The organism is Streptomyces sp. NRRL F-5755, from assembly GCF_001279365.1.
GTDB classification, from domain to species: Bacteria; Actinomycetota; Actinomycetes; order Streptomycetales; family Streptomycetaceae; genus Streptomyces; species Streptomyces rimosus.
On sequence record NZ_LGCW01000195.1, the window covers coordinates 1 to 56445 of the forward strand.

Below are 56445 nucleotides of genomic sequence, written 5' to 3' on the forward strand. Positions count from 1 at the left end.
TGCGGTCAAGAGGGTGTCCAACTGGGTCGTCACAACCCCGATGCTGGACACCCTCCCCGCGTCTGCGAACCCCGCATTCGGAACTACTCGTCTAGGCCGCCGCCGTCGTCTCCGCCTGTGCCCCACGCGCCTCGCGCATCCGCACCGCGTGCTCGTTGGTCCGCGCGTCATAGGCCAGCAGCTTCGGCAGCGCCGCGGCCAGCGCCACCACCCCGGCCACGCACAGCACGCCGCCCGCCCACACCGAGGTCCGTACCGACGTGACGGCCGCCATGCCGCCCGAGCGGACCTGGCCCAGCTGCGGCCCGACCGAGTACGACAGCAGCTCGATGCCCGCCAGCCGGCCGCGCAGCTCGTCGGGGATGGTCTGGTTCCACATGGCCGACCGGAAGATCCCGCTGACCATGTCGCAGGCCCCGGCCACGGCCAGGCTCAGCAGCACCAGCCAGACGTCGGACGCCCAGCCCGCGGCGGTCATGGCCAGCCCCCAGGCCGCCGCCGCGTACAGCACCGCCCGCCCGTGCCGGTGCACCCGTGAGGTCCAGCCGCTGGTCAGGCTGACCACACAGGACCCGGCGGGCAGCGCCGCGTACATCAGCCCCAGAGCCCATGGCGCTCCCAGGTCGTCCGCCAGGAACGGGAAGATCGCCATCGGGAAGGCGAAGAGCATCGCGGTCAGATCGACGGCATACGTACCGAGCAGTTCCTTGCGGCTCCAGGCGTAGCACGCGCCCTCCCAGATACCGCGCAGCGACGGCTTCTCGGCGTCGTGCGAAGGGGGTGAGGCCGCCAGGCCGGCCGCGAGGGCGGCGGATATCGCGAACGTGACGGTGTCGATCGCGTACGCCCAGCGCAGCCCCGCGTACGCGATCAGCACACCGGCCAGGGCGGGCCCGGCGATGGCGCCGATCTGCCAGCGCAGGGCGTTCAGCGCGGACGCCGCGGGCAGCTGGTCGTGCGGGACGATACGCGGCACGATCGCGTCGACGGCCGGACGCTGGAGCCCGGTCAGCGCGCTGGACGCGGCCACGATCACGTACAGCGGCCAGATCAGCGGGTGTGGCAGCAGGCTGTTGAGCAGCAGCAACACCGACAACAGGCCGAGGGCCACCTCGGTCCACAGGATCAGCTTGCGGCGGTCCATGGCGTCCGCGAGCGCACCGCCGTACAGACCGAAGACGATCAGCGGCACGATCTCCACCGCGCCCACCGCGCCGACCGCGAGCGTCGAGCCGGTCAGCTCCTTGAGCTGGAACGGCACCGCGACCAGCGTCAGCCACGACCCGAACACGGTCACCGCGCCCGCGCACCACATCCGGCGGAAGTCGGCGGACGAGCGCCAGGGCGCCAGGTCGGGGAGCAGGGCGGTGGCGCGGCGGCGTCGTGGGGGATGGTCTGCTTCGGTCATAACGCACCATCGTGCGATGGGGGCGGGGGAGGGGCAACGGAATTTCGGGTGGGTGCGGCCGGGCATCCGGCAGGCGTCGTCCGCACGTCATCCGGGCGTCGTCCGGGCGTCTTTCAGGTGCCGTTTGCGCCCCGGTGAAGCGGTCGGGTGGACGGCCGCGCCAGACGTGTGCCGTGCCTTGACGGTCAGTTGGGGGCTCCCTATGGTCACGCTGACAGAGGACGTCCTACGTCCGGCCGTTGGGGAGGACCCATGGCGCACGAGACTTCCCTTCCGTTCCGCGCCGGTTCCGAGGGCTACGCGAGCTTCCGCATCCCGGCCGTGGTGATCACCCGCCCCGCGACCGCCGAAGGCACCGGCAGCACGGCCCCCGAAGGCGCCGCCTCCGGCACGCTGCTCGCCTTCGCCGAGGGCCGGGTGCACAGCTCCGCCGACCACGGCGACATCGACCTCGTGCTCAAACGCTCCGCCGACGGCGGCCGCACCTGGGGCCCGCTCCAGGTCGTCGCCCGCAACGGCACCGGCACGGCGGGCAACCCGGCCCCGCTGGTGCTGGCCGGCGGCCGGATCGTCCTCCTTCACGTACGCAACGCCGCCACCGCCACCGAGGACCGCATCCGCCGCGGCCTGGTGTCCGCCGCCGACGGGCGGCGCGTATGGGTGCAGCACAGCGACGACGACGGCGCCACGTGGAGCGCGGCGCGCGAGATCACGGCGCAGGTCAAGCGCTCCAACTGGCGCTGGTACGCCACCACCCCCGGCCACGCCCTGCAACTCCGCAACGGCCCGCACGCCGGCCGCCTCGTCGTCCCCGCCAACCACTCCACCGCCCCCACCTACACCGGCGACGACGGCACCGAGGGCCGCTACAACGGCGGCCACGTCCTGCTCAGCGACGACGAAGGCGAGAGCTGGCGCATCGGCTACACCGACAGCAAGCCCAACAACTACATCAACGCCAACGAGACCACCGCCGCGGAACTCCCGGACGGCTCCCTCTACTTCAACACCCGCAACGACTCCCCGGCCCCCGGCAACCGCGCCGACGCCCACTCCGCGCCCGAGTCGGGCGGCGAGCAGCTGATCAAGCCCTTCCGTCCGCAGGCCGGGCTGACCGGGCCCGTCGTCGAGGGCAGCGTGCTGCACCTGGGCGCGCCCGACGTGCTGCTCTTCTCCGGCCCCGCCGACCCGGCCGACCGCGCGCTGATGACCGTACGGGCGAGCCGGGACCGCGGCCTGACCTGGCACGTGGCACACACCGTCGACGGGCTCCCGGCCGCCTACTCCGACCTCGTACGGATCGACGGCGCGACCGTCGGACTGCTCTACGAGACCGGCGACTTCAGCGCCTATTCGACGATCACCTTCCGCCGCATCCCCGTGGAGGAGCTGGTATGAGCACCGGTACGTACGACGACGGCCGGGACCGTGACCGGGGCCGCCCGGCGCCCGGGCTCCGCCGCCGGGCCCTGCTCGGCGGGGCCGCCGCGGCCGCCGCCGGGTTCACGCTGGCGGGCTGCGGCGACGGCGACGGGGACGGCGGCGCGGCGCCGAAGGAACGCGAGAAGGGCCAGAAGATCCAGTTGTCCTTCTGGTCGTGGGTGCCGGGCATCGACAAACCGGTGGACCTGTGGAACCGCGAACACCCGGACGTGCAGGTCGAGGTGGAGAAGGTGTCCGCCGTCGACGGCCGCCAGTACGCCAAGATGCACGCCGCCGTCAAAGCCGGGAACCCGCCGGACCTCGCCCAGATCGAGTTCCCCGTGATCCCCAGCTTCCTGCTCGACAACGCCCTCTTCGACCTGTCGGCCCTCGGCGCCGCCCGCTACAAGGACCGGTTCGTGGGCTGGCAGTGGCAGCAGTCGGTGTTCGGCCGGGGCGTGTACGCCGTTCCGCAGGCGTCCGGCCCGATGGGCTTCTTCGTGCGCCAGGACCTGTTCGACAAGTGGAGCCTCCAGATCCCGCAGACCTGGGACGAGTACGAGGAGGCCGCCAAGGCCGTCCGGCAGCAGGGCGCCTGGATCGAGACGTTCGCACCCACGAACGGCAACCGCTTCGCCGGACTGTCCTGGCAGGCGGGCGCCAAATGGTACGCCGCCGAGGGCGACACCTGGACCGTGCACATCGACGACGAGCCCACCCGCAAGGTCGCCGACTACTGGGAGTCGCTGGTCCGCCGCAAGCTGGTCAAGACCATCCCGGACCGGCAGAACGCCTGGTACAAGGACATCCAGACGGGTGCCATCCCGGCTTGGATCGGCGCCAGCTGGGGCGACGCGCTGCTGGCGGGCAACGCGCCCGGCACCAAGGGGAAGTGGCGTGTCGCGCCGCTGCCCCAGTGGCAGAAGGGCGCCAACGTGCACGCCAACTGGGGCGGCTCCACCACGGCCGTCTTCGCGAAAGCGGCCTACCCCAAGGACGCGCTGGCCTTCGCCCTCTGGCTCAACTCCGACCCCCAGTCCATCGCCCTGCTGATAGAGGGCGGTTACGGCTTCCCGAGCGCGAAGAAGGGCTACGCCACCAGCGACCTCGACGTGTACCGCGACTTCTTCGGCGGCCAGGCGTACAGCAAGGTCTTCGCGGACGCGGGCGCGCACGTCGACACCAGCTGGCAGTGGGGTCCCGGCGTGGACACCCTGTACCAGCGGCTCGGCGACGCCTTCACGGAGGCGCTGGACGACGGCGGCTCGTTCCGGTCGGTACTGCGGACCGTGCAGGCGCAGACCGTCTCCGACCTGCGGGGCAAGGGCCTGAAGGTGGAGAGCGGCGGGTGAGGGGAGCGAACCGGACACGTACCAGGGCCGCCCGTCCGGCCCGCCCCGCACGGCACACCCGCCGCCCCCGCCTCACCCGTACCGAAGCCCGCAACGCCCGCGCCGCCGCCGGCTTCGTCCTGCCCTTCCTGGCCCTCTTCCTCCTCTGCTTCATCGCCCCGATCGTCTACGCCGTCCACCAGAGCCTGCACCGCACCGAGCGCACCGGCCCGCTCGGCCTCGGCGGCCAGGAGCGCGAGGTCTTCGCGGGCTTCGCGAACTACGCGCACGCGCTCGCCGACGACCGCTTCCTGACCGGATTCGGCCGGGTGCTGCTGTTCGGTGCTGTCCAGATACCGCTGATGATCGCCCTGGCGACCGTACTCGCCCTCCTCCTGGAGAGCGCGAGCGCGCGCGGCGTCACGTTCTTCCGCAGCGCGTTCTTCCTGCCGTACGGCGTCCCCGGCGTCATCGCCTCCATCCTGTGGGGCTTCCTGTACGTACCGGGCATCAGCCCGCTCGTGGAGATTGCCGGATCGCTCGGCGTGCACGTCGACTTCCTCGCCCGAGACACCGTCCTGTGGTCCATCGCCAACATCGTCCTGTGGCAGTTCACCGGCTACAACATGCTCGTACTGATCTCCCAGCTCAAGGCCGTACCGGACGAGCTGTACGAGGCGGCGCGCATCGACGGCGCGAACGCCTGGCACATCGCCCGGCACATCAAGATCCCGCTGATCCGGCCCGCGCTCGTGCTGACCACCGTCTTCAGCATCATCGGCACCCTCCAGCTGTTCGCCGAGCCGATGGTGCTGCGGCCCCTCGCCGCCACCATCGACTCCGGCTTCACCCCCAACCTGCACGCGTACAGCGAGGCGTTCGTGAGCAACAACCAGCACGTGGCGGCGGCCGAGGCGGTACTGCTGGCGCTGGTCGCCTGCGTGCTGTCATTCGGGTTCCTGCGGCTGGTGGGGCAGCGGGACGAGGGGAGCGGCCGATGACCCGTAGCACCGTCCACGAGGCCCCCGTACCCGTACGGGCTCCCCGGGCCGCCCCCCACCCATCCGGCACGGCCGCCCGTCCACCCCTCCGCTACCGCATCATCACCGCCACCCTCCTCACCCTCGCCGCGATCTACTTCCTGACCCCCGTCTACTGGCTGATCGTCTCCGCCACCAAGAACAGCGCCGACCTCTTCGGCACCTTCGGCTTCTGGTTCGCCCACCCGCGCCCTCTGGAATACCTCCGCGACGTCCTCACCTACGACCACGGCGTCTACGTCCGCTGGTTCGCGAATTCCCTGCTGTACGCGGGTGTGGGCGCGCTCGCCGCCACCCTGCTCTCCGCCGCGGCCGGGTACGGCCTCGCCAAATTCCCCTTCCCCGGCCGCGGGGCCGTCTTCAACCTCGTCCTGGCCGGCGTCCTCATCCCCGGCACCGCCCTCGCCCTGCCCCTGTACTTCCTCTTCAGCTCCGCGGGCCTGGCCAACACGTACGGGGCGGTGCTCCTCCCCAGCGTCGTGAGCCCCTTCGGCGTCTACCTCTGCCGGATCTACGCGGCCGCCGCCGTACCCGACTCGCTCCTGGAGGCGGCCCGCATCGACGGCGCGGGCGAGGCCCGGATCTTCGCCGGGCTGGGCCTACGCCTCATGACCCCGGCCCTGGTCACCGTCTTCCTCTTCCAGTTCGTCCACATCTGGAACAACTATTTCCTGCCGCTGGTCATGCTCTCCGACTCCGACCTCTATCCGATCCAGCTCGGTCTGACCTCCTGGACCGGGTACGCGGACCGGCAGCCGGAGCTGTACCAGTACACGGTGGGCGGCGCGTTCCTGTCCGTACTGCCGCTGATGGTGCTGATGACGGTCCTCCAGCGGTACTGGCGTACGGGGCTCACGGAGGGCAGCGTGAAGGCGTGACAGTATCGCTGTCATGACTACTTCCGACGATGCGCGGACCGGCGACGACGCGCAGCCCGTTAATGTCGCGACCGAGGCCAAGAAGGCGCTCAAGAAGGACCCCTGGGACCTCCCCGACGTCTCCGGCCTCGTCGTCGGCGTCCTCGGCGGCACCGGCGACCAGGGCCGCGGTCTGGCGTACCGGCTCGCCCGCGCCGGCCAGAAGGTGATCATCGGCTCCCGCGCGGCGGAGCGGGCGCAGGCCGCCGCCGACGAGCTGGGCCACGGCGTCGAGGGCGCGGACAACGCGGAGTGTGCGCGGCGCAGCGACGTGGTGATCGTCGCCGTACCGTGGGACGGCCACGCCAAGACCCTCCAGGCCCTCCGCGAGGAACTCGCGGGCAAGCTCGTCATCGACTGCGTCAACCCGCTCGGCTTCGACAAGAAGGGCGCCTACGCGCTCAAGCCGGAGGAAGGCAGCGCCGCCGAACAGGCCGCGTCCCTGCTCCCCGACTCCCGTGTCACCGCCGCCTTCCACCACCTCTCCGCGGTCCTCCTCCAGAACCCGGAGGTCGAGGAGATCGACACCGACGTGATGGTCCTCGGCGAGTCCCGCGCCGACACCGACCGGGTCCAGGCCCTGGCCGCCCGCATCCCCGGCATGCGCGGCATCTACGCGGGCCGCCTGCGCAACGCGCACCAGGTGGAATCCCTGGTGGCCAACCTGATCTCCACCAACCGGCGCTACAAAGCGCATGCGGGCCTGCGCATCACGGACGTATAGTCCGCAGACCCCTCCTCGCTCACACGAAAAGGAATGGTGACGCCATGCAGTGGTTGCCCTAGCCGCCCGCCCGGAAGGTCCGGGAGCCCGGGCGGCGGGTTCCGGAAGGAACGCGATGTCCCGCACGGACAAAACGAAACCACTGTGGGTACGCCACGCGGAGCACAGCCCCCGGCCGGTCCACGACCACCGCTACGGCCCCTGCGACCTCCCGCCCCACCCGACGCGGGAGGCCGCCGCCACCCGCTGCCGCTGGGAGCACCCCGGCGCGCTCCTGTTCGGCCACACCTGCTGCGCCGGCTGCCAGCGGCGCGGCTGCACGAAGGAGTGGCAGGGGTACGTACGCTCCGGCAACCGCAGGACGCGCCATATGGCCCGGCGTGAGGCGCGGCGCTACGTCATGGGCGAGCGGGTCGACTGACCCACGGGCCCCTCTGGGGGCGGCCCGAAGCCGCCCCCTCCGGGCCCGACCGGCCCCCGGCCCCCGGCCGCCCGGGGCCCTCGCCCCCCGCCCCACGGCCATGGTGGACACTGGAAGAAAACGCCACACCCCACCCACAGGAGCCGACCCCATGCCCCGCCTCGCCGTCTTCGCCCTCGTCGTCTGCGCCCTCGCCGTCGCCGCGGCCGTCGTCTCGTTCGCCCAGGGCAGCTGGCTCGGCATCGTGTGGATCTTGATGGCGGGGATCAGCAGCAACATGGCGTGGTTCTATGTGCGGAAGGCGAAGATGGAGCGCCAGGGGGAGGAGGGGGCGGCGGCCCCGGCTGCCGGCGCGCACTGAGCCGCGGACATTTCGCCCGGGGGGGGGCTGTGTGACGGAGGCCGTCGCGTGCTCGTCAGAGTGCGAACGGATCGGCGCGCACGGCGTCATCGAGATGCTTGAGGGCGTCACGGAGCCCGGGAGGAGTCCCGGACGCGGTGAGTCCGTTTCGTACGGCTTCGTCCAGTAGCCGCCGGGTGCGTACGGACGCGGTTTCGCCGACGGTGGGCATTATCGAGGCCACCAGCTCCTCGGCGTCCCGCCAGGCGTGAAGGCGCAGCAGGCAGTCCAGGAGCCGGGCCGCAGCCATGCCCCGATGTCCGACGGCGGGACCGCCCCGCTGCTCCGCGGAGCGCTGGAGGAAGGGCACGGCCCCCGCAGGGTCGCCCGCGGTCTGGATGGCCTGCCCATGGTGCCCGTCGATCTCGTTCGCCATGATCCACCACGACCACGCCGGATCCTGGAGCTCGCCATCGCACTCCAGCAGCGACCGTGCCCTGTCGAATGAGCGACCGGCCTCGGCGAGGGCACCGCAGCCCGCGAGTCCTTTCGCCTCCCGCACGCGGAAGATCGCCTCGACCCGGGGCGACAGACGGTCCTGCTCGATGACCGCACGCGCCACGGCCAGCTCCTCGCGGTAGCGGCCGAGCCAGCCGGAATGCATCGCGATGTTCTGCAGAATGAGCAACTCCATCGACCGGTCGCCGGACAGCTTCGCCAGCAACAGCGCCTCCTGATTGAAGCGCCGCGCGGCGTCGTGCTGCTCGGCATCGAAGAGCACCCAGCCGGCGACCTCGGCCAGCTCACTCGCCGCCGACCTGATGTCCCGCTCGTACGCGCTGTCGTAGTCGCCGTCACCCAACCGCTTGTGCACGCTTTTGAAGGTGCGTGCCGCCACTTCGGCGATGGGCATTCCCGTCAACTCGTTGTCCAGGAAGATCAGCCGCTGGGACGCCTCCCGGATCGCCTGCGCGTACTCGGCCCCGCGCGTTTCGTTCAGACGCAGCAGCGGCACGCGCTCGTGCACATCCTCGCGCAGCCGCTCCACCGATACGTCCAAGGCCGCGGCGATGAAGGGCAGCCACTCCCTGGGGACCCGCTTCCCCAGCTCCCACCTGCTGACTTCTTTCCGCGTCACGGGATCGCCGCAGACACCGGCGGCCTTGCAGACCTCACGTGCCAACCACGCCTGGGATTTCTCGCCCCGGAGGTGACGGATGCGAGCCCCGATGTTTTCCGGCATGACTCCATACTGGCCGACACGGGGCCGACAAGGGGCCGACATGGGGCGGCTGTTGTGCGTGGCGCTTCAGCGACAGGGTTGCCTCATGAACCAACACCGAGGAACCCTCGATCCCCCCGTCCACCTGCCGGACCCGTTCGCCGGAGACATCAACCCCGTTCCGAGGGACGGCTGCGCTCGTTGCGCGGCGGAGGCCGCGCGGCGGGAGGCGGCGCGGGACGCGGGGCATCTCTTTGTGGCTGTGGAAGCGAGCAATGAGATTCGTCGGCATCCGCGTCACCAGGTTGTTCAGGGGGACGTTGGCGGTGCGGGAATGGGGCACGGTCCGGTGCGGCGCAGGCGAGGGGAGAACGTCGTGGCTTGGTGGTTGATGGAGAGCGGGAATCCGCAGGACGACAGCGACAGCGGCAACAAGCACGGGGGTGGCGGCTCGGACGAGGGCGGCAACACGAACGACGGCCAGGCCCCGGCGGAAGGCCGGTGACCGTGCACGAGGAAATGGCGGCGGGTCCGGAAGGGCTCGCTGCTGTGCTCATGGGGAAGGGTGCGCTGACGAGTGACTGGCTGCCGTCCTACGAGGCGGTGCCGCGTCATTGGTTCGTGCCCGAGGTGATCTGGCCCGGTCGTGGTGGTGAGAACCGGCAGGACGGTCGGGTGATGCGTGGTGAGGAGCCCGAGGCGTGGTGGGCGGCTGTTCACCGTGACGCGCCGATTACGACGCAATGGGATGACGGGGAGTACACCGGGCCCGGAAAGGGGCGCATTCCGTCCAGTTCCAGTTCGATGCCGACGATGGTTTTCTCGATGCTGGACGCGTTGAGCGTGGAAAAGGGGCACCGGGTGCTGGAGATCGGCACCGGTACCGGGTGGAATGCGGCGCTGCTGTCCCATCGGGTCGGGGCGGAGAATGTCGTCACCGTGGAGGTGGATGAAGGCAGCGCCCGGGATGCGCGGCGGCGCCTGGAAGTAGCGGGGTATGGGCCGCTGGCCGTCGTCGGGGACGGGGGCGAGGGATACGCCGAGGGCGGACCGTACGATCGCGTGATCGCCACGTGTTCCATTGGCCGTGTGCCGCGGGCATGGCTGACGCAGACGAAGCCGGGCGGGGTCGTGGTCGCCCCTTGGGGGCCGGTTTACGGCGGCGAGGCGGTCGTCCGGCTTTCCGTCGCCGGGGACGGGACGGCGGCGGGCCGGTTCGTGGGGTCCTCGGCATTTATGCGACTGCGTGCTCAGCGTTCCGTCCGTAAACACGTACGGGAATATCTCGGCGGGCGTGATTGGCCGGCGGACGGGGTGCGCAGTACGACCTTTCTTTCCCCGGATGCGGTGGGGGACTGGGAGGTCATGTTCGCCGTCGGAGTGCAAGTGCCGAATGCGTTTCCTTGGATGGAATCGTACGAGGACGGTTCCTATACGTTGTGGCTCCGGGATACGGGTGTCACCTCGTGGGCGACAGTTGATTATGTACCGGGGTGTGTCGAGTTCGAGGTTCATCAGAGCGGTCCCCGGCGGCTGTGGGATGAAGTGGTCGCTGCCCATCGTTGGTGGGAGGGGCGGGGTAGGCCGGGATTCGAGCGGTTCGGGCTGACTGTGGACGGTGGCGGCGAGCGGGTGTGGCTGGATTCGCCGGACAAGCCGGTGCCCATCGTGGGCTGACCGCTCGGGGCAACGGGCGGGACGGTGGACCGTACGGCTACGACAGACCCGCCCCGCCCACCTGCGGAATCTGCGGCTCCCCCTGCCAGAAACGGAACAGCTCCTGGCCCCAGTACGTATCCCAGTTCCCGATGCCCAGGCCGCGGAGAATCGCGTCCACCGCGTCGAAGAAGATGTGGTTGATCTCCGGGACCCACAGCAGGCCGAAGACGGCGATCAGACCGAACGGGGCGAAGGGTTCGACCTGGCGGCGGATGTTGTGGGAGAGCCAGGGTTCGAGGACGCCGTAGCCGTCGAGGCCGGGGACCGGGAGGAAGTTGAGGATGGCGGCGGTTACCTGGAGGAGGGCCAGGAAGGCGAGGGCGTAGCGGAAGTCGCGGGGGACGTCGTCCATGGCGCCGAGCCAGAAGGGGGCCGAGACGACCGCGGCGAAGAGGACGTTCGTCAGGGGGCCGGCCGCCGAGATCAGGCTGTGCCGCCAGCGGCCCTTGATGCGGCCGCGTTCGATGAAGACCGCGCCGCCCGGCAGACCGATGCCGCCCATGATCACGAAGATCACCGGGAGGACGATGCTGAGGAGCGCATGGGTGTATTTGAGGGGGTTGAGGGTGAGATAGCCCTTGGCGCCGATGGAGATGTCGCCGCTGTGCAGTGCCGTACGGGCGTGGGCGTACTCGTGCAGGCACAGCGAGACGATCCACCCGGAGACCACGAACAGGAAGACGGCGAAGCCGGGGCTGGCCGCGAGGCGTCCCGTCCAGACGGCCCAACCCGACACCGCCATGACGGCGACGAGCGCGAGGAAGACCGGGCTGACGCGGCGGTCGGCGCGCTGTGCTGCTGTGGTCATCGTGTGGTGCTCCCGGTTTCGCTGTGACAGGCAGTCACGACCGTAATCGACGGGCGGGGCGACCGTGCACGGAAAACGACGGGCGGCGGGCGCCGAGTTCCGGGCAGGCTGGCCCCATGACGGATACGGGGGCGGGACGGACGGAGCGGTCCGGGCGGGACGGCCAGGCCGTACGGGGCCGTGGCGCGCGGGAGGTGTGGGCCGTGAATCATTCGTACGTACAGGACAATGGTGCGGTGCGCTACGGAATCCTCGGGACGGCCCAGGCCCACCGGAGCGACGGGACGCCCGTCGCCCTCGGCGGGCCCCGCCTGCGCACGCTGCTCACGGCGCTGGCGCTGCGTCCCGGCCGGGCCCTCACCGCCGAGCTGCTGATCGCCGACGTCTGGGGCCCTCAGCCGCCTGCCGACGCGACCGGCGCGTTGCAGGCGCTGATCGCGCGGCTGCGCCGGTCCGTCGGCCGGGAGGCGATCGCCTCCGTACACGGCGGGTACCGGCTCTGCGCCGTCCCCGCCGATGTCGACCTGCACCGTTTTCAGCAGCTGGCGGACGAGGGGGCGCGGGCGCTGGCCGACGGCGATCCGGTCAAGGCCGCCACGCTGCTGGACGACGCCCTGGCGCTCTGGCGCGGCCCGGCGCTGGCCGACCTCCCGGAGGCGGCGGGCGAGGCGGCCCGCGCCGAACGTGCTCACCTGGAGGCCCGGCGTACGCGGCTCGCCGCCGATGTCGCCCTCGGCCGGCCCGGCCAGGCCCTGCCCGCGCTGACGGCCCTGTGCGAGGACCATCCGCTCGACGAACCACTCCAGGCCCTGCGTCTACGCGCGCTGCGGGCGGCGGGGCGTACGGCCGAAGCGCTCGATGCGTATGCCTCGGTGCAGGCCGACATCGCCGACCGCCTCGGCGCGGCCCCGGGACCCGAACTTCGCTCCCTGCACATGGAGTTGCTGCGGGAGGGGGAGGTGGTGATGGGGGAGGCTGTTGCCCACGAGCCGGAGGCAAAGGCGGCCGTCCACCCCGCACCCACCCCCCGCCGCGGCAACCTCCGTACCCGTACCACCTCCTTCGTCGGGCGGGAGGACGACCTCGCGGTGATCCGGGCCGATCTCGGCGTGCACCGGCTGGTGACGCTGCTCGGGCCGGGCGGGGCGGGCAAGACGCGGCTTTCGCAGGAGAGCGCCGAGGCGGCGGCCGCCGCGGCGCCCGGGATGTGGCCGGACGGCGTGTGGTTCGCGGAGCTGGCGCCCGTGGACGATCCGCAGACCGTGCCGGAGGCGGTGCTCACGGCGCTCGGGGCGCGCGAGACCGTCGTCCGCACCACCACCGACGAGCTGCGCGCCGCCGCCGACCCGACCACGTACGACCCGATGGCGCGCCTCGCCGAGCACTGCGCGAGCCGCCGGATGCTGCTCGTCCTCGACAACTGCGAGCATGTGATCGGCGCTGCCGCCGAGCTGGCGGACCGGCTGCTGGCCGAGTGTCCCGGTGTGACCGTGCTGGCCACCAGCCGGGAGCCGCTGGCCGTGCCGGGGGAGGCGCTGCGGCCGGTGGAGCCGCTGCCCGATCCGGTCGCGCTGCGGCTGCTGGCGGACCGCGGTGCCGCGGCCCGGCCCGGGTTCCGCGTCGAGGACGATCCGGTCGCGTGCGCGGAGATCTGCCGGCGGCTCGACGGGCTGCCGCTCGCCATCGAACTGGCCGCGGCCCGGCTGCGGCTGCTCACCCCGCGCCAGCTCGCCGACCGGCTGGACGACCGGTTCCGGCTGCTGACCAGCGGGAGCCGTACCGTACTGCCCCGGCAGCAGACGCTGCGCGCGGTGGTGGACTGGTCCTGGGACCTGCTCGACGCCCCCGAGCGCGCCGTGCTGCGCCGCCTGTCCGTCTTCTCCGGCGGCTGTGATCTTGCCCAGGCGGAGGAGGTCTGCGCGGACGCGGGGAGTACGGGCGGCTCGGTGGCCCCCCGCGATGTCGCCGCCCTGCTCGGGTCGCTGATCGACAAGTCGCTGGTCGTCGCCGCGCCGGGCGGGGACGGGCGGATGCGCTACCGGCTGCTGGAAACCGTCTCGGAGTACGCCGGCGAGCGGCTGGACGAGGCGGGGGAGCGGGCCGCGGCCGAGCGGCGGCACCTGGTCGCGTACCGCGAACTGGCCCGTACGGCCGACCCGTTGCTGCGCGGCCCGGAGCAGTGCACCTGGCTGGAGCGGCTGGAGCTGGAGCACGACAACCTGCGGACCGCGCTGCGCCGGGCCGTCGCCGTGCGCGACGAGCACGAGGCGCTGTGCCTGGTGCTGTCCCTCCAGTGGTTCTGGTCGCTGCGCGACCACCGCGCCGACGCCCGTGCCTGGTCGGCCGCCGTGGCGGCGCTCGGCCCCGACCCCTTCGCGCCGCCCGTCGAGCCCGCGCCCGTCCTGCACGCGCGGCCCATCGACGCGCCGCCGCCGATGGACCCGGAGCAGCTGCAGGAGGCGCGTCGCGAGGTCCGGCTGGTGGGGCTGGCCAATTCGGACAGCGACATCGCGGCCCTGGGCAACCCGGATCGGCGGGAGGAGCTGACGGGCATCCTCGCCGCGTACCGCAGCGGCATGCCGCAGACGTGCAAGGTGCCGGGCGTCCTGTGGTACTACGCAATGATGATGACGGGCCGGTTCGACGACCTGGCGAACCTCGTCCATCAGGCGGTGAGCGCCTGCCGGGAGTACGGCTACGAATGGGAGCTGGCGAACGTCCTCCAGCTGCGCGCCAAGATCTTCAACGACCGGCGGGACGGGCTGGCACAGGCCCGCCAGGACGCCGACGAGTCCCTGGAGATCTTCGTACGGCTCGGTGACGCGTGGGGCGCGGCGGAAGCCCTGGCGGGGCGCGGCGAGGCCCGCGAGGGGCGGGGCGAGTACGCGCTCGCGGCCGAGGACTACCGGGCGGCCATGCGCTACGCCGAGGAACTGGGGGCGTCCGGCCAGATCCTGCTGCTGCGCACCCGGCTCGGCAACGTCCTGATCGAGGACGGTGCGGAGGCGGACGGCGAGCGCCTGCTGCGCGAAGTGATCGAACTGGCGGAGAAGGGCAGGAGCGGCCGGGACGCCGGGCCGTTCGCGCATCTCACGCTCGCCATGCACCTCATCTGCGTCGGGGAGCTGCGGGAAGCACGCACCCACCTGGAGGAGGTGCAGGACCTGTTCGGGCAGCGCGCCCCGGAGCTGTTCCAGGGCGTCGTGATGGCGGCACTGGTCGCGCTGGATGTTGAGGAAGGGCGCTACGACGATGTGCTGCCCCGGTTCCGCGCGGCGATGCCGAAGTTCCGGGACGAGCTGGTGCAGGTGGTCGCGCCGGATCTGCCGGTCGTCCAACTCCTCACCGGCGCGCGGGCGTTGCTGGGCGCGCGGGGCGAGGCGGGCGGGCCGGACGCGGCGCGGCTGATCGGTGCGTACGACGCGCTGCGCAGCACCTCCCACCGGCCGCCGCGGGTCATCCGCAGGAACCGGGAGAGCGCCGAGGCCGAGGCCCGCGCGGTCCTCGACGCCGCCGCCTACGAACGGGCCCACGCCGAAGGCAGCGGCCTCTCCCTCGAAGAGGCCGCCGCCCTCATCTGACGCGAGCCGGGCGAAGGTGACGCGTCAGGTCTTCTTGCGGAACTTGGCCACGGCCAGGGGCGCGAACACCAGGGTGATGCCGGCGGTCCAGGCCAGGGTGATCAGCACCGGCTGGGCGACGGCGCCCTGCCCGTTCATCAGGGCCCGTGCCGCGTCCGCGAGGTTCGACAGCGGGTTGACCTTGGTGAACGCCTCCATCCAGCCCGGCATCGTGGTCGGCGGGGCGAAGATGGAGGAGCCGAACTGCAGCGGCATCAGCACCATGAAGCCGACGCCCTGCACCGCCTGCGGGGTCTTCATGGTCAGGCCCAGCAGCATGAATATCCAGGTCAGCGAGGAGCCGAAGAGCAGCGCCAGGGCGACGGCCGCCAGCAGCTCCAGCGGGCCGGTCTTCAGGTCGAAGCCGATCAGGAACGCCAGCACCAGCAGGATGACGGTGGAGACCAGCATCCGCCCGGACTCCACGACCATCTTCGCCGTCAGCACCGAGGAACGGGCTATCGGCATGGTGCGGAAGCGGTCCATCACCCCCTTGTTGAAGTCGTCGTTGACGCCGGAGCCGACCGACATGGCGATGTTCAGACCGCCCATGGCCAGCAGGCCGGGGATGATGTAGTTCACGTACGCGGAGCGGTTGCCGCCGAGGCTGCCGCCCATCGCGCCGCCGAAGACGTACACGAACAGCAGGGTGAAGACGATCGGCATCAGCAGCGCATCGATCATCGACTCGGGGTCGTTCTTGATCTGCATCGCGTTGCGGCGCATCAGGGCGCTCGTGTGACGCAGATGGGCGCGCAGGCCGATCCGGCCCTCATCGGCACCCGGCCGCTGCGGCTTGCCCGGCGCCGCCACCGTCGCGGCACTCATGCCGGAACCTCCTCGTACTGCTTGTCCTGAACGCCCTGCCGGTCCTGCGGTCCGTCCTGCGGGCCGCCGCCCGCGGCCTCCGAGGTCTTCTGGCCGGTGATGGCCAGGAACACCTCGTCCAGGCTGGGCAGGTGGGTGTTGATGCCGGAGATCGTGAAGCCCCGCTCGCCGAGCACGCCGACCACGGCGGACAGCTGCTCGTCGCTGACGATCGGGACGTTGACCACGCCGTCCTCGTGGTCGGCGGTGGCGCCCGCGATGCCGTCCAGGCCGGCCTGCGCGATGGCGCCGACCATCCGGTCCAGCTCGGCGGCGTGCGCCGGGCGTATCTGGAGCGTACGGCCGCCGACCTTGGTCTTGAGCTCGTCCACCTTGCCGTCGGCGATGACCCGGCCGCGGTCGATGACCGTCAGTTCGTGGGCCAACTGCTCGGCCTCTTCCATGTACTGGGTGGTGAGCAGGACCGTGGCGCCGTCGCGCACCATGCTGCGGACCTCGTCCCACACCTCGTTGCGGGTGCGGGGGTCGAGGCCGGTCGTCGGCTCGTCCAGATACAGCACCGCGGGCCTGCCGATCATGGAGGCGGCCAGGTCGAGGCGGCGGCGCATACCGCCGGAGTACTTGGCGGCGGCCCGGCCGGCGGCCTCGGTGAGGGAGAACCGCTCCAGCAGCTCGTCGGCCCGCGCGCGGGCGTCCTTGCGGGAGAGGTCCAGCAGGCGGCCGATCATGTACAGGTTCTCGCGGCCGGAGAGCTTCTCGTCGACCGAGGCGTACTGGCCGGTGAGGCCGATCGTGCGGCGCAGCGCGCGCGGCTGGCGCACCACGTCGAAACCCGCCACGGTCGCCGTGCCGGCGTCCGGCACCAGCAGCGTGGACAGGCAGCGCACCAGCGTCGTCTTGCCCGCGCCGTTCGGCCCGAGCACACCGAGCACGGTGCCTTCCCTCACATCGAGATCCACCCCGTCCACGGCCTTCACCTCGCCGAAGTGCTTGACCAGCCCCCGCACTTCGACGGCGTTCCCCGCGCCGTTGGATGTCGTCTTTCGCGTCATGCCCCACACGATGACAGCACCCACTGACAAACGACCGACAGCCGGCCGACAGCCCAGGTCAGGCCATCGGCGGCGGGCGCAGACGGCTCACCGGTCGGCCTTGATCTCCTTCATGGTCATATGGGATTCGAGGCGGAGCACGGCGGGCAGGCAGCTGAGCTTGTCGGTCAGGAAGGCTTCGTAGGCGGCGTGGTCGGCCACGGCGACGCGGAGGAAGTAGTCGGGGCGCCCGTACATACGGCGGAACTCCATGACTTCCTCATAAGAGGCCACGGTGGCCTCGAACTCCTCGAAGCTTTTGCGGTCCTGGGCGTAGATCTCGACGGCGACGAAGACTTCGAGGCCGCGGCCCACCGATTCGGGATTGACGACGGCCCGGTATCCGGCGATGACGCCGGCCTCCTCCAGCCGTTTGACGCGGCGCAGGCAGGGCGGCGGGGTGAGGCCGACGCGTTTGGCCAGCTCGACGTTGGTCAGCCGGCCGTCCTGGCCGAGGTGAAACAGAATTTCCCGGTCCACGGCATCGAGGATCATTTCATTGCGCACAGAGCCATTGTAGAGCGATAAGAGGAAACCATATAAGGTCCACTTCTTTCTAAGATTGCGCCATGGAAACAAGCCCTGCCGTCACCGGGGGCCGCCCTCGGCCCGCACCTGTCCCCGAGCCCGCGCGACGTTCCGAGGCCCCTGCGGCGTTCCGGGAATCCGCGGGCGCCGTCCTGGGATTCGTCCCGCTCGGCCTCGCCTTCGGGGCGCTGGTGACGCAGTCGGGGCTGGACTGGTGGTGGGCGGGGCTGTCCGCGGCACTCGCCTTCGGCGGCTCGTTCGAGTTCCTGCTCATCGGCCTGGTCACCGCCGCGGCCCCGCTGGCGGCCATCGCACTGTCCTCGTTCATGGTGAACGTCCGGCACGTCTTCTACGCGCTGTCCTTTCCCGTGCACCGCATACCCGGCCGCCTCGGCAAGACGTACGCCACCTTCGCGCTGTGCGACGAGGCGTATGTGCTGGCCACCCGGGAACAGGCCCGCTCCTGGCCCGGCCGCCGCATCCTGTGGATGCAGTGCTTCCTGCATGTGGCCTGGGCGGGCAGCGCGATCGCCGGAGCCCTGCTCGGCTCCCTCATCCCGGAGCGCGTCACCGGCCTGGACTTCGCCCTGACCGCCCTGTTCGCCGTCCTCGCCCTGGACGCCGTCCGGGACCTGCGCGGCGAACTGTCCACCCCCGGGCTCGCCCTGCTCAGCGCCCTCGGCGCCCGGCTCCTGTTCCCCGGCGAGATGCTCCTGGCCGCCTTCGTCCTGTTCGCCGCCGCCCTCCTGGCCCGTCAGCTCACCACCAGCAAGAAGCCGAGCCATGCCTGATCCGCGTTACGCCGTCGCCGCCGTCCTCGTCACCGCCGCGGTCACCTGGGGCCTGCGCGCCCTGCCCTTCGCCGCCCTCACGCCGCTGCGCGCCAGCCGTACCGTCCGGTACCTCAGTGCCCGTATGCCCGCCGGCGTCATGGTGATCCTGCTCGCGTACTGCCTGCGCGACCTGTCCTTCACCCAGCCGAGCAGCCTGGCCCCGCTGATCGCCCTGGCCGTCACCGTCGGGCTGCATCTGTGGCGCCGCAACGCGCTGTTGAGCATTCTCGGCGGCACGGCCGTCCACGTGATCCTGGCCAGTACGGTCTTCGCGCACTGAGTGCCGCCGTCACCGCCGCGTGGAAAAGCCGGGCGGGCGTCTTCTTCAGGGCGCCCGCCCGGCCTTCCTGTATTCAGGTGGAGGCTGTCACCCGGCTCAGCGGAAGCTGTGCTCCTTTGCCGGGAACGTGCCGCCGACGACCTCCTCGGCGAAGTCCTTGGCCGCGGTGCCCAGCACCTCGCGCACGTTGGCGTACTGCTTCACGAAGCGCGGGACGTGCCCGTTGGTCAGGCCCGCCATGTCGGTCCACACCAGGACCTGCGCGTCACAGCCGATGCCCGCGCCGATGCCGACCGTGGGGATGTGCAGCGAGCGGGTGACCTCGGCGGCCAGTTCGGCCGGTACGGCCTCCAGGACGACCGAGAAGGCGCCCGCGTCCTGCACGGCCTTCGCGTCGCGCAGCAGCTGCTGGGCCGCCTCCTCGCCGCGGCCCTGCACCGGGTAGCCGCCGTACGCGTGGACGGACTGGGGCGTCAGGCCGACGTGGGCCATGACCGGGATGCCGGAGGAGACCAGCAGCTCGACCTGGTGGGCGGAGCGCTCGCCGCCCTCCAGCTTGACCGCGCCGACGCCGGCCTCTTTGACCAGGCGGGTGGCGTTGCGCAGCGCCTGGACCGGGCTCTCCTGGAAGGCGCCGAAGGGCAGGTCGGCGACGATCAGGGCGCGCTTGGTGCCGCGGACGACCGCCGCGGACAGGATGGTGATCTCGTCCATGGTGACCGGCACGGTGGACTCGTACCCGAGGTGGCAGTTGCCCATCGAGTCGCCGACCAGCAGCACCGGGATGCCGGCCTCGTCGAAGACGGAGGCGGTCATCGCGTCGTAGGCGGTGAGCATGGGCCACTTCTCGCCGCGCTCCTTGGCGGCGGCGATGTCGCGTACGGTGACCCGCCGCGAGCTCTTTCCTCCGTACAGTGCTTTGCCCGAGCTGCTGTCGGTCTTGCCGGTGGCTGCCCCGCCAGGCGCGGTGGTCCCCTCCGCGGCCGGGTTCTGGGCAGGCGAAAGCTGCGTCATGGTGACGGCTCCTGTTCGTCATCTCGAAGCGCCCTGACGGCGTCTCCGGACTCCCTTCCATGCTGGCACGCGGGCCCGGGGGAGTGGAAGGGGCCTCGGGTGGAGGGGCGGTCCGCGCCCCGTGAGGCGGCCGTTCCCCCGTACTTCCCGCCGATGCGGAACGACCCCCTCCGATACGGAACGGAGCCGTATCGAAATGGGCGTACGCTGCCCCCATGACGAGCTCCGAACCCACCGGCACATCCGCCGCGCCCCGGCACGTTCCCGAGCACATCCACCGCCGCCGCTGGGCGATCCTGTCCGTCCTCATGCTCAGTCTGCTGATCGTGGTGCTGGACAACTCCATCCTGAACGTGGCGATGAAGACGATCGCCACCCCGGCCCCCACCGGCCTCGGCGCCACGCAGAGCCAGCTGGAGTGGGCGATCAACTCCTACACGCTGGTCTTCGCGGGCCTGCTGTTCACCTCGGGACTGCTCGGTGACCGGCTGGGCCGCAAGAAGGTGCTGCTCTTCGGCCTGGTGGTGTTCGGCATCGGCTCGGTGCTGGCGGCCGTCTCCGGGTCGCCGGGACAACTGATCGCCTTCCGCGCGGTGATGGGGCTGGGCGGCGCCTTCGTGATGCCGTCCACCCTCGCCGTCCTGATGAACGTCTTCGAGCGGGACGAGCAGCCCAGGGCGATCGGCATCTGGGCGGGCGGCGTGGGGCTGGCCATCGCGATCGGACCGATCGCGGGCGGTCTGCTGCTGGACCACTTCTGGTGGGGTTCGGTCTTTCTCGTGAACGTACCGATCGTGCTCGTCGCACTGGTCGTGATGATCGTCCTGGTGCCGGACTCCAGGGACCCGCGGCCGGGGAAGCTGGACCCGCTCGGCGTGCTGCTCTCCGTCGTCGGCCTGGTGCTGCTGGTCTACGGGATCATCAAGGGCGGCCAGCTGGCCGACTTCACCGATCCGCAGGTGCTCGGCACGGTCCTGGGCGGCCTGCTCGTCCTGGTCGGCTTCGTGCTGTACGAGAAGCGGATCGATCACCCGTCGATCGACGTCAATCTCTTCCGCAAGCCGGCGTTCTCCGCCGCCGTGGGCGCCATCGCGCTGGTCTTCTTCGCGATGATGGGCGTCACGTTCTTCATCGTCTTCTACGTGCAGAGCGTGCGCGGCTACACGCCGCTCCAGGCGGGCCTGCTGATCCTGCCGCTGGCCGTCGCCCAGATGATCTTCTCGCCGAGGGCCCGGCACGCCGTCGACCGCTTCGGCTCGCGCGTCGTCTGCTCGGCCGGGATGCTGCTGGTCGCCGCCAGCATGGCCGGCTTCCTGCTGCTGGACGCCGACACCCCGATCTGGGTGCTGGAGGTGCTCTTCTTCGCCCAGGGCACCGGCTCGGCGCACATCATGCCGCCGGTCACCGTCTCGATCATGCAGTCCCTGCCGCGCGAGAAGGCGGGCTCCGGATCGGCCATCAACAACACGTTCCGGCAGGTCGGCGGCACGCTCGGAGTGGCAGTCCTGGGCTCGCTGCTGTCCACCGTCTACCGCGACGGCATCGACGGCACACTGAACTCCGTACCGGGCCTGCCGGACGCCGCCCGGCACGCGGCGGGCGAGTCCATCGAGGCCACGCTCGGCGTCGCCCGGCAGCTGGGAGCGGCCGGACAGCGGCTGACCGCCGAGGCGCACGACGCGTTCATCCACGCCATGCACGTCACCGCGCTCGCCTCGGCCGGTGTGGCGGTCCTCGGCGCGGTGGTGGTTGCGGCCTTCCTGCCGGGCAGGATGGGGGAGGGCACGCACGGTACGGACCGGGCGGAACAGGAAAAGGCGGGAGCACGGTCATGAACCGGACTGCGGGCACGGACACGGCGGCTGCGCGGGTACGCACGGACACGGCCCCCGCCACGGCCGCCGCCGCCCCGGCCCCCTGCCGCGGCCGCCCCCGCAACGCCGCCGCCGACTCCGCGATCATCGAGGCCGTGCTGCGCATGATCGAGGACGGCGTCTCCATCGGCGAACTGTCCATGGAGCGCATCGCCCGGGAGGCGGGCGTCGGCAAGGCCACCGTCTACCGGCGGTGGCCCGGCAAGAGCGAGCTGCTGCTCGACGTGATGCGCTCGCTGGACACCGACATCCCGCCGCCGGCCGGCGAGTCGGTGCGCGACGACCTCGTGGGCATCATCGAGTTCCTGCGCATCCGCGGCCTGGCCAAGCGCAACTCGGCACTGCTGCGCACCATCGTCACGCACGTCAAGGCGCAGCCGGAGCTCTGGCGGGAGTACCACGAGACGGTCGTGCAGGCCCGCCGCGAGGTGCTGCTGTCCGTGCTGCGGCGGGGCATGGCGCGCGGTGAGATCCGTACGGACCGGGACATCGACCTGCTCGCCGACCTGTTCGTCGGCCCGGTGCTGTCCCGGGCCGTGCTCCACGAGTGGGCGGACCTGCCGGAGGGGCTGGCCGAGGAGATCGTGGACACGGTGCTGTACGGCGTACGGCCGCGGGCCTGACCGTCGGTTCCGGGTCCGTACCCGACCGCTCCATGACGGGACTATGCCCGTTCTGTCACAGCCGCCGCCGGGGCCCCTGGCCCCGGAACCTCACGCCCTGAGCGGGCCGTCATCAGTTGTAAGAAAAGGCATTACAGGCCATCGCCTAGGGTCGGAGATCACAGGTGGGGCGCACGAGGCAAGGCAGTGAGGACGGCGGCATGGCGCAGGCATACATGACGGAGTCGGGGCAGGGCCACGACCCTGAGCGGAATGCCTCCCGGGCGCGGCGCCTGCGCGACTGGTGGCGCCCGGAGGGCATGTGGCGGCGGGGCATCGTGCTCGCCGTACTGGCGGTCCTGCTGGGGCTGCTGATGATCCTGCACGCGCAGGTCCCCAACACGGTGGGCAACCTGGGCAGCCTGCTGGAGACGTTCCTGCCGTGGCTCGGCCTGATCGGCGTCCCGGTGCTGCTGGTCGCCGCCGTGCTGCGCCGCTCCACGACCGCGATCGTCGCGCTGCTGCTGCCCGCGGTCGTCTGGGTCGGCCTCTTCGGCGGGCAGCTCACGGACAAGAAGGGCACCGGCGGCAACCTCACCGTCGTCACCCACAACGTCAGCGACAAGAACCTCGACCCGGCCGGTACGGCCAGGGACATCGTGAAGTCCGGCGCGGACGTGGTGGCCCTGGAGGAGCTGACCGGTGACGCGCTGCCCAAGTACAAGGAGGGGCTGGCCAAGGCGTACCCGTACCGCACGGTGCAGGGCACGGTCGGGCTGTGGAGCAAGCACCCGCTGACCGACGCGGCGCCGGTGGACATCAAGATGGGCTGGACCCGGGCGCTGCGCGCCACCGTCCAGGCCCCCAGCGGCAAGCAGGTCGCCTTCTACGTCGCGCACCTGCCGTCGGTACGGGTCAAGCTCAACGCGGGCTTCACCGCCAACCAGCGCGACAACAGCGCGACCGCCCTCGGCGAGGCGATCGCCCACGAGCGCGTCAAGCAGGTCATCCTGCTGGGTGACCTCAACGGCACCATGAACGACCGCTCCCTCGCCCCGGTCACCGCACAGATGCGCTCGGCGCAGGGCGCGGCGGGCGACGGCTTCGGCTTCTCCTTCCCGGCCGCCTTCCCGATGGCGCGGATCGACCAGATCATGATGAAGGGGATCGACCCGGTGTCCTCCTGGTCGCTGCCCCGGACCGGAAGTGATCACCTTCCGCTGGCCGCCTCGGTCAAGATCTGACAAAGCCGGAACGGCCCCTGACGGCCGGGGCGGGCCTGCTCCCGCCCCGCCGTCAGGGGCCGTCCGCGTGTGTACGCGCGGGCGGCCCGCCCCTCATCCGTAACATCGCGTTCTCCCGTCGGAATGAATGCCCTGAGAGACTTTGTTCCGTAGAAGAACTTACGGACATCCAGCATCACGCCGTCGTACGGATCCCCTGCGCACCGCTCGTCGCACCACCGCGCCCGGGGGTCCGTACGCACCGTTTTCGAAAGGTCTCTCATGCCCCTGGCGCTGCTCGCGCTGGCCGTCTCCGCCTTCGGCATCGGCACCACCGAGTTCGTGATGATGGGCCTGCTGCCCAATGTCGCGGGCGACCTGGGTACGTCCGTGCCCACGGCCGGCTATCTCGTCTCCGCCTACGCCCTCGGCGTCGTCATCGGCGCCCCGCTGCTGACCGCGCTCGGCGCGCGCGTCCCGCGCAAGCGGATGCTCCTGCTGCTCATGGCGGTCTTCACGGTCGGCAACCTGGCCTCGGCCCTGGCGCCCAACTTCGGCCTGCTGATCGCGGGCCGGCTGCTCGCCGGGCTGCCGCACGGCGCGTTCTTCGGCGTCGGCGCGGTGGTCGCGGCCCGGCTGGTCAAGGAAGGCCGGCAGGCCCGCGCCGTGGCCACCATGTTCCTCGGGCTGACCGTCGCCAACATCGTCGGCGTGCCCGCCGCGACGCTGCTCGGCCAGCACCTCGGCTGGCGCGCGACGTTCCTGGTGGTGGCCGCCATCGGGCTGGTCGCGATGGCCTCGCTGGCCCGGCTGATTCCGCCGATGCCGCGCGAGGAGCACGGCGGCGTGGCCCACGAGCTGCGCGCCATGGGCAACCGGCAGGTCGTCCTCGGCCTGGTCACCGCGGTCTTCGGCTTCGCCGGCGTGTTCGCCGTCTACAGCTACCTCGCCTCGATGATGACCGAGGTCTCCGGCTTCGCCGAGGGCTCCGTCCCGCTGGTCCTGGCGCTCTTCGGCGCGGGCATGACGCTGGGCGCGCTGGCCGCCGGACCGCTGACCGACCGCGCGCTGCGGCCCACGCTGTACGGGGCGCTCGGCGCCCTCGCCGTGACCCTCGTCGTCTTCACCTTCGCGGTGCACGTGAAGTGGGCGGCCCTGATCTGCGTGGTGATCCTCGGCGCGGTCGGCTTCATGACCACCACTCCGCTGCAGATGCTGGTCATGCAGAAGGCCCGGCACGCGCCCACCCTGGCCTCCGCCTCCAACCACTCGGCGTTCAACCTGGCCAACGCGGGCGGCGCCTGGATCGGCGGGGTGGCCATCGCGGCGGGCTGGGGCTGGACCTCCCCGGCGCTGGTCGGCGCGGCCCTGGCCGTCGTCGGCCTGGGCATCGCGGTCACCGCGGGCCTGCTGGACCGGGGCGCCGCCTCCTCCCGCGTCGTCGCGAGCAGCGAGGACGAGGTGTCGGCGGAGCTGCCGGACCGGGTGGGCTGAGCCCGTACCGCCCCGAAGGGCCGCGCCGTACGACCGTACGGCGCGGCCCTTCGCCGTACGTAAGCGCGGGATATGCGCGACCTGTGCGCCCGCTGTGTGCAACAGGCTCTTGAGGGGACCGCGTGGCGGCTGTTACACGGCTGCCGGAGAGCGGAAACAGGGGCTTCCTAGCGTTACGGGTGTGGGCCTGCACGGGCCCGCGCCAGATCCGGGCCCGGATCCAGCAGGACGTACGCAGCATGACGCACACAGCACGCACGACGTACACAGGGAGCAGCATGTTCTTCGCAGCCAACCGAACGGGCGACGCGTCCGCGACCGCCGCCCGGAACGGCAAGCGGGCGGGTCTGCGCACCGCGGTCGTCGCCGCGGCGGCGAGTGCCGCCGTCGCCGTACCGGCCGTGGCCGCGGTCGCCGCCCCGGCGCACGCCGCGTCCCCCGCCAAGCCCGCGGCGGCGGCCGGAGCCCAGGGCCAGGGCGACAAAAAGGTCAAGATCGCCAACCACTACACCCTCACGTGGAACGCCAAGAAGGGCACCGCCACGGTCCAGGACCCGGACGGCGAGACGGTCGGCGTGCTCTCCGCCAACCACCCGGGACCGATCACCAGCGACCTCGGTGACCAGGGCCGGACCACGTACACGATGGACGCGGCGATGTCGTCGGCGACGGTCAACGTCAACCACAACGGCAAGGTCACGTCCTACGACTTCCTGCGGGCCTAGCAGCGCCCACGGCAGCTGGTCCCGGTGCGGCGGTACCGGGACCAGCTGCTGCTCCACCGTTCAGACCGACTCCCGCCAGTGGTTGGTGACCGGCAGCCGCCGGTCCTTGCCGAAGCCCTTGGCGGAGATCTTCGTGCCCGGCGGGTACTGCCGCCGCTTGTACTCGGCCGCGTCCACCATCCGCAGCACCCGCACCACCAGCTCGTCCTCGTACCCGAGCCCGACGATCCGCTCGCGCCCCTGGTCGCGGTCGACGTACAGCTCCAGGATCGCGTCGAGGATCTCGTAGTCGGGCAGCGAGTCGGTGTCCACCTGTCCGGGGCGCAGCTCGGCGCTCGGCGGCTTGGTGATCGAGTTCTCCGGGATCGGCGGTGTACGCCCGTGATCGGCCGCCGACCGGTTGCGCCAGCGCGCGAGCCGGAAGACGTCGCTCTTGTACACGTCCTTGATCGGCCCGAAGCCGCCCACCGCGTCGCCGTACAGCGTCGAGTAGCCGCACGCCAGCTCGGACTTGTTGCCCGGCGCGAGGACGAGATGGCCCTCCTGGTTGGAGAGCGCCATCAGCGTCGTGCCGCGCAGCCGGGCCTGGAGGTTCTCCTCGGCGACCCCGGTCAGCTCCAGGGATGCCATGTACGCGTCGAACATCGGCCCGATCGGCACCGTACGCAGCCGCAGCCCGGTGCGCCGGGCCAGCTCGGCCGCGTCCTCCTTGGAGTGCTCGGAGGAGTAGCGGGAGGGCATCGAGACGCCGTATACGCTCCGGGCGCCGAGCGCGTCGCACGCGATGGCGGCGACCAGCGCGGAATCGATCCCGCCGGACAGCCCGAGCAGCACGCTGCGGAACCCGTTCTTGGTGACGTACCCCCGCAGCCCGGCGACCAGCGCGCCGTAGATCTCCTCGGTGTCCTCCATGTGCGGGGCCTGCCCGCCGGTCTCCCACGGCGCGTCATCGGGCAGAGCATCATCGGTCAGCGGCTCGGCCGTCAGGACGACGTGCTCGATCCGCAGTCCGTCGTCCACCACCCCGGACGGCGCCCGGGGCGCGGCGGCCGGCAGGTCCAGGTCGAGCACCACACAGCACTCCTCGAACTGCGGCGCCCGCGCGAGCACCGTGCCGTCCCGGCCCACCACGATCGAGTCGCCGTCGAAGACCAGGTCGTCCTGCGCGCCGGACATCGCCAGGTACGCGATCGCGCAGCCGGCCTCCCGGGCGCGCCGCCGGACCAGCTCCAGGCGGGTGTCGTCCTTGTTCCGCTCATACGGCGAGGCGTTGACGGAGACCAGCAGCCCCGCCCCGGCCGACCGGGCCGCGGGCACCCGGCCGCCGTCCTGCCACAGGTCCTCGCAGATCGCCAGCGCCACGTCCACGCCGCGCACGCGGACCACGGGCAGCGTCTCGCCCGGCACGAAGTACCGGAACTCGTCGAAGACGCCGTAGTTGGGCAGGTGGTGCTTGGCGAAGGAGAGCGCGACCGCGCCGCGGTACAGCACCGCGGCGGCGTTCTGCGGGGCGCCCGCGGGCTGCCCGTACCGCGGCTGCGCCTGCTCGCAGTGGTCCAGATAGCCGACCACGACGGGGATGTCCCCGAAGCCCTCGTCGGCGAGCCGGGCGGCGAGCGCGCGCAGCGCGGCGCGGCTCGCCTCCACGAACGACGACCGCAGCGCCAGGTCCTCGACGGGGTAGCCGGTCAGCACCATCTCGGGGAACGCGATCAGGTGCGCACCCCGCCGGGCGGCCTCCCGGGTCCACCGCACGATCGTTTCGGCGTTGCCGGTGAGGTCCCCGACGCAGGCGTCGGTCTGGTTCAGGGCGATCCGCAGACGAGGCACGCGGCCGAGCTTAGGGGCCCGGCCCGCGGCCTGCCGGGAGGCCGGACCGACCGTCTGTCGGACGCTTCGGCCCGGCCGCCCGTACCGCCTACTTCCGGTACCCGAGGACCGTCATCATCCCCGACTCCGCGTGGTAGACGTTGTGGCAGTGCAGCATCCACAGGCCCGGGTTGTCGGCGTCGAGATCGACGTCCAGGCGGCGGCCCGGCAGCACGATCGCGGTGTCCTTGCGCGGTCCGCCGTCCGGCAGCGCGAAGGTGTGCCCGTGCAGGTGCATCGGGTGCCACATCGTGGTGTTGTTGCGGAACGACAGCCGTACGCGCTCACCGGAACGCACCGGATAGCGCTGCGACGGCGTGTACTTCTTGCCGTTGACCGCCCAGTCGTACTTCGCCATGGAGCCGGTGAGGTCGAACCGGATCGTGCGGTCCGGCGTGCGCGACGCCAGCCGCACCGATCCGTCGGCCTTGAGCCGGTCGGCCGTCAGCAGCCGCCCGTCCAGCTCCTTCGGCCGTACGGACGCGTCGGGCGCCGCGCCGTCGCCGGTGCGCAGCAGGGCCAGTCCGGTGCGCTTCTTGCCCTCGGCGAGCGCGGTCAGCGGGAAGACGCCGTCCTCGGCCGTGACCACCACGTCGTAGCGCTCGCCCATGCCCAGCAGCAGGGCGTCCGTGGCGGCGTGGGCGACGGGGTAGCCGTCGGTGTGCGTCACCGTCATGGTGTGGCCGCCGAGCGCGACGCGGTAGGCGGTGTCGCCGCCGGCGTTGATGAAGCGGATGCGGACCCGGTCGCCGGGCTTGGCGCGGAAGGTCTGCGGGTCCTCCGGGGTACGGCCGTTGACCAGGTGGTACGGGTAGTCCACGTCGCCCGCGTCGCCGCCGAGCAGCTTGCTGGTGGCGCCCATCAGCATGCGGGAGGGGCCGGTGGGAGAGGGCGCCTTGCGGCCGCCCATGGAGTGCGCTCCATGGTCCATCCCGCCGTGGCCGCCCATGTCCATGCCGCCGTGGTCCATCCCGCCGGACCCGGACCCGTGGTCCATCCCGCCCATGCCCTTGGACAGTTCGGCCAGCACCGCGTCCGGCGTGCTGCCGTCCACCCCGTCGACCCAGTCGTCCAGGACGACGACCCACTCCTTGTCGTACTTCAGCGGCTCCTTCGGGTCCTCGACGATCAGCGGCGCGTACAGGCCGCGGTCCTGCTGCACGCCCGAGTGCGGGTGGAACCAGTACGTGCCGGGGTGGCTGACGGCGAAGCGGTACGTGAACGAGCCGCCCGCCTTGACCGGGCGCTGGGTCACGTCCGGTACGCCGTCCATGTCGTTGCGCAGGGCCAGGCCGTGCCAGTGCAGGGAGGTGGCCTCGGGCAGGTGGTTGGCGAGCGTCAGCTCCAGGGTGTCGCCCGCGGTGACTCGTACCTCCTTGCCGGGCAGCTCGTCCCCGTAGGCCCAGCTGCCGACCGTACGGCCGCCCAGGTCGAGCTTGGCGGCGGTGGCGGTCAGCGCCACCTTCCGTACGGGGCCGGAGCCGCGCCTGGCCTCGGCGGCGGCCACCTCCGGGCCGTCGGGGGAGACGTAACCGCCCGGCGCCTCGGCCGGGTTGCCGGCGCCGCCGTGGCCGGAGTGGCCCTTCTGGTCGGCGGTCGAACAGGCGGCGAGCAGGCCGCTGCCGGCGGCCGCGATGCCCGCGCCGAGCACGGCGCGGCGGGTGTGCGTACGCATGCTGAAGAAACACCTCGTGGTGAAGTCGGTTTGCCGGTGGGCGCGTGGGGGCCGGGCCGCGGACGCGCGCAGGCGTCGGCGGCCGGCCGCGCTTCTACACGCGCAGGACCGAGAGCCGGGCGAGGTGTTTGTGGCGGGGGACCGGTGGCGGCAGGGGGCGCAGGCCGCGCAGCAGCCGGGCCCGTACGGCGGCGAGCAGGTCGGCGGCGCGCCGCCCCAGCAGCCGTCCCGTACGGACCAGGACGAGCACCCACAGGGAGAGCACGGCCAGGCAGACCGCGCCGGGGTTCATGGCGTGGTCGTCGTCGGCGATGGAGGAGGAGGCACGGACCGTGAGGTGCTGGGCTGTGCGTTCCTGGTCTGCGTGTTGCTGGGCTGCGTGTGCCCGGTGCGGGCCCGGCATCGGCTGCGCGTCTTCCTGGTGCGCCGCGGCCATCGGCTGATGCGCCGGGCCCATCGCCCCCGACCCGTGCCCGCCCACCGGATGCCCCAGCGTGTGCATCCCGACGATGCCGACGATCAGCGCGGCGAACAGCAGCAGGCGGCCGCACCATGCGGCGGCCTTCCCCTGTCCACGCGTCGCGTACGGCATCTCTGCACGGCCTCCCGGAATCTCTGCCCAGCACCCTACCCCTGTGGGGTATGCCGTCCGAGGGCCACCCGGCCCGCCCCCGGACCTTTACTTTGCTTATCCTTGACCTTGATGTCCGTGCAGACGAGCAAGAGCCGCCGCGCCGCCCCCGTCCTCCTCCTGCTCGGAGCGGTGGCGTACACCGCGTGGGTGCTGGAGGTGGTGCTGTCCACCGGCCTCGATCCGGTACGGACGTACGTCAGCGAACTGGCCGCCGCCGACCAGCCGCTCGGCGGCCTGTTCCGCGCCACCGACCTGGCCGCCGGGGTGCTGGTGCTGGCCGGCGCGGTGACCGCGCTGCTCACGCTGGAGCGGCGGCCCTGGGCGACGGCGGGCTGGGCCGCGCTCGCGCTCTTCGGCGGCGCCACCGCCGTCGACTCCCGGCTGCCGCTGAGCTGCGCGCCGACCAGCGACCCGGAATGCGCGGCCCGCGAGACGGCGGGCCTGGTGCCCGCCACCCACACCGCGCACGCGATCAGCAGTTCGCTGGCCATGGTGGGCGCGCTGGCCGGTCTCGTGCTGCTGACCGTCGCCGCCCGCCGGTACGGCTGGTGGCCGCCGCTCGGCCGGATCGCGCCGTGGCTGACCGCCGCCGAACTGGCCGCCACCGTCTGGACCCTCTCCTCCATCGCCGCCTTCACCGAGGGCCACGGCACCTGGGCGCTCGGCGTCGGCCAGCGCCTCCAGGTCCTGCTGGTCGCCCTGTACGTGGGCCTGCTCGCGTGGTGTGTCGGGCGAGCGGGCACCACTACGGGGAGAGAAGGGGGAACGGCATGAGCGGGGACGGCGGCAAGCGCAAGGGCCCGGCCCCCGGCCGCATGCTGCGCGTGGACGGCACGGTGCTGCACGTCCTGTGCGAGGGCGGCGGGCCGGTGTGCGTGCTCAGCGGCGGGCTGGGCGTGAGCTGGTTCGACTGGGACCAGGTCGCGGCCCGGCTCGCCCCGCACCGTACGGTCGTCCGCTTCGACCGGCCCGGCCTCGGACTGAGCGCGCCCGCCACCGGACCGCCCACCGCGGCGGGCGAGGCCGCCCGGATCGCGCGCGTCCTGGACGCGCTCGGCCTGTACGGGCCGTGCACGGTCGTCGGCCACAGTCTGGCCGCCTTCCACGCCGAGGCGTTCGCCCGGCTCCATCCGGAGCGCGCCGCGGGTCTCGTGCTCGTCGACGGCAGCGTGGAGGAGGACCCGCGCCCGCGGCTGCCGCGTACGGTCCGTACGGCCTGGGCCGGGGGCCTCGCGTCCGTCCTGTCGGCCGCCGGGCTGCCGCGCGCCCTGGGACCCACCGCGCGCCGTCTGACCGTCCGCGCCTCGACCGTGCGCAACCACCCGCGCGGCCCCCATGAGGCCGGCGCCTACCGCACCAGCCGGGTGCTGCGCGCCTGCGCCATGGAGAACGCGACGTACGCCTACCAGGCCGCCGAGGTCACCGCGCTGCGCCCGGACCATCCGCTGCGGGGCGTGCCGGTGACGGTCCTGGCGGCGTACGACGGCAGCGAGACGCCGCGCGAACTGCGCTGGCTGGAGCGTCAGCGGGCGCTGGCCACCCAGCTCGGCGGCGCCTTCGCGGTGGCCGCCCCGGCCGGACACCTCATCATGGCCGACGCACCGGACGCGGTGGCCACCGCCGTGCTGTCCCTGGCCGCCGACCCGGACCTCGAAGGGCCGCGCGGGCGCTGAGAGCCTGTGTCATGGCCCCAGCCGGGCCGGGGCCATGACACAGGCTCTGAGCCCGGAAGCGGTCACGGCTTGGCGGTGCGCCGCGCCCGCAGCTCGAAGAAGTGCGGTACGGACGCCGCGCCGACGATGGCGTCCCACAGCCGGTCGGCCTCCGCGCCGGTGGGCGTGGGCGCCACCACGGGCCCGAAGAAGCCGCGTTCGCCGCGGCGGGTGGTGATGACCGTGACGGGCGAGCCCGCGTTCTTGCCGGAGAACTCCTGCGCCTGCTCGCGGGCGCGGGCCACCTGCCGGTCCAGCGCGGCGTCGTGCAGCACGTCGGCATAGGTCGCGGCGCCCGCCTCGGCCAGGCAGCGTTCGGCCAGCTCCGGCGACGGGTCCGCGCCGCCGTCGAACACCGCGGCGCCGTACGCGGCGTACACCGTGCCGGTCAGGGTGTCCCGGCCGTCGGCGTGCGCGGCCTCGGCCAGCCGCAGCAGGCAGCGGCTCCCGGCGGCGGCCGGGCGGCGCTCGTCCGGCAGCTTGTCCGGCGGCGCGCCGTCGGTCAGGTCGAAGGCGCGGTAGGACAGCGGGATGCCCCGGCGCTCGGTGGCGTCCACCAGCCAGCGCGCGGTGCGCCAGGTCCAGGGGCACGCGGAGTCGAAGTGGAACGTCACGGCCGTGACGTCGAAGTGCTTGCTCACGGGTTCTCCTCGGCCGTCGGCGGGCACTCGGGGGGAGGCACGGACCAGGACCGGTCCGGCGCGGCGGTACGGTCCCGGGCGCCCGCGGAACAAAGCGGAATGATCCGGGCCGCCCTCTCCCGGGGTACCGCCCGCCGCACCCGGGCAAACGTGCCGGTGCCGCCGTGCGGCCCGGCGGTTCTGTTCCCGGCCGAGGGTGCGTAATGTGACGGTAACCCCCTCACGTGATACTGGTGTGCCACACCTCGTTGACCTGCGGGGGTGGACAGGCCGATTGACCTGCGAGGATTGGTGAGCCATGGACAAGCAGCAGGAGTTTGTGCTCCGTACGCTGGAGGAGCGCGACATCCGCTTCGTACGACTGTGGTTCACCGACGTACTGGGGTTCCTGAAGTCCGTCGCGGTCGCCCCCGCCGAGCTTGAGCAGGCGTTCGACGAGGGCATCGGCTTCGACGGCTCGGCGATCGAGGGCTTCGCGCGGGTATACGAATCCGACATGATCGCCAAGCCGGACCCGGGCACCTTCCAGATCCTGCCGTGGCGCGCCGAGGCCCCCGGCACCGCCCGGATGTTCTGCGACATCCTGATGCCGGACGGCTCCCCGTCCTACGCCGACCCGCGCTATGTCCTCAAGCGCATCCTCGCCAAGACCTCCGACCTCGGCTTCACCTTCTACACCCACCCCGAGATCGAGTTCTTCCTGCTCAAGGACAAGCCGGTGGACGGCACCCGGCCCAGCCCCGCGGACTCCTCCGGCTACTTCGACCACACCCCGCAGAACGTCGGCATGGACTTCCGCCGCCAGGCGATCACCATGCTCGAATCGATGGGCATCTCGGTGGAGTTCAGCCACCACGAGGGCGCGCCGGGACAGCAGGAGATCGACCTGCGCTACGCCGACGCGCTGTCCACCGCCGACAACATCATGACCTTCCGCCTGGTGATGAAGCAGGTCGCGCTGGAGCAGGGCGTGCAGGCGACGTTCATGCCCAAGCCGTTCTCCGAATACCCGGGTTCGGGCATGCACACCCACCTCTCGCTCTTCGAGGGCGACCGCAACGCCTTCCACGAGTCCGGCGCCGAATACCAGCTCTCCAAGGTCGGCCGCTCCTTCATCGCCGGCCTGCTGCGGCACGCGGGCGAGATCTCCGCCGTCACCAACCAGTGGGTCAACTCCTACAAGCGCATCTGGGGCGGCGCCAACCGCACCGCGGGCGCCGGCGGCGAGGCCCCCTCGTACATCTGCTGGGGCCACAACAACCGCTCCGCGCTCATCCGCGTGCCGATGTACAAGCCGGGCAAGATGGGCTCCACCCGGGTCGAGGTCCGCTCCATCGACTCCGGCGCCAACCCCTACCTGACGTACGCGGTGCTGCTCGCCGCCGGTCTCAAGGGGATCGAGGAGGGCTACGAACTCCCGGCCGGCGCCGACGACGACGTCTGGGCGCTGTCCGACTCCGAGCGCCGCGCCCTGGGCATCGAGCCGCTGCCGCAGAACCTCGGCGAGGCCATCGACCTGATGGAGCGCAGCGAACTGGTCGCGGAGACCCTCGGCGAGCACGTCTTCGACTTCTTCCTGCGCAACAAGAAGCAGGAATGGGAGGAATACCGCTCCGAGGTGACCGCGTTCGAGCTGCGCAAGATGCTGCCGGTCCTGTGACCGCGCACCCCGCTCCGCAGCACCAGGGGCGGCGCAGCAGCGCCTTCTCCCGGCTGCTGCGGTACGGCTTCACCGACCCGTCGGCGGCCGGGCGGCTGCTGGAGGCGCCCGAACTGGCCGCCGTACGGGACGACTCGGTGCTCCTGGAGGCGCTGGGCGCCACCGCCGACCCGGACCTGGCGCTGACCGCGCTGGTCCGGCTGGCGGAGGCGCAGGACGAGGACGAGCGGCAGACGCTGCTGTCCACGCTGATCACCGCGAAGCCGCTGCGCGACCGGCTGCTGGGCGTGCTCGGCGCCTCCGAGGCGCTCGGCGACCACCTCGTGCGGCATCCGCGCGACTGGCACTCGCTGGTCACCTACGAGGCGGCCGACCTGCACCCGGCCACGCCCGAGTTCGAGGCGGCGCTCGCCGAGGGTGTCTGGGGCGAGCCGGGCCGGGACCGGCCGCGCCCGGACGCGCTGCGCGCCGCGTACCGCCGCTGTCTGCTCGGCATCGCGGCCCGCGACGTGTGCGGGACCACCGACCTGGCCGAGACCGCCGCCGAACTGGCCGACCTGGCGACCGCGACGGTACGCGCCGCGCTGGAGATCGCCGCCGAGGAGCAGCCCACCGACGCCGCCGCCTGCCGTCTGGCGGTCATCGCGATGGGCAAGTGCGGCGGGCGGGAGCTGAACTACGTCTCGGACGTGGACGTCATCTTCGTCGCCGAGGCGCGCGACGGCGTGGAGGAGCCCAAGGCCCTCCAGGCCGCGACCCGGCTGGCGGGCCGGATGATGCGGGTGTGCTCCGACGTCACCGCCGAGGGCACCATCTGGCCGGTGGACGCCAATCTGCGCCCCGAGGGCCGCAACGGACCGCTCGTCCGCACCCTCAACAGCCACCTCGCCTACTACGAACGCTGGGCCAAGACCTGGGAGTTCCAGGCCCTGCTGAAGGCCCGGCCGATGGCGGGCGACGCGGAGCTGGGCAAGGAGTACGTGGCCGCGGTCACCCCGCTGGTCTGGCAGGTCTCCGAGCGCGAGAACTTCGTCACCGACGTACGGCAGATGCGCCTGCGCGTCGTGGAGAACATCCCCGCCGCCCAGGTCGACCGCGAACTGAAGCTCGGCCCCGGCGGGCTGCGGGACGTCGAATTCGCCGTCCAGCTGCTCCAGTTGGTGCACGGGCGCAGCGACGCGACGCTGCACAGTCCGAGCACCCTCGACGCCCTCTCGGCGCTGGCGGCCGGCGGCTATGTGGGCCGCGAGGACGCCAAGGCCCTGGACGCCGCGTACTGCTTCCTGCGCACCCTCGAACACCGCATCCAGCTCCACAAGATGCGCCGTACCCACCTGATGCCCGAGGACGAGCCCGACCTGCGGCGCCTGGCCCGCTCGATGGGCATGCGCACCGAGCCGGTGGAGACGCTGCGCAAGGAGTGGAAGTGGCACGCCCGCGAGGTGCGGCGGCTGCACGAGAAGCTGTTCTACCGGCCGCTGCTGGACGCCGTGGCGCACCTGGAGGCGGGCGGCACCCGGCTCTCCGCCAAGGCCGCCGGCCAGCGCCTCGAAGCGCTCGGCTACGCCGACCCGGTCGCCGCCCTGCGCCACCTCGAAGCGCTGGCCTCCGGCGTCACCCGCAAGGCCGCCATCCAGCGCACCCTGCTGCCCGTCCTGCTGGCCTGGTTCGCCGACTCCGCCGACCCGGACGCCGGACTGCTCAACTTCCGCAAGGTCTCCGACGCGCTCGGCAAGACGCCCTGGTACCTGCGCCTGCTGCGCGACGAGGGCGCCGCGGCCGAGAACCTGGCCCGCGTCCTGTCGGCCGGCCGCCTCGCCCCCGACCTGCTGCTACGCGCGCCCGAGGCGGTCGCGCTGCTCGGCGCCAAGGACGGCTTGCAGCCGCGCGGCCGGGCCGCCCTGGAGCAGGAGGTGCTGGCCGCGGTCGGCCGCGCGGAGAATGCCGAGCAGGCCGTCGCGGCGGCCCGCGGCGTACGGCGGCGGGAGCTGTTCCGTACGGCGGCGGCCGACCTGATCGGCGCGTACGGCACCGACGGCCACCCCGCCGAGCAGGACCGCGGGCACGCCGCCGACGTGGTCGGCGGCGCCGTCTCCGACCTGACCGCCGCCACCATCGCGGGCGCGCTCCGCGCCGCCGTACGCGACCAGTGGGGCGACACCCTGCCCACCCGCTTCACCGTCATCGGCATGGGCCGCTTCGGCGGCCATGAGCTGGGCTACGGCTCGGACGCTGACGTGCTGTTCGTGCACGAGCCGCGCGAGGGCGCCGACGAGCAGGAGGCCGCCAAGGCCGCGCACGCCGTCGCCAACGAGATGCGCCGCCTGCTCCAGCTGCCGTCGTCCGACCCGCCGCTGCCCATCGACGCCGACCTGCGCCCGGAGGGCAAGACCGGCCCGCTGGTGCGCACCCTCTCCTCCTACGCCGCCTACTACCGGCGCTGGTCGCTCGTCTGGGAGGCGCAGGCCCTGCTGCGCGCCGAGCCGGTCGCGGGCGACGCGGAGCTGGGGGAGCGGTTCATCGAGCTGGTCGACCCGCTGCGCTACCCGGTGGAGGGCCTGGGCGAGGACGCCGTACGCGAGATCCGCCGGCTCAAGGCCCGCATGGAGACCGAACGGCTGCCGCGCGGCGCCGACCCGACCACCCACACCAAGCTCGGCCGCGGTGGCCTGAGCGACGTGGAGTGGACCGTGCAGCTGCTCCAGATGCGGCACGCCTGGGCGGAGCCGGGCCTGCGCACCACCCGTACGCGTACGGCGCTGGCCGCGGCCCGCGACGCCGGGCTGCTCGCCACGGAGGACGCGCAGATCCTCGACGAGGCGTGGGTGCTCGCGTCGCGGGTGCGCAACGCGGTGATGCTGGTACGGGGCCGCCCCGGCGACACCTTCCCGTCCGACGCGCGGGAACTGGCGGCGGTCGGCCGCTACCTCGGCTACGCGGAGGGGCACGTCGGGGAGATGCTGGACGACTACCGGCGCACCACGCGCCGGGCCCGTGCGGTGGTCGAGACGATCTTCTACGGGGCGTCCTGAGGCGGGCGCCGGGGGCGCGGCGGCCTCAGACCGCGGCGACCCGGCGCGGCAGCCGGTGCGGCAGCGCCGCGTACCAGGCGAAGGCCAGGCCGATGCCGAAGGCCAGGCACAGGATGCCGCCCACCGCGTCCAGCCAGAAGTGGTTGGCGGTGGAGACGATCACCACCAGGGTGGTGGCCGGGTAGAGCAGGCCCAGCACCTTGGCCCAGACGGGCCTGGCGATCAGCGCGATCATCACACCGCACCACAGCGACCAGCCGATGTGCATCGAGGGCATCGCCGCGTACTGGTTGGACATCGAGGCGAGGTTGCCGGAGGCCATCGAGCCCCAGGTGTGGTGGACGATGACGGTGTCGATGAAGCCGCCGCCGTTCATCAGGCGGGGCGGGGCCAGCGGGTAGAGGTAGTAGCCGAGCAGGGCGACGCCGGTGGTCGCGAAGAGCGCGAGGCGGGCGGCGGCGTAGCGGCCGGGGTGCCAGCGGTAGAGCCAGACCAGCACCCCGATGGTCAGTATGAAGTGCAGCGTGGCGTAGTAGTAGTTCATCGAGACGATGAGCCAGGTCACCGAGTCCACGGCGTGGTTGACGGTCTTCTCCACCGCTATGCCGAGGGTCTGCTCGGCCCGCCAGATCCAGTCCGCGTTCTTCAGCGCCTGGGCCTTCTGCTCGGGCACGGCGTTGCGGATCATGGAGTAGACCCAGTAGCTGACCGCGATCAGCAGGATCTCGAACCAGAGCCGTGGGGTGCGGGGGGAGCGCAGGCGGGCCAGCCGGCCGCCGGAGGACACGCTCGGCGCGTCGTCCTCGGCGGGCGGCGGTACGGCCGTACGGCCGTCAAGAGTCTTCACATGCGCTTCACCCATAGGCAGACAGTCTGCCAGAAAGGGGTCCGCGGCCGATCACCCTCCGGTCGGGTCCCGAGCGGCCCCGCGTAGCACTTCAGGGGGAGGGGAAACCCTTACGTACGGATTCCATCCGTATCAGAGGAGACGGCCGGACCGGGAATCCGGGCGGTCCTCGGAACGGAGGCGGTCGATCCGCGGACCACCAGCTCCGGGTGGAAGACGTACTCGCTGTGCGGCGCCGGGGTGCCGCCGACCTCCTCCAGCAGCGCGCGCACGGCCGCCTGGCCCATCGCGGTGACCGGCTGCCGGATCGTGGTCAGCGGCGGGTCCGTGAAGGCGATCAGTGGGGAGTCGTCGTAGCCGACGACGGAGACGTCCCGGGGCACGTCCAGGCCCTGCTGCCGGGCCGCCCGGATCGCGCCCAGCGCCATCATGTCGCTGGCGCACACCACCGCCGTGCAGCCGCGGGAGATCAGCGAGGCGGCCGCGGCCTGCCCGCCCTCCAGGGTGTACAGGGAGTGCTGGACCAGCTCCTCGGCGGCGGCCCGGTCCAGGCCCAGCTGCTCGCGCATGCTGTGCAGAAAGCCCTCGATCTTGCGCTGGACCGGCACGAAGCGCTTCGGGCCGACCGCCAGCCCGATCCGCTCGTGGCCCAGCGCCGCCAGATGGGTGACGGCGAGGCGGATCGCGGCCCGGTCGTCGGGCGAGATGAACGGCGCCCGCACCTTGTCGGAGAAGCCGTTGATCAGGACGAAGGGCACGCCCTGGCCGCGCAGCTGCTCATAGCGCTGCATGTCGGCGGAGGTGTCGGCGTGCAGCCCGGAGACGAAGATGATCCCGGCGACGCCGCGGTCCACCAGCATCTCGGTCAGCTCGTCCTCGGTGGAGCCGCCCGGCGTCTGGGTGGCCAGCACCGGGGTGTAGCCCTGGCGGGTCAGCGCCTGGCCGATGACCTGCGCGAACGCCGGGAAGATCGGATTGTCCAGCTCCGGCGTTATCAGGCCGACCAGCCCGGCGCTGCGCTGCCGCAGCCGTACCGGACGCTCGTAGCCGAGCACGTCGAGCGCGGCCAGCACGGACTGGCGGGTGGTCGCGGAGACGCCGGGTTTTCCGTTGAGCACCCGGCTGACGGTGGCCTCGCTGACACCCGCCTGTGCTGCGATATCGGCCAGCCGGGCGGTCATGGGTGGGACTGTACCGGTCGCCTCCCGGATTGCCCACGTTGCCCGCGCCCATGGCGGGCGGACGGCGCTGCGGGCCCGCCCGCCGCGCCGTCCCTCAGAGCCCCCACCAGGTGCACGAGTCACCCGGCAGCAGGGCGGTGTCCCCCTCGGCCGCGAGCGTCGTGGAGGAGAGCAGCACCCGCCCGGGGCGGGGGAGTTCGACGGCGCGGTCCAGGGTGTTGAGGGTGCACAGCAGGTCGGTGTGGCCCGAGCGGCCGGTACGGGCGAAGGCCAGCACCCCGTCGGGCGCATCGGCCCAGGCCAGGCTCCCGTCGCCGAGGCCGGTGCGGGCGCGGCGCAGGGCGAGGGCGGCGCGGTACAGCTCCAGGGTGGAGGCCGGGTCGCCGGTCTGGGCCCGTACGGACAGGTCCTTCCAGGCGCGGGGCTGCGGCAGCCAGCTGCCGCCGGGCCCGAAGCCGTACGCGGCCGTCTCGCCGCACCACGGCAGCGGCACCCGGCAGCCGTCGCGGTGCCCGTCCTGCCCGTCGCCGCGGAAGAACGCCGGGTCCTGGCGCACCTCGTCGGGCAGATCGGTGACCTCGGGAAGGCCCAGTTCCTCGCCCTGGTAGAGGTAGGCGGAGCCGGGCAGCGCGAGCATCATGAGCGTGGCGGCGCGGGCCCGCCGCAGGCCGCCGAGCCGGGTGGTGTGCCGCACCACGTCGTGGTTGGACAGCACCCAGGAGGTGGTGGCGCCGACGGAGGCGGTCGCGGCCAGCGAGGCGTCGATGACCGCGCGCAGCGAGGCGGCGGACCAGTCGGCGGTCAGGAACTGGAAGTTGAACGCCTGGTGCAGCTCGTCGGGCCGTACGTACAGGGCCAGGCGCTCGGGGGAGGGGGCCCAGGCTTCGGCGACGCCGATGCGCTCGCCGGGGTAGGAGTCCAGCAGGCGCCGCCAGGCGCGGTGGATCTCGTGGACGCCGTCCTGGTCGAAGAAGGGCAGCACCTGGCTGCCGATGAGCTTGGCCTGTTCCTTGTGGCCGATGTCCGGCAGCCCCGGCGCCTTGATCATGCCGTGTGCCACGTCGATGCGGAAGCCGTCCACCCCGAGGTCGAGCCAGAAGCGCAGGATGGCCTCGAACTCGGCGTGCACCTCCGGGTTCTCCCAGTTCAGATCGGGCTGTTCCGGGGCGAACAGGTGCAAGTACCAGTCGCCGCGTCCGGTGCGGGTCCAGGCGGGTCCGCCGAAGACCGACTCCCAGTCGTTGGGCGGCAGCTCGCCGTCCGCGCCCTTGCCGGGCCTGAAGATGTAGCGCTGCCGGGCCAGTTCCGGGTCCTGGAACCAGGGGTGCTGGTCGGAGGTGTGGTTGGGCACGATGTCGACGATCACCCGCAGGCCCAGTGTGTGTGCGGCCCGTACGAGGTCGTCGGCGTCCTGGAGGCTGCCGAACAGCGGGTCGACGGAGCGGTGGTCGGCGACGTCGTACCCGCCGTCGGCCTGCGGCGAGGCGTAGAACGGGGTGAGCCAGACGGCGTCCACGCCCAGGTCCCGCAGGTACGGCAGGCGCTCCCGGGCGCCGCGCAGATCGCCGATGCCGTCGCCGTCGCAGTCCGCGAAGGACCGTACGTACACCTGGTAGATGACGGCGTCGCGCCACCAGCCCGTACGGCCGTCGGGAGTGTGGACCGCGCGGGCGCGGTCGGTCGAAGTCAGCTCCTGGGTCATCCGGCATCCCTGTCGAGAGTGGGGCGATTCGGGGCAGAGCGTCCATGCATCGTCTTGCAGGGTCCAGGCATCGATCGGCGGACGGTCGTCTACGGAATCAACGCGCGGGGCACGGCGGGGTGACGGGCCGGTGGGCGCACAAGCCCCTGGTGAGCGGCTTGCCGGGGTGCGCGGGGCGCGGTGCGCGCGGGCGCCGCCCCCGGCAAACCGTTCCGGCGGCTTTGCAGAAAGTTGCCGCAAGGTCTTTCGAATTCATTTCCGCGCTGTTACGTTCCTGTCCGCCATCACAGGCGTTCCGAACGGCCGTACGAGGCGTTCCGGCGCCATCTCGGGCGTTCCCTTAAGGAGTTCACATGCGGCGTGGCATGGTGACCACCGCGTTGGTCGCGGGTCTGGCAATGGCGGCGACGGCCTGCGGAGGCGGCGGCGGAGGCGGCCGGCAGAGCGGGGGCGAGCTGTCGGGCACCGTGACCTTCTGGGACACCTCCAACGACGCCGAGAAGGCGACGTACAAGAAGCTGGCCGAGGACTTCGAGAAGGAGCACCCGAAGGTCGACGTCAAGTACGTCAGCGTCCCGTTCGGCGACGCCAACGCCAAGTTCAAGAACGCCGCGGGCGGCGGGGCCGGCGCGCCCGACGTGATGCGCACCGAGGTCGCCTGGGTCGCCGACTTCGCCAACCTCGGCTATCTCGCGCCGCTGGACGACACCCCGGCCCTGGACAACCCGGGCGACTACCTCCCGCAGGCGCTCGGCAGCACCAAGTTCAAGGACAAGACCTACGCGGTCCCGCAGGTCACCGACACCCTCGGCCTCTTCTACAACAAGCGGCTCCTCAAGGAAGCCGGTGTCGAGGTCCCCAAGACCTTCGCCGAGCTGTCCGCCGCCGCCAAGAAGATCAAGGACAAGACCGGCGCCACCGCGCTCTACCTGCGCGGCGACGACCCGTACTGGTTCCTGCCGTACCTGTACGGCGAGGGCGGCAACATGGTCGACGCGCGCGACAAGATCGTGGAGATCGACGACGACGCGGGTGTCAAGGCGTTCAAGGCGATCAAGGACCTGGTCGACTCCAAGGCCGCCGTCACCGACGCCACCGACGGCCAGGAGAACCAGCTCAAGGCCCTGAAGGACGGCAGTGTCGCGATGGCGATCAGCGGTCCGTGGGACATCGAAGGCGTCCGCGCGGGCAAGGAGTTCAAGGACAGGAAGAACCTGGGCGTCGCGCCCGTGCCCGGCGGCAGCGCCTCCCAGGGCTCCCCGCAGGGCGGCTGGAACCTCTCCGTCTACGCCGGCTCGAAGAACCTCCAGGCGTCCTACGCCTTCGTGAAGTACATGAGCTCGGCGAAGGTGCAGCAGCAGACCACCGAGAAGCTGAGCCTGCTGCCCACCCGCAAGTCGGTGTACGAGGTCCCCTCCGTCAAGAACAACGAGATGGTCGGCTTCTTCAAGCCCGCCGTCGACAAGGCCGTCCAGCGCCCGTGGATCGCCCAGGGCAACTCCCTCTTCGAGCCGATCAAGGTCCAGATGAACAAGGTGCTCACCGGCGCCGCCACCCCCGAGCAGGCCGCCAAGGCCGTCGGCGACAGCTACCGCAAGATCCTCAAGGACTACAAGTGACGGAAGCGGTACGGATGTCCCGGGCCCGGCGCAAGGAAGCCGCCTCCGCCGGTGCGCCGGGCCGGGTACGCAAAGCCCTGGCCACCCACTGGTACGCCTGGACCATGGTCGCCCCGGTGGTGCTCGTCATCGGCGTCATCATCGGCTACCCGCTGGTCCGCGGCCTGTACCTGTCGCTGACCGACGCCAACGAGGCCAATGTCGAGCGCAACATCGGCATGAACCACATCCCGGCCACCTACCGGTTCACCGGTCTGGACAACTACACCGAGATCCTCGGCGACGGCGTCTTCTGGGGCCGGCTCGGCTGGACCGTGGTGTGGACGGTGGCCTGCGTCGGACTCACCTTCGCCATCGGCCTGACCCTGGCCAACCTGCTCAACCGCAAACTGCGCGGCCGCACCTTCTACCGCCTGGCGCTGATCCTGCCCTGGGCGATCCCCGCCTTCGTCTCCGTCTTCACCTGGCGGCTGCTCTACAACGAGAAGAACGGCCTGCTGAACAAGCTGCTGGCGGGCGGCGGCATCGACGCGGTGCCGTGGCTGAACGACCCGACCTGGGCCAAGCTGTCGGTCATCGCCGTCAATGTCTGGCTGGGCGTGCCGTTCATGCTCGTCGCGCTGCTGGGCGGCCTCCAGTCCGTTCCGGGCGAGCTGTACGAGGCCGCCGAGATGGACGGGGCCAATGCCTGGCAGCGGTTCCGCAACATCACCCTGCCCAGTCTGCGCGGGGTGAGCGGCACCGTGATCCTGCTCTCCACCATCTGGACGTTCAACATGTTCCCGGTGATCTATCTGCTCACCCGGGGCGGCCCGGGCGACGCCACGGAGATCCTGGTGACGTACGCCTACCGGCTCTCCTTCGTCGACAGTCCGCGGGACTTCTCCGGCTCGGCCGCCTGGGGCGTGCTGATCCTGCTCCTGCTGTCCATGATCGCGGTGGTCTACCGCCGTTCGCTCCGCAAGCAGGGAGAGGTGTGGTGATGGCGAAGCTGTCACGTCACAAGCGCGGCCCACTGGCGTCCGTCGGCCTGCATCTGACCCTCCTGACCGCCGCCGTCATCGCGGTCTTCCCGCCGCTGTGGCTGCTGGTCACCTCCTTCAAGCCGAAGAACGACGCCTTCACCACCGGCCTGGTCAGCAACTTCACGTTCGCCAACTACCGGCATGTGGTGGCCGACACCCAGTTCCTGACCTGGTTCGGCAATTCGGTGGTCGTCGTCGGCGTCACCACTGTCCTCGGGGTCTTCGTCGCGGCCACCACCGGCTACGCCGTCAGCCGCTTCCGCTTCCCCGGCATGCGCCCGCTGATGTGGCTGCTGCTGATCACGCAGATGTTCCCGGTCGCGGTGCTGATCGTGCCGCTGTACAACCTGATGGCGAGCCTGGGCCTGCTCAACCAGCCGGCCGGTCTGGTCATCACGTACCTGACCATCGCCGTACCGTTCTGCGCCTGGATGATGAAAGGTTTCTTCGACACCATCCCGGTGGAGATCGACGAGGCCGGACGCGTGGACGGCCTCAACCCCTTCGGCACCTTCTGGCGCCTGGTCCTGCCGCTGGCCCGCCCCGGCCTGGCCGTCACCGGCTTCTACACCTTCGTGACGGCCTGGGCCGAGGTCGCGTACGCCTCCGCCTTCATGACCGGCGAGGAGAACCTGACCCTCGCCGGCGGCCTGCAGACCTTCGTCAACCAGTACCTCAACGACTGGGGCTCGATGACCGCCGCCGCCGTGATCATCGCGGTGCCCGCCGCCCTGGTCTTCGCCTTCGCCCAGCGCCACCTCGTCGCCGGACTGACCGCCGGCACCACCAAGGGATGACATGACCACCCAGCACACCGACGCCACCGGAGCGACCGCCGAGACCCAGTGGTGGCGCGACGCGGTGATCTACCAGGTCTATCCGCGCAGCTTCGCCGACGGCAACGGCGACGGCATGGGCGACCTGCCCGGCATCCGCGCCCGCCTGCCGTACCTGAGGGACCTCGGCGTCGACGCCGTCTGGCTCAGCCCCTTCTACTCCTCCCCGCAGGCCGACGCGGGTTACGACGTGGCCGACTACCGCGTCATCGACCCGGCCTTCGGCACCCTCGCCGACGCCGAGGCCGTCATCCACGACGCGCACGGCCTGGGCCTGCGCATCATCGTGGACGTGGTCCCGAACCACTGCTCCGACCAGCACGCGTGGTTCCGGCAGGCGCTGGACGAGGGCCCCGGCTCGACGCTGCGCGAGCGCTTCCACTTCCGTAAGGGACGCGGCGAGAACGGTGAACTCCCGCCGAACGACTGGGAGTCCGTCTTCGGCGGGCCCGCCTGGACCCGCGTCACGGACGGCGAGTGGTACCTCCACCTCTTCGCCCCCGAACAGCCCGACTTCAACTGGGACCACCCCGCCGTCCAGGACGAGTTCCGCTCCATCCTGCGCTTCTGGCTCGACCTCGGCGTGGACGGCTTCCGCATCGACGTGGCGCACGGCCTGGTCAAGGCCCCGGGACTGCCCGACATGGGCCACGCCGACCAGCTCAAACTGCTCGGCAACCAGGTGCTGCCCTTCTTCGACCAGGACGGCGTGCACGCGATCTACCGCTCCTGGCGCAAGGTCCTCGACGAGTACGCGGGCGAGCGCATCGGTGTCGCGGAGGCATGGACCCCCAGCGCCGACCGCACCGCCCTCTACCTGCGCCCGGACGAGCTGCACCAGGCGTTCAACTTCCACTACCTCGGCACCGGCTGGGACGCCGCCGAACTGCGCGCCGTCATCGACGCCTCCCTCGACGCGATGCGCCCGGTCGGCGCGCCCACCACCTGGGTCCTGTCCAACCACGACGTCGTACGGCACCGCACCCGCCTCGGCGGCGGCGAGCGCCGGGCCCGCGCCGCGGCCCTCCTCATGCTCGCGCTGCCCGGCTCCGCCTACGTCTACCAGGGCGAGGAGCTGGGCCTGCCCGAGGTCACCGACCTGCCCGACGAGGTCCGTCAGGACCCGTCCTTCTTCCGCGCCAACGGCCAGGACGGCCTGCGCGACGGCTGCCGGGTGCCGATCCCGTGGTCCGGCGACACCGCCCCGTACGGCTTCGGTACGGGCGGCAGCTGGCTGCCGCAGCCACCGGAGTGGGCGCGGCTGAGCGTCGCCGCCCAGACCGGCGACCCGGCCTCCACGCTGGAGCTGTACCGTACGGCCCTCAAGATTCGCCGCGAGCACCCCGGCCTGGGCGCGGGCGACGCGGTCGAGTGGCTGGGCGCGCCCGAAGGCGTGCTGGCCTTCCGCCGCCCCGGCGGCTTCGTCTGCGTCGTGAATACGACAGCCGAACCGGTCCGCGCCCCGGCCGAACCGTCCTGGCGCCTGCTGCTGGCCTCGTCCGACCTCCTCACCGTGGACGACGAGCTGACGATCCCGGCGGACACCGCCGTGTGGTGGGAAGCGTGACGGACCACCCCGACGTGCCGTCGGCCGGGGGCAACGGCCCCCGGCTGGCGCACATCGCCGCGCAGGCCCAGGTCAGCGAGGCGACGGTCAGCCGGGTGCTCAACGGGAAGGCAGGCGTGGCCCGGGGCACCCGGCAGCGGGTCCTGGCGGCCCTGGACCTACTCGGCGGCGAGCGCCCCGTACGGCTGCGGCGCACCAGCGCGGGCCTGGTCGGCCTGATCGTCCCGGAGCTGACCAACCCGATCTTCCCGGCCTTCGCCCAGCTCATCGAACAGGCCCTGGCGGGCCACGGCTACACCCCCGTCCTGTGCACCCAGCTCCCCGGCGGCGCAACGGAAGACGAACTGGTCGAGCAGCTGGAAGCCCGCGGCGTCACCGGCATCATCTTCCTCTCCGGCCTCCACTCCGACAGCACCACCGACCCCGCCCGCTACACCCGCCTCACCGACCGCGGCGTCCCGTACGTCCTCATCAACGGCTACCACGAGGACATCGCCGCCCCCTTCGTCTCCCCGGACGACCGGGCGGCGGCCCGCATGGCCGTACGCCACCTCGCCGAACTCGGCCACCGCGCCATCGGCCTGGCCGTCGGCCCGGCCCGCTACGTCCCCTCGCGCCGCAAGGCCGAAGGCTTCGTCACGGCCCTCACCGACACCCTCGGCCTACGCCGCGCACAGGCCGAACGCCTCATCCGCCACACCCTCTTCGGCGTCGAGGGCGGTCACGCGGCAGCCGCCTCCCTGCTGGACGCCGGCTGTACGGCGGTCGTCTGCGGCAGCGACCTGATGGCCCTCGGCGTCGTCCGCGCGGCACGGCAGCGCGGCCTTGACGTACCGGCCCAGGTCTCCGTCATCGGCTTCGACGACTCCCAGCTCATCGCCTTCACCGACCCGCCGCTGACCACCGTCCGCCAGCCGGTGCGGGCGATGGCCACGGCGGCCGTGGACGCGCTGATCGAGGAGATCCGCGCGCGTGCGGACGGCGACCGGCCGCCGGACCGCCACACGGAGTTCGTCTTCCAGCCGGAGCTGGTGGTACGGGGGTCGACGGGGCCGGCGGTCATGGCCGCACCCCCGGCGGGCCCGGCCGCGCCGGGCCGGATCAGTGGTCCGGCGGAAGACGCAGGCGCCCGGAGATGACGGCGCGGGCGACATGCAGCAGCGGCAGGTCGTGGCGCCAGGCGTGCGCGCGCAGGCGTACCAGGGCTTCGTCGATGCTCACGTCGAGGTGGGCGGTGAGCATGCCGGCGGCCTGGTGCACCGCGGCGCGGTGCAGGGCCGGGCCGTCGGACCCGGCGGCCAGGGAGTGGGTCGGGGTGTGCATCAGCAGCTCCAGGGCCACGCGGGCGAACCGGGTGAAGTCCTGGTACTGGGGGTCGGGGAAGGGGCCGGGGGCGATGCGGTAGCCGGTCAGGACACCGGCGGTGGCGACGCCCAGCATCAGGGGCACGGCGAGGACGGCGCGGGCCGGTGTACGGGACGCGGCGGGAGCGAACAGCGGCCACCGCTCGTTGGGGGCGACGCCCAGGTCGGTCTCGACGACGGTACGCCCGGACCTGGCGGCCTCCAGGGTCGGGCCTTCGCCGAGGGTGTACTGCAGGTCCTCCAGTTCCGGGCCGAGCGGGTCGGCCGGATCGGCCCACAGCAGTTCCAGCATGCCGCGCCGGGAGCGCAGGGCGAGCGTCAGGGCGTCGAGGCGCAGCAGACGGGCGGCCTCGGCCGCCGGCGCGTCGGACAGATCGCCGCCGGTGTCGGCGGCACGGCGCAGACTGTCCAGAAGATCGGTGAACTCACCGCGGATCATCACACATCCCCCCCCGGACCGAGCTGGGGGGCAAGGAAACGACCGGCGATGACGGGGCCCGGTTCACCGCGTGGGGGTGAGCAGGTCGGCGGGTACGTCGCCCCGGGTGATCCGGGCCGACAGGTCGGTGAGTTTCTGCTGCCGGGAGCGGGCATGCGCGCGCAGCCGCTGGAACGCCTCGTCCATGCCGACGCCCAGCCGCGCGGAGAGCACGCCCTTGGCCTGTTCGATGACCAGGCGGCTGTCCAGCGCGGTCTGTAACTGATCGAGCACCTGGTCCTTGTCGGCCAGCTCCTGCCGGAAGGCCAGCGCCGCACCGGCGGCGTCGGCGAGCGTCTGCGCCAGCCGCAGATCCTGGCCGCCGGGGTAGGGCGGCCCGGCCATGAGCAGGTTCAGGGCGCCCAGGGACAGCTGCGGCAGATGCAGGTTCACCGCGGCCACCGCCGTGATCCCGGCCCGGCGGGCACGGGGTGCGAAGCGCGGCCACCGGATGCTGCCCGGCGGCTCGGACAGCGACAGCACCGGCAGCGGGCGGCGGGAGCGGGCACTGTCGAGGCAGGGGCCCTCGTTCAGCTCGCTCTGGTCCTCCTCCAGCGCCAGGCACAGTTCGTCGGACGCGGTGACGTACACGACGCTCGTGCCGTCCGGCTTCAGGACGGTGATACCGGCGCTGCGTACCGGGAGCAGGGCGACCGCCTGGGCGGTCAGGTCGTGCAGCAGCTCCAGCGGGTCGAAGCCCGCACGGCGGCGCGCGAGATCGAGCACGCCGTGCGCGATCAGCACTTCGCGAGTGGTGGTGGTCATACGGCGCCTGCCCATCGGCCGGCACCCGTCCCATGACAGCGGCAGGGTCAGGGCTGCGTCCGGCGGCGGGAAGTCGTGGGCCCCTCAGTCAGGGCCATGTCGCGCCCGCTGACGAGAACTTCGCTGCTCGCCTCTCCTTCTAATCTCGCCCGCCCGAGGCCGCCGCTTCGGCCGGTTCCACGCAGCCCGGACAGCCTCACGGTACGGTCGGGTGCGTACCCGTTTTCCGGGGTTCGAAACCGGGGCGTTCGGTCTTCGTGTCGTACGGGTCCACCTCGGCGTACGCGCGGTACGGCTTCGCAGCGATCAACGCGGATGACAGGATGGTCCTCCGCGACGGCCTTCAGCCGCGCCGCCGCGGCCATCACGGGAAAGGTGCCGGGACGACCATGGCCATCATCCACCACACCACCCTCTCGCCCACCAAGCTGGAACTGCTCGCCCCCTGGCTTCTCAAGCAGCCCTGGTACGCGGGCGACGGCCGCGCGCCGGAACTGGCCAGGACGGGCGGCTTCCGGCTCGACGACCCGGAGGGCGAGGTCGGCATGGAGTTCATGGTGGCCACCGACACGGCCGGCCCCGAACCGGTCGCGTACCACGTCCCGTTCACGTACCGGGGCGCGCCCCTGGACGGCGCCGACCACGCGCTGGTCGGCACGCTCGAACACGGCGTTCTGGGCAAGCGCTGGGTCTACGACGGCACCCACGATCCGGTCCTCGCCGCCCAGCTCTTCGCCTGTCTCCTCGGCAAGGCCGCCCCGCAGGCCCAGAGCGAGACCGACGCCCTCGACCCCACCGTCCACCCGCACTTCACGGAACCCGGTCACGAGGGGGCCACGGGGCCCGAGTCGGTGACGCAGAGCGCGTCCGCGACCGACATCCACGTCCGGTCGTCCCGCCCGCTGGTCCTGCGCGTTCACCGTGTGCTGACGGCGGGTGAAGGGGCGGCCGGTGGGGCGCTCGGTCACATCAGCGCTACGTGGACGGACCCGGCGGGGGAGAAGGCGCGCGGGGTGTTCGTCACGGTGCATGAGGACGGGGAGTCCGGCAGCTGATCAGCGCGGCGTGCGGGCAGCGCAGGTACGGGGACCAGAAGTCGGTGCCGTACGAGCGGAGGGCGGCGGGCGACACCCGGAAGGGATGCCAGTCGATGCCCGTGAACCCGGCGTCGAGCAGCGCCTGTTGGAGGGCCCGCCGGGTCCAGTGGCGTGCCTCGACGGTGACCTCGTACGCGTCGAAGCACAGCTCCAGGGTGATCCGTGAGGCGTCCGCGCGGGGCTCGTCCTCGTGCAGCCGGATGCCGTACCGCTCGTAGTACGCGGGCCGCCCGTCGTAGTCGGGATTGACGGGCAGCGCCACGAACAGGCCGCCCGGGACCAGGGCGCGGGCGGCCACCGCGCACAGCTCGACCAGTTCGCCGTACGTCGTCGCGTACGGCAGCACGTACACGCCGAGCGCGATGTCGAACGTGCCGTCCGCCGGCGGCTCGGTCGTGTACCGGATGCCGAGCGGTTCCCAGGACTCGCGGTCCGCGGCATGGGCGATCATGCCCGCGGAGATGTCGTAGCCGACCACCCGCCCGGCGCCGGCCCGCCGGAGCATCCGGCAGTACTGGCCGGTGCCGCAGCCGATGTCCAGCACGGACCGGCCGGTGAGATCGCCCAGCAGCTCCCGCACCGAGTACGACTCCAGGTCGCGCCGCCAGGGCAGCTCGGCCATGTCCTCGTACAACCGGGCCAGCGCGTCGAACTGGCTGCGCATCGCGCGCCGCTAGCCCGCTGCGAGCGGTGATCCGAGCAGCCAGTTGCCCGGGGCCTCCGGGTCCGGGCTCAGATAGAACTCCTCGATCGCCGTACGGAACTCCGCGTGGCTGATGGCCCCGCTCCCGTCCCGGTCCAGCCGCCGGAAGGCGGGTTGCGAGGTCGCCGGGTCGACACCGAGCGCGTCGTACATGCGCACGTACTCGTCGGCGGTCAGCTGCCCGCTGCCGTCCGTGTCGAGGGCGCTCATCAGCGCGTCCACGATGGCCAGTACGACGTGCTCGAACGTCTTCGGCTCGGTCACCTGTGAACGCATCAGGTCGATGAACGTCCGGCGCGCGACCCGCCCCTCACTGTCCACGCCGTCCGCGTCCCGCAGCACGTCCCACCACCGCATGAACGCGTCCCGCAGCGCGGTCCGGTTCTCCGTGTCCCCCGGCCGCGCCAGCGCCGTGAACATCGCGGCCATCTGCTCGAAGTCCTCGCGGGTCAGCCAGCCGTCCTCGGTCCGGTCGAACCAGTCGAAGAGAATGCTGAACTTCTGGTCGAGGGTGTCGTACGCCGCCATGGAACCCACCGTCCTCTCGGTACGGGGCTCTCGGTCAGGGCCGCGTTCCATGCAACTGCGGCCGGTGGCCGCGGTCAACGACGGTGAGGAAGGCGGCCCAGGCGTCGGCCGGGACGGTGAGGTGGGGGCCGGTTATGTTCTTGGAGTCGCGGATGTGGATGGTGGTGGGGGTGGTGGCGATCTCTACGCAGTCGTCACCCTGGCCGGTGCTGTAGGTGGACTTGTACCAGGAGAGTTCGGTGGCGTTCACATCGCTCCTCGGATCTGTTTCAGCAAGCTCGCGGAGTCTTGAGGACTGGGGGCCTGTGAACGCAGTTTCGCATACCGCGACTGGAGCACGCTGATGTCGCGTCGGTCAGAGAGCAACTGGCCGCTTCGCTGGCCTTCGGAGTAGCCGTGCCACTTGTTGTCGGGAGTCTCCAGCAGTCGAAAGGGCCCTTCCAGGGCGGCGTGCTCTCCCTGCCCCAGCGGCATCACCTGCATCTCGACGTTCCGCAGCTCAGCGACTTCGAGTGCATGGTCGATCAGGTCTCGGATGACATCGAGCCCTCCCACGCGTCGCCGGAAGTTCGCTTCCTCGACGATGAAGCTGAAAGTGGTGTTCGGCCTCTCCTGGAGCAGGAGTTGCCTCTCCATCCGGTCGGCGAGCTTGGTTTCGATCTGGTCATCGGACAAGGGCGGCATCATCTGGTGGAACACGGCTCGCGCGTAAGCCTCGGTTTGCAGCAGCCCGGGGATCAATCGACATTCGTACGTGTGGAGGGCCAGCGCTTGCCGCTCCAAAGCTGCCCATAGGCGGAACCACCTGGTCAGTCCACGGCGACGAGTCAGATGCTCCGCCGCCGCTTGCAGAACACCGAACGCGTCCAGCACCTCCTCCGCCCGCTCGATGAACTCCGGTGGGGCGAGCCTGCGTCCCTGCTCGATCGAGGCGACGGTCTGCGGGGAGAACCGCACCAGCGGGGCCAGCTCTTCCTGCGTCAGCCCGGCCCGCTCCCGGAAGACTTTGACCACGGAGCCGAAGCTCTTGAGGCTGTCCGTGCATTCCGGCTCGCTGCTGCCCGTGCTACCTGCCATGGTCCGGCACCTCCGCTAGGTCCCACACAACCGGACCATGGTCACGGACTGTTACCCGTACTGTCGATGGTGTGCGCCCGTACGCTGGCTCGGCGTACGGGCGGAAAGGCTGGTCACCTCGGTCGCGCACCCGCGAACGTAGGACTCATGTCGCCCCACCTCGTCATCCGCCCAACCAAGCCCTCCATCACCGTACGTGTGTTCACCCAACGCTTCAGCAGCACGCGACTGGGGGCGCGATTGGCCCGCCATCTCGCCGTGCACCGGCTCGACGCGTGGGGCTTCCCGTACGGGACGACGTTCTCCGACGATGTCGGGGCCGTCGTCGGGGAGCTGACCGCCAACGCCGTCACCCACGGCCGCGTGCCGGGGCGGGACTTCGAGCTGCGGCTCGCGATCGTCGGGGGGCTCGCCCGGACGGGGACGCTGCGGATCGACGTGACGGACACGCGGACCGAGCGGCGCCCGCCGTCCCCCGGCGCCCTCAGCCCCGCGTCGCCCGACGCGGACGCCGGGCGCGGCCTGATCGTCGTGGCCGCGCTGGCCACCCGGTGGTCCGTCCTGGACCGCGTACCGGTCGGCAAGACCGTACGCGCGGAGCTGGACCTCGCTCCGGGCGTCAGTCCAGAAGGAACCGCCAGCGGTCGGCCGATTCCATCATGTCCGTGATGACCCGCTCCAGGAACGTCGCCGCCTTGGCGGACCGTTGCCCCACGGGGGTGTCGAGCCCGGCGGTCTCCGCCACCGCCATCGTGGCCCGTACCGTCGCGAGCGTCTGCCGCGCGCTGGTCGCCACCGAGTTGTACCAGGCGTCGTCGTCGATCACGTAGATGTCGCGGCGCCGCCGCGGATCGCGCTCGCGCCGTACGTACCCGTGCTGGACGAGGAAGTTCACGGCCACGGAGACGGAGGCCGGGCTGACCTTCAGCCGGCGGGTCAGTTCGGCCGCGGTGCGTCTGCCGTCCTCGGACAGGGCCAGCTCGACGTGGACGCGCGCCGTCATCCTCGGCATCCCTGACCTGACCGCGAGTTCGATGATCTCCTCTTCCAGCGCGCCGCCCGACGGCCCGGCGGCGCGTGGCGGTGCCGGTGTGCTGCGCCGCGCGCGCTGGGCCGTCGCCCGGTGTGCCTGCTGGGGGCGGTAGCCGCCGGGGCCGCCGTTGCGGCCGACCTCCCGGCTGATGGTCGAGGTCGGCCGGTCGAGCCGTCTGGCGATCTCCGCGTACGAGAGCCCGTCGGCGAGTCCGTCCGCGATGCGCTGACGCTCCTGCTGGGTCAACCGTCCTCCTGGCATGCCGTCAGTATTGCCTTCGATGTCAGCCATTGCAACGCAGCGTTGCGTTCAATCTCAGCGTCATTGCATCAATTAAGCGCTGCTGAGCTGCGGTAGAGCCATTCTTGTGATTGACGCATGCGTGAATGCAACGTAGCTTTCGCGATGTGCCGAACGCGCACTATCGCGAGATGAGGAATGGTCATGGCTGAGTCCGCCCACACCGCCCACACCGTCCCGCCGCTGCCCACCGGGCCCCGGGCCGGCTGCCCCTTCTCCCCGCCGAAGGAACTGCTCGACGCCCGCGAGCAGGGCCCGATCGGCCACTACACCCACCCCGGCGGCAAGCCCGGCTGGATGATCACCGGGTACGACATGGTGCGGTCCGTCCTCGCCGACCCGCGCTTCAGCTCGCGCAAGGAGCTGATGAACGTGGTCGACTTCGAGATTCCGCCGCCGCCACCCGGCGAGTTCGTCCTCATGGACGACCCGCAGCACCGGCGCTACCGCAAGCCGCTGATGGGGAAGTTCACCGTGCGGCGGATGCGGCTGCTGACCGAGCGCATCGAGCAGGTCACCGCCGAGTGCCTGGACGCCATGGAGCAGGCGGGTCCGCCGGTGGACCTGATGGCCGCGTTCGCCAAGCCCATCCCCGCCATCGTCATCTGCGAGCTGCTGGGCGTGCCGTACGAGGACCGGGGCTTCTTCCAGGGGCGGATCGACTCGTTCATGAACGGCGAGACGAGCGACGAGGACCTGATGGCGGCCTACACCGAGGTCCAGAACTATCTCGCGGACCTGGTGGCCGCCAAGCGCGCGAACCCCACCGACGACGTGCTGAGCGACCTCACCGACACCGACCTGACCGACGAGGAACTGAAGGGCGTCAGTCTGGTCCTGCTGACGGCCGGGCTCGACACCACCACGAACGTACTGGGGCTGGGCACCTTCGCGCTGTTGCAGCACCCGGAACAACTGGCCGCGCTGCGCGCCGATCCCACGCTCGTCGACGGGGCCGTGGAGGAACTGCTGCGGTATCTCAGCGTCGCCAAGCAGTTCTGGAGGACGGCGCTGGAGGACGTCGAGCTGGGCGGCCAGACCATCAAGGCCGGCACGACGGTCGCCATGTCGCTCAGCACCGCCAACCGCGACCCCGAGCGCTTCGCCGACCCCGACGTGCTCGATCTCCGGCGGCAGGGCGGCGGGCACCTGGCCTTCGGGCACGGCGTCCACCAGTGCCTCGGGCAGCAACTGGCCCGCATCGAGCTGCGGGTGGCGTTCTCCGCGCTGTTCGACCGCTTCCCCACGCTGCGTCTGGCCGTGCCGGCCGAAGAGGTCGAGCTGCGTCCGGAGTCCGCGGACGTCTTCGGGGTGAAGCGCCTTCCGGTCGCCTGGGATGTGTGAGCGCGGGGCGGCGGTACGGCGGCGGGGTCTGCCGTAACCGCCGTAACCGCGCTGCAATCTCTTGCGCAATCTCTTGCAACAATCAACCGCGGCGGATAGAACAACGGTCGAACACCTCCCACCCCCTCAGGAGGAACCATGGCCCGCACCCGCCGACGCCCGTCCGCCCGCAGAACCACGGCCGCCGCCCTCGCCCTCCTCTCCGGCGCGGCGGCGGCCGTCCTCGCCCCGCCGCCGCAGCCGGCGCACGCGGCGCCGCCCGGGGCGAAGGACGTCACCGCCGAACTCTTCCAGTGGCGGTACGACTCGGTGGCCAGGGAGTGCAAGAACACGCTCGGGCCCGCCGGTTACGGCTACGTGGAGGTCTCGCCGGCCACCGAGCACATCCAGGGCGGCCAGTGGTGGACCTCGTACCAGCCGGTCAGCTACCGGATCGCCGGGCGGCTCGGCGACCGGGCCGCCTTCAAGAACATGGTGGACGCCTGCCACGCGGCCGGGGTCAAGGTCGTCGCGGACGCGGTGATCAACCACATGTCGGCCGGGTCGGGTACGGGGACGGGCGGGTCCTCGTATACGAAGTACGACTACCCGGGCATCTACCAGCGCCAGGACATGGACGACTGCACCGAGCGGATCAGCAACTACCGCGACCGGTGGAACGTCCAGCACTGCGAACTGGTCGATCTGGCCGACCTGGACACCGGTGAGCCGTACGTCCGGTCGCGGATCGCCGCGTACCTCAATGACCTGCTGTCGCTCGGCGTGGACGGCTTCCGGATCGACGCGGCCAAGCACATGCCGGCGGAAGATCTGGCTGCGATCAGGAAGCAGCTGAAGAACCCGTCCGTGTACTGGAAGCAGGAGGCGATCCACGGGGAGGGGGAGGCCGTATCGCCGACGGAATACCTGGGGAACGGGGACGTGCAGGAGTTCCGCTACGGGCGGGACCTCAAGCGGGTGTTCCAGAGCGAGAAGCTGGCGTATCTGAAGAACTTCGGGGAGGGCTGGGCGTACATGCCCTCCGGGAAGTCCGGGGTCTTCGTCGACAACTGGGACACCGAGCGCAACGGCTCCACGCTCAGCTACAAGGACGGCGCGGACTACACCCTCGCCAACGTCTTCATGCTGGCGTGGCCGTACGGGGCGCCGGATGTGCACTCGGGGTACGAGTTCTCCGAGAATGACGCCGGGCCGCCCAACGGGGGCGAGGTGCGCGCCTGTTGGCAGGACCGGTGGAAGTGCCAGCACAACTGGCCCGAGATTCGCGCCATGGTCGGCTTCCGCAACGCGACCCGCGGCGCGGCCGTCACCGACTGGTGGGACAACGGCAACGACGCGATCGCCTTCGGGCGCGGGAACAAGGGGTACGCCGTCGTCAACCACGAGGGCAGCCCGCTGACCCGTACGTTCCAGACCTCGCTGCCCGCCGGAACGTACTGCGACGTACAGAGCCGCAAGCCGGTGACCGTCGGCGCCGACGGCCGCTTCACCGCCACGCTCGCCCCGAACACGGCGCTCGCGCTGCACGTCGGCGCGCGCACCTGCGGCTGAGCCCCTGACCGGCCGGCTTCCCCGAACGTCCTGAAGGAGTCCTTACGTGAGGCGCACCCTCCGCCGTACCGTCGCAGCCGTGGCCATGGCCCTGTGCGCGGCGGTCCTGCCCGCCCCGCTCCCCGCGAACGCCGCACCGCCACCGGCTCCCGCCCAGGCGGCAGCGCAGTGGATCGACCGCGACACCGTGGTGTGGAAGGGCGCCCGGCACGCGGCCGCCCAGCTGGAGTTCGGGGCGGAGGGGGAGCGCCGAGGGCTGATACGTCTTGCGCCTGCCGCGCTCAGTCCCGCCGAGCGGGCCGCGTATCCGCATCTGAAGGACTTCCCGGCCTTTGCCGTCGATCCGCGTGATCAGCGGCTCGCGGCTGCCGCGCTGCGGGAACGGCTCGTCGCCGTGCAGCGGGACGCGGACGGACGGCGCGTCAGCACCGGCGTACAGATCCCCGGCGTCCTGGACGACCTGTACGGACCGGCCGCCGCCGAGGTGCCGCTCGGCCCGGTCTTCCGGCGCGGCCGCCCCACGCTCGCCGTCTGGGCGCCGACCGCCCGCACCGTCGCGCTGGAGCTCGACGGGCGGACGGTGCCGATGCGGCGGGACGACGCCAGCGGTGTGTGGCAGGTGCGGGGCGCCCGGGGCTGGACGGGGAAGCCGTACCGCTACGTCGTGACCGTCTGGGCGCCGAGCGTCGGCCGCTTCGTGACGAACAAGGTCACCGACCCGTACGCGACCGCCCTGACCGC

At 71.7% G+C, this 56445-nt stretch carries 52 protein-coding genes (1 of these 52 only partly in view); 31 read left to right on the plus strand and 21 right to left on the minus strand.

Annotated features, from left to right (window positions below; genetic code table 11):
- Positions 1–91: 91 nt before the first annotated feature.
- Positions 92–1408 carry an MFS transporter gene (locus ADK86_RS17170; RefSeq protein ID WP_053697357.1) on the minus strand — a complete coding sequence of 439 codons (1317 nt, stop codon included), beginning with the start codon at positions 1406–1408 and terminating at the stop codon, positions 92–94.
- Positions 1409–1660: 252 nt separating this feature from the next.
- Between ADK86_RS17170 and ADK86_RS17175 the strand changes: the two genes are divergently transcribed.
- The 7 genes from ADK86_RS17175 to ADK86_RS17205 all read left to right on the plus strand — a co-directional run bounded on the left by ADK86_RS17175 (position 1661) and on the right by ADK86_RS17205 (position 7624).
- The gene (locus ADK86_RS17175) at positions 1661–2806 is read left to right on the plus strand and encodes a sialidase family protein (RefSeq protein WP_053697358.1); all 1146 of its coding nucleotides are present in this window, start codon (positions 1661–1663) and stop codon (positions 2804–2806) included.
- Positions 2803–4182: an ABC transporter substrate-binding protein gene (locus tag ADK86_RS17180; RefSeq protein ID WP_053697359.1), complete on the plus strand. Its 1380-nt coding sequence runs from the start codon at positions 2803–2805 to the stop codon at positions 4180–4182. The genes ADK86_RS17175 and ADK86_RS17180 overlap by 4 nt, the downstream gene beginning before the upstream one ends.
- Positions 4179–5162, plus strand: a complete 984-nt coding sequence (locus ADK86_RS17185) for a carbohydrate ABC transporter permease (RefSeq protein WP_053697360.1) — start codon at positions 4179–4181, stop codon at positions 5160–5162. The genes ADK86_RS17180 and ADK86_RS17185 overlap by 4 nt, the downstream gene beginning before the upstream one ends.
- Positions 5159–6079: a carbohydrate ABC transporter permease gene (locus tag ADK86_RS17190; protein WP_078952084.1), complete on the plus strand. Its 921-nt coding sequence runs from the start codon at positions 5159–5161 to the stop codon at positions 6077–6079. Before ADK86_RS17185 ends, ADK86_RS17190 begins: the two co-directional genes overlap by 4 nt.
- A 13-nt stretch (positions 6080–6092) precedes the next feature.
- Positions 6093–6842, plus strand: coding sequence for an NADPH-dependent F420 reductase (gene npdG / locus ADK86_RS17195; protein ID WP_053697361.1), 750 nt, complete (start codon positions 6093–6095; stop codon positions 6840–6842).
- A 115-nt stretch (positions 6843–6957) separates the two neighbouring features.
- Positions 6958–7263, plus strand: coding sequence for a hypothetical protein (locus ADK86_RS17200; protein ID WP_053697362.1), 306 nt, complete (start codon positions 6958–6960; stop codon positions 7261–7263).
- Between the two features lie 151 nt (positions 7264–7414).
- Positions 7415–7624 (plus strand): hypothetical protein, encoded by a 210-nt coding sequence (locus ADK86_RS17205; protein ID WP_053697363.1) that lies wholly within the window; start codon positions 7415–7417, stop codon positions 7622–7624.
- 55 nt (positions 7625–7679) lie between these two features.
- Here the strand turns inward: ADK86_RS17205 and ADK86_RS17210 are convergent, their stop codons facing one another.
- Entirely contained in the window at positions 7680–8741 is a 1062-nt protein-coding gene (locus ADK86_RS17210) for an XRE family transcriptional regulator (RefSeq protein ID WP_234345902.1), read from the minus strand.
- Between the two features lie 460 nt (positions 8742–9201).
- On the opposite strand from ADK86_RS17210, the gene ADK86_RS45200 reads away from it, so the two are divergent.
- Positions 9202–9330: a hypothetical protein gene (locus tag ADK86_RS45200; RefSeq protein ID WP_267888799.1), complete on the plus strand. Its 129-nt coding sequence runs from the start codon at positions 9202–9204 to the stop codon at positions 9328–9330.
- A complete protein-coding gene (locus tag ADK86_RS17215) occupies positions 9327–10502 on the plus strand; it encodes a methyltransferase domain-containing protein (RefSeq protein WP_234345903.1) in 1176 nt (391 codons plus the stop codon). Before ADK86_RS45200 ends, ADK86_RS17215 begins: the two co-directional genes overlap by 4 nt.
- A 37-nt stretch (positions 10503–10539) precedes the next feature.
- Here the strand turns inward: ADK86_RS17215 and ADK86_RS17220 are convergent, their stop codons facing one another.
- Complete coding sequence (locus ADK86_RS17220) at positions 10540–11352, minus strand: site-2 protease family protein (RefSeq protein WP_053697365.1); 813 nt, start codon at positions 11350–11352, stop codon at positions 10540–10542.
- 236 nt (positions 11353–11588) lie between these two features.
- Here ADK86_RS17220 and ADK86_RS17225 point away from each other — a divergent pair, with 236 nt between their 5' ends.
- On the plus strand, positions 11589–14933 hold the full coding sequence (locus ADK86_RS17225; RefSeq protein WP_053697366.1) for a BTAD domain-containing putative transcriptional regulator: 3345 nt from the start codon (positions 11589–11591) through the stop codon (positions 14931–14933).
- A 24-nt stretch (positions 14934–14957) separates the two neighbouring features.
- Here ADK86_RS17225 and ADK86_RS17230 read toward each other — a convergent pair whose 3' ends face one another.
- The 3 genes from ADK86_RS17230 to ADK86_RS17240 all read right to left on the minus strand — a co-directional run bounded on the left by ADK86_RS17230 (position 14958) and on the right by ADK86_RS17240 (position 17386).
- Positions 14958–15800 (minus strand): ABC transporter permease, encoded by an 843-nt coding sequence (locus tag ADK86_RS17230; RefSeq protein ID WP_030370443.1) that lies wholly within the window; start codon positions 15798–15800, stop codon positions 14958–14960.
- The gene (locus tag ADK86_RS17235; RefSeq protein WP_053697367.1) at positions 15797–16852 is read right to left on the minus strand and encodes an ATP-binding cassette domain-containing protein; all 1056 of its coding nucleotides are present in this window, start codon (positions 16850–16852) and stop codon (positions 15797–15799) included. Before ADK86_RS17235 ends, ADK86_RS17230 begins: the two co-directional genes overlap by 4 nt.
- A gap of 87 nt (positions 16853–16939) precedes the next feature.
- Positions 16940–17386, minus strand: coding sequence for an Lrp/AsnC family transcriptional regulator (locus ADK86_RS17240; protein WP_199821560.1), 447 nt, complete (start codon positions 17384–17386; stop codon positions 16940–16942).
- A gap of 74 nt (positions 17387–17460) precedes the next feature.
- Here ADK86_RS17240 and ADK86_RS17245 point away from each other — a divergent pair, with 74 nt between their 5' ends.
- Both ADK86_RS17245 and ADK86_RS17250 read left to right on the plus strand, forming a co-directional pair.
- The gene (locus ADK86_RS17245; protein WP_053697368.1) at positions 17461–18210 is read left to right on the plus strand and encodes an AzlC family ABC transporter permease; all 750 of its coding nucleotides are present in this window, start codon (positions 17461–17463) and stop codon (positions 18208–18210) included.
- Positions 18203–18532, plus strand: coding sequence for a branched-chain amino acid transporter permease (locus ADK86_RS17250; RefSeq protein ID WP_030370440.1), 330 nt, complete (start codon positions 18203–18205; stop codon positions 18530–18532). The genes ADK86_RS17245 and ADK86_RS17250 overlap by 8 nt, the downstream gene beginning before the upstream one ends.
- 96 nt (positions 18533–18628) lie before the next feature.
- Here ADK86_RS17250 and panB read toward each other — a convergent pair whose 3' ends face one another.
- Positions 18629–19546 carry a 3-methyl-2-oxobutanoate hydroxymethyltransferase gene (gene panB / locus ADK86_RS17255; protein ID WP_199834424.1) on the minus strand — a complete coding sequence of 306 codons (918 nt, stop codon included), beginning with the start codon at positions 19544–19546 and terminating at the stop codon, positions 18629–18631.
- 215 nt (positions 19547–19761) lie between these two features.
- On the opposite strand from panB, the gene ADK86_RS17260 reads away from it, so the two are divergent.
- The 5 genes from ADK86_RS17260 (at position 19762) to ADK86_RS43825 (ending at position 25464) form a co-directional block, all read left to right on the plus strand.
- On the plus strand, positions 19762–21381 hold the full coding sequence (locus ADK86_RS17260; protein ID WP_053697369.1) for an MFS transporter: 1620 nt from the start codon (positions 19762–19764) through the stop codon (positions 21379–21381).
- A complete protein-coding gene (locus tag ADK86_RS17265) occupies positions 21378–22043 on the plus strand; it encodes a TetR/AcrR family transcriptional regulator (RefSeq protein WP_053697370.1) in 666 nt (221 codons plus the stop codon). Before ADK86_RS17260 ends, ADK86_RS17265 begins: the two co-directional genes overlap by 4 nt.
- Positions 22044–22258: 215 nt before the next feature.
- Positions 22259–23266, plus strand: a complete 1008-nt coding sequence (locus ADK86_RS17270) for an endonuclease/exonuclease/phosphatase family protein (RefSeq protein WP_063789024.1) — start codon at positions 22259–22261, stop codon at positions 23264–23266.
- A 261-nt stretch (positions 23267–23527) separates the two neighbouring features.
- A complete protein-coding gene (locus tag ADK86_RS17275; RefSeq protein WP_053697372.1) occupies positions 23528–24739 on the plus strand; it encodes an MFS transporter in 1212 nt (403 codons plus the stop codon).
- A 278-nt stretch (positions 24740–25017) separates the two neighbouring features.
- Complete coding sequence (locus ADK86_RS43825; protein ID WP_199834425.1) at positions 25018–25464, plus strand: hypothetical protein; 447 nt, start codon at positions 25018–25020, stop codon at positions 25462–25464.
- Positions 25465–25524: 60 nt separating this feature from the next.
- Here the strand turns inward: ADK86_RS43825 and ADK86_RS17285 are convergent, their stop codons facing one another.
- The 3 genes from ADK86_RS17285 to ADK86_RS42335 form a co-directional block, all read right to left on the minus strand.
- The gene (locus tag ADK86_RS17285; protein WP_053697374.1) at positions 25525–27294 is read right to left on the minus strand and encodes an NAD+ synthase; all 1770 of its coding nucleotides are present in this window, start codon (positions 27292–27294) and stop codon (positions 25525–25527) included.
- An 88-nt stretch (positions 27295–27382) separates the two neighbouring features.
- Positions 27383–29008, minus strand: a complete 1626-nt coding sequence (locus tag ADK86_RS17290; RefSeq protein WP_053697375.1) for a multicopper oxidase family protein — start codon at positions 29006–29008, stop codon at positions 27383–27385.
- 94 nt (positions 29009–29102) lie between these two features.
- Complete coding sequence (locus ADK86_RS42335; RefSeq protein WP_053697376.1) at positions 29103–29600, minus strand: hypothetical protein; 498 nt, start codon at positions 29598–29600, stop codon at positions 29103–29105.
- 111 nt (positions 29601–29711) lie between these two features.
- On the opposite strand from ADK86_RS42335, the gene ADK86_RS17300 reads away from it, so the two are divergent.
- Both ADK86_RS17300 and ADK86_RS17305 read left to right on the plus strand, forming a co-directional pair.
- Positions 29712–30416, plus strand: a complete 705-nt coding sequence (locus ADK86_RS17300) for a DUF998 domain-containing protein (RefSeq protein WP_053697377.1) — start codon at positions 29712–29714, stop codon at positions 30414–30416.
- A complete protein-coding gene (locus ADK86_RS17305; protein ID WP_078952086.1) occupies positions 30413–31315 on the plus strand; it encodes an alpha/beta fold hydrolase in 903 nt (300 codons plus the stop codon). Before ADK86_RS17300 ends, ADK86_RS17305 begins: the two co-directional genes overlap by 4 nt.
- A gap of 62 nt (positions 31316–31377) precedes the next feature.
- On the opposite strand, the gene ADK86_RS17310 is transcribed toward ADK86_RS17305, so the two are convergent.
- A complete protein-coding gene (locus ADK86_RS17310; RefSeq protein ID WP_053697378.1) occupies positions 31378–31995 on the minus strand; it encodes a DsbA family protein in 618 nt (205 codons plus the stop codon).
- Between the two features lie 298 nt (positions 31996–32293).
- On the opposite strand from ADK86_RS17310, the gene ADK86_RS17315 reads away from it, so the two are divergent.
- The gene (locus ADK86_RS17315; RefSeq protein WP_003982840.1) at positions 32294–33655 is read left to right on the plus strand and encodes a glutamine synthetase family protein; all 1362 of its coding nucleotides are present in this window, start codon (positions 32294–32296) and stop codon (positions 33653–33655) included.
- Positions 33652–36687 (plus strand): bifunctional [glutamine synthetase] adenylyltransferase/[glutamine synthetase]-adenylyl-L-tyrosine phosphorylase, encoded by a 3036-nt coding sequence (locus tag ADK86_RS17320; RefSeq protein ID WP_053697379.1) that lies wholly within the window; start codon positions 33652–33654, stop codon positions 36685–36687. Before ADK86_RS17315 ends, ADK86_RS17320 begins: the two co-directional genes overlap by 4 nt.
- A 25-nt stretch (positions 36688–36712) precedes the next feature.
- On the opposite strand, the gene ADK86_RS17325 is transcribed toward ADK86_RS17320, so the two are convergent.
- The 3 genes from ADK86_RS17325 to ADK86_RS17335 form a co-directional block, all read right to left on the minus strand.
- Entirely contained in the window at positions 36713–37549 is an 837-nt protein-coding gene (locus ADK86_RS17325) for a phosphatase PAP2 family protein (RefSeq protein ID WP_078952087.1), read from the minus strand.
- 95 nt (positions 37550–37644) lie between these two features.
- Positions 37645–38715: a LacI family DNA-binding transcriptional regulator gene (locus ADK86_RS17330; RefSeq protein WP_053697381.1), complete on the minus strand. Its 1071-nt coding sequence runs from the start codon at positions 38713–38715 to the stop codon at positions 37645–37647.
- 94 nt (positions 38716–38809) lie between these two features.
- On the minus strand, positions 38810–40417 hold the full coding sequence (locus tag ADK86_RS17335) for an alpha-amylase family glycosyl hydrolase (protein WP_053697382.1): 1608 nt from the start codon (positions 40415–40417) through the stop codon (positions 38810–38812).
- Between the two features lie 353 nt (positions 40418–40770).
- Here ADK86_RS17335 and ADK86_RS17340 point away from each other — a divergent pair, with 353 nt between their 5' ends.
- From ADK86_RS17340 to ADK86_RS17360, 5 genes are read left to right on the plus strand one after another with little or no spacing between them, the layout of a single operon-like run.
- Entirely contained in the window at positions 40771–42036 is a 1266-nt protein-coding gene (locus ADK86_RS17340; RefSeq protein WP_053697383.1) for an extracellular solute-binding protein, read from the plus strand.
- Entirely contained in the window at positions 42033–43019 is a 987-nt protein-coding gene (locus ADK86_RS17345; RefSeq protein WP_420718858.1) for a carbohydrate ABC transporter permease, read from the plus strand. The genes ADK86_RS17340 and ADK86_RS17345 overlap by 4 nt, the downstream gene beginning before the upstream one ends.
- Positions 43019–43858, plus strand: a complete 840-nt coding sequence (locus ADK86_RS17350; RefSeq protein ID WP_053697384.1) for a sugar ABC transporter permease — start codon at positions 43019–43021, stop codon at positions 43856–43858. Before ADK86_RS17345 ends, ADK86_RS17350 begins: the two co-directional genes overlap by 1 nt.
- A gap of 1 nt (position 43859) precedes the next feature.
- On the plus strand, positions 43860–45464 hold the full coding sequence (locus ADK86_RS17355; RefSeq protein WP_053697385.1) for a glycoside hydrolase family 13 protein: 1605 nt from the start codon (positions 43860–43862) through the stop codon (positions 45462–45464).
- Positions 45461–46603: a LacI family DNA-binding transcriptional regulator gene (locus ADK86_RS17360; protein ID WP_053697415.1), complete on the plus strand. Its 1143-nt coding sequence runs from the start codon at positions 45461–45463 to the stop codon at positions 46601–46603. The genes ADK86_RS17355 and ADK86_RS17360 overlap by 4 nt, the downstream gene beginning before the upstream one ends.
- Here ADK86_RS17360 and ADK86_RS17365 read toward each other — a convergent pair.
- Together ADK86_RS17365 and ADK86_RS17370 are read right to left on the minus strand one after the other, a co-directional pair.
- Positions 46566–47267, minus strand: a complete 702-nt coding sequence (locus ADK86_RS17365; RefSeq protein WP_053697386.1) for a GAF and ANTAR domain-containing protein — start codon at positions 47265–47267, stop codon at positions 46566–46568. The genes ADK86_RS17360 and ADK86_RS17365 overlap by 38 nt on opposite strands.
- A gap of 63 nt (positions 47268–47330) precedes the next feature.
- On the minus strand, positions 47331–48071 hold the full coding sequence (locus ADK86_RS17370; protein WP_053697387.1) for an ANTAR domain-containing protein: 741 nt from the start codon (positions 48069–48071) through the stop codon (positions 47331–47333).
- 389 nt (positions 48072–48460) lie between these two features.
- Here ADK86_RS17370 and ADK86_RS17375 point away from each other — a divergent pair, with 389 nt between their 5' ends.
- Positions 48461–49126 carry a maltokinase N-terminal cap-like domain-containing protein gene (locus ADK86_RS17375; protein ID WP_053697388.1) on the plus strand — a complete coding sequence of 222 codons (666 nt, stop codon included), beginning with the start codon at positions 48461–48463 and terminating at the stop codon, positions 49124–49126.
- Here the strand turns inward: ADK86_RS17375 and ADK86_RS17380 are convergent.
- The 4 genes from ADK86_RS17380 to ADK86_RS17395 are packed head-to-tail and all read right to left on the minus strand — an operon-like array spanning position 49092 to position 51476.
- On the minus strand, positions 49092–49832 hold the full coding sequence (locus tag ADK86_RS17380; protein ID WP_053697389.1) for a class I SAM-dependent methyltransferase: 741 nt from the start codon (positions 49830–49832) through the stop codon (positions 49092–49094). The two genes, ADK86_RS17375 and ADK86_RS17380, sit on opposite strands and share 35 nt — an antisense overlap.
- A 9-nt stretch (positions 49833–49841) precedes the next feature.
- Positions 49842–50399 carry an EF-hand domain-containing protein gene (locus tag ADK86_RS17385; protein ID WP_053697390.1) on the minus strand — a complete coding sequence of 186 codons (558 nt, stop codon included), beginning with the start codon at positions 50397–50399 and terminating at the stop codon, positions 49842–49844.
- A 34-nt stretch (positions 50400–50433) separates the two neighbouring features.
- Positions 50434–50649 carry a DUF397 domain-containing protein gene (locus ADK86_RS17390; protein WP_053697391.1) on the minus strand — a complete coding sequence of 72 codons (216 nt, stop codon included), beginning with the start codon at positions 50647–50649 and terminating at the stop codon, positions 50434–50436.
- A complete protein-coding gene (locus ADK86_RS17395; protein ID WP_053697392.1) occupies positions 50646–51476 on the minus strand; it encodes a helix-turn-helix domain-containing protein in 831 nt (276 codons plus the stop codon). Before ADK86_RS17395 ends, ADK86_RS17390 begins: the two co-directional genes overlap by 4 nt.
- Positions 51477–51623: 147 nt before the next feature.
- Here ADK86_RS17395 and ADK86_RS17400 point away from each other — a divergent pair, with 147 nt between their 5' ends.
- Positions 51624–52145 carry an ATP-binding protein gene (locus ADK86_RS17400; protein ID WP_053697393.1) on the plus strand — a complete coding sequence of 174 codons (522 nt, stop codon included), beginning with the start codon at positions 51624–51626 and terminating at the stop codon, positions 52143–52145.
- Here ADK86_RS17400 and ADK86_RS17405 read toward each other — a convergent pair.
- Positions 52096–52770 (minus strand): MarR family transcriptional regulator, encoded by a 675-nt coding sequence (locus tag ADK86_RS17405; protein WP_053697416.1) that lies wholly within the window; start codon positions 52768–52770, stop codon positions 52096–52098. The two genes, ADK86_RS17400 and ADK86_RS17405, sit on opposite strands and share 50 nt — an antisense overlap.
- Before the next feature lie 183 nt (positions 52771–52953).
- On the opposite strand from ADK86_RS17405, the gene ADK86_RS17410 reads away from it, so the two are divergent.
- The 3 genes from ADK86_RS17410 to pulA all read left to right on the plus strand — a co-directional run.
- Entirely contained in the window at positions 52954–54153 is a 1200-nt protein-coding gene (locus tag ADK86_RS17410; protein WP_053697394.1) for a cytochrome P450, read from the plus strand.
- 138 nt (positions 54154–54291) lie between these two features.
- Positions 54292–55704 carry an alpha-amylase gene (locus ADK86_RS17415; RefSeq protein ID WP_053697395.1) on the plus strand — a complete coding sequence of 471 codons (1413 nt, stop codon included), beginning with the start codon at positions 54292–54294 and terminating at the stop codon, positions 55702–55704.
- A 46-nt stretch (positions 55705–55750) separates the two neighbouring features.
- A protein-coding gene (gene pulA, locus ADK86_RS17420; RefSeq protein ID WP_234345904.1) for a pullulanase-type alpha-1,6-glucosidase crosses the window boundary here: on the plus strand, positions 55751–56445 show its 5' end (the start). Its footprint extends 1939 nt past the window's final position; the window shows 695 of its 2634 coding nt (coding positions 1–695); the start codon lies at positions 55751–55753; its stop codon lies beyond the right edge, outside the window.

Coding starts and splice junctions, on each gene's coding strand:
- ADK86_RS17290 (WP_053697375.1), bottom strand. CDS start 29,008: ATGCGTACGCACACCCGCCGCGCCGTGCTCGGCGCGGGCATCGCGGCC.
- ADK86_RS17305 (WP_078952086.1), top strand. CDS start 30,413: ATGAGCGGGGACGGCGGCAAGCGCAAGGGCCCGGCCCCCGGCCGCATG.
- ADK86_RS17300 (WP_053697377.1), top strand. CDS start 29,712: ATGTCCGTGCAGACGAGCAAGAGCCGCCGCGCCGCCCCCGTCCTCCTC.
- ADK86_RS17325 (WP_078952087.1), bottom strand. CDS start 37,549: ATGGGTGAAGCGCATGTGAAGACTCTTGACGGCCGTACGGCCGTACCG.
- ADK86_RS17370 (WP_053697387.1), bottom strand. CDS start 48,071: ATGACCACCACCACTCGCGAAGTGCTGATCGCGCACGGCGTGCTCGAT.
- ADK86_RS42335 (WP_053697376.1), bottom strand. CDS start 29,600: ATGCCGTACGCGACGCGTGGACAGGGGAAGGCCGCCGCATGGTGCGGC.
- ADK86_RS17405 (WP_053697416.1), bottom strand. CDS start 52,770: ATGCCAGGAGGACGGTTGACCCAGCAGGAGCGTCAGCGCATCGCGGAC.
- ADK86_RS17170 (WP_053697357.1), bottom strand. CDS start 1,408: ATGACCGAAGCAGACCATCCCCCACGACGCCGCCGCGCCACCGCCCTG.
- ADK86_RS17240 (WP_199821560.1), bottom strand. CDS start 17,386: ATGATCCTCGATGCCGTGGACCGGGAAATTCTGTTTCACCTCGGCCAG.
- ADK86_RS17375 (WP_053697388.1), top strand. CDS start 48,461: ATGGCCATCATCCACCACACCACCCTCTCGCCCACCAAGCTGGAACTG.
- npdG (WP_053697361.1), top strand. CDS start 6,093: ATGACTACTTCCGACGATGCGCGGACCGGCGACGACGCGCAGCCCGTT.
- ADK86_RS17250 (WP_030370440.1), top strand. CDS start 18,203: ATGCCTGATCCGCGTTACGCCGTCGCCGCCGTCCTCGTCACCGCCGCG.
- ADK86_RS17270 (WP_063789024.1), top strand. CDS start 22,259: ATGACGGAGTCGGGGCAGGGCCACGACCCTGAGCGGAATGCCTCCCGG.
- ADK86_RS17235 (WP_053697367.1), bottom strand. CDS start 16,852: ATGACGCGAAAGACGACATCCAACGGCGCGGGGAACGCCGTCGAAGTG.
- ADK86_RS17350 (WP_053697384.1), top strand. CDS start 43,019: ATGGCGAAGCTGTCACGTCACAAGCGCGGCCCACTGGCGTCCGTCGGC.
- ADK86_RS17190 (WP_078952084.1), top strand. CDS start 5,159: ATGACCCGTAGCACCGTCCACGAGGCCCCCGTACCCGTACGGGCTCCC.
- ADK86_RS17220 (WP_053697365.1), bottom strand. CDS start 11,352: ATGACCACAGCAGCACAGCGCGCCGACCGCCGCGTCAGCCCGGTCTTC.
- ADK86_RS17265 (WP_053697370.1), top strand. CDS start 21,378: ATGAACCGGACTGCGGGCACGGACACGGCGGCTGCGCGGGTACGCACG.
- ADK86_RS17260 (WP_053697369.1), top strand. CDS start 19,762: ATGACGAGCTCCGAACCCACCGGCACATCCGCCGCGCCCCGGCACGTT.
- ADK86_RS17275 (WP_053697372.1), top strand. CDS start 23,528: ATGCCCCTGGCGCTGCTCGCGCTGGCCGTCTCCGCCTTCGGCATCGGC.
- ADK86_RS17410 (WP_053697394.1), top strand. CDS start 52,954: ATGGCTGAGTCCGCCCACACCGCCCACACCGTCCCGCCGCTGCCCACC.
- ADK86_RS17380 (WP_053697389.1), bottom strand. CDS start 49,832: ATGCGCAGCCAGTTCGACGCGCTGGCCCGGTTGTACGAGGACATGGCC.
- ADK86_RS17230 (WP_030370443.1), bottom strand. CDS start 15,800: ATGAGTGCCGCGACGGTGGCGGCGCCGGGCAAGCCGCAGCGGCCGGGT.
- ADK86_RS17385 (WP_053697390.1), bottom strand. CDS start 50,399: ATGGCGGCGTACGACACCCTCGACCAGAAGTTCAGCATTCTCTTCGAC.
- ADK86_RS17180 (WP_053697359.1), top strand. CDS start 2,803: ATGAGCACCGGTACGTACGACGACGGCCGGGACCGTGACCGGGGCCGC.
- ADK86_RS17330 (WP_053697381.1), bottom strand. CDS start 38,715: ATGACCGCCCGGCTGGCCGATATCGCAGCACAGGCGGGTGTCAGCGAG.
- panB (WP_199834424.1), bottom strand. CDS start 19,546: ATGACGCAGCTTTCGCCTGCCCAGAACCCGGCCGCGGAGGGGACCACC.
- ADK86_RS17245 (WP_053697368.1), top strand. CDS start 17,461: ATGGAAACAAGCCCTGCCGTCACCGGGGGCCGCCCTCGGCCCGCACCT.
- ADK86_RS17395 (WP_053697392.1), bottom strand. CDS start 51,476: ATGGCAGGTAGCACGGGCAGCAGCGAGCCGGAATGCACGGACAGCCTC.
- ADK86_RS17340 (WP_053697383.1), top strand. CDS start 40,771: ATGCGGCGTGGCATGGTGACCACCGCGTTGGTCGCGGGTCTGGCAATG.
- ADK86_RS17205 (WP_053697363.1), top strand. CDS start 7,415: ATGCCCCGCCTCGCCGTCTTCGCCCTCGTCGTCTGCGCCCTCGCCGTC.
- ADK86_RS17175 (WP_053697358.1), top strand. CDS start 1,661: ATGGCGCACGAGACTTCCCTTCCGTTCCGCGCCGGTTCCGAGGGCTAC.
- ADK86_RS17200 (WP_053697362.1), top strand. CDS start 6,958: ATGTCCCGCACGGACAAAACGAAACCACTGTGGGTACGCCACGCGGAG.
- ADK86_RS17365 (WP_053697386.1), bottom strand. CDS start 47,267: ATGATCCGCGGTGAGTTCACCGATCTTCTGGACAGTCTGCGCCGTGCC.
- ADK86_RS17355 (WP_053697385.1), top strand. CDS start 43,860: ATGACCACCCAGCACACCGACGCCACCGGAGCGACCGCCGAGACCCAG.
- ADK86_RS17335 (WP_053697382.1), bottom strand. CDS start 40,417: ATGACCCAGGAGCTGACTTCGACCGACCGCGCCCGCGCGGTCCACACT.
- ADK86_RS17315 (WP_003982840.1), top strand. CDS start 32,294: ATGGACAAGCAGCAGGAGTTTGTGCTCCGTACGCTGGAGGAGCGCGAC.
- ADK86_RS17400 (WP_053697393.1), top strand. CDS start 51,624: ATGTCGCCCCACCTCGTCATCCGCCCAACCAAGCCCTCCATCACCGTA.
- ADK86_RS43825 (WP_199834425.1), top strand. CDS start 25,018: ATGTTCTTCGCAGCCAACCGAACGGGCGACGCGTCCGCGACCGCCGCC.
- ADK86_RS17415 (WP_053697395.1), top strand. CDS start 54,292: ATGGCCCGCACCCGCCGACGCCCGTCCGCCCGCAGAACCACGGCCGCC.